Genomic DNA, 57,671 nt, shown 5'->3' on the forward strand with positions numbered 1-57,671 from the left:
GATTGCCTGTCTTACACGGATATCAGATAGCTTGGGCGAATCAAGATTCATACCCAGCCAGGCGTAATAAAGTGAAGGGTGTTCTGTCAGCATTGTACCTGCTGGTTTCTGCCTGCGCAGGCGCAAGACAGAACCGGGACTGACTCGCGTGAACTCCAGATTACCTGCCTCAAGACCTATTTCTGCTGTCAGGGCGTCATCTATATGGACTATATCTACTCGCTCAAAATCTGCCTGAGGTCCTGAGTATTCGGGATTTCGCTCTAGAATCCAGCGATCACCAGTACGTAATTCGCGCACACGATAGGGACCGGAAACAGTGGGGGGAATAGCGGTTGTGATTCTTCCTCCTACTGCTTCTACTGCTTTCTTGCAGACAATGGTGCCAGCCAGATAGGGAAGTGCGATTCCCCAGATGGGGGAAAAGGGCCTGTCCAGATGAAGCACACCTGAGTGTGTGCCTGTGATCTCTACATGTGTAAGACTGCCCAGATCTTGGGTCAGAGAGGACTTCATTGCAGGATCAAGGATACGCTCAAAGGAAAACTTGATATCCTCTGATGTAATTTCACCATAACCATCGCTCCACATTTGCCTTTTTTTCAGCGTGAAAGCAATTTCAGTGGGCGTGCGTTGTTCGATTTTCTCTGCGAGATCAAGGTCATATCCCCATTGCTCCCCAGGGACATACTGAATCAATTTGCGATAGATACAACCATACAGCATCTCCTCTCCAAACCCTGATGCATCAACGGGATCAAAGTTGTCGGGCTCGGTGTAGGTACGAATCCTGAGTGTATTTCCCGACGCCCAGACCTGCATCGGGAGCAGTGTCATGGCGCCAAGGCCAGCAGTGCCCTGAAGAAAGCGTCGACGGGTAATGGCTGTAGCATCCGAAGAGTGACAGGGGTTTTTAGTGGGTTTCATCGCCTTGTTCCTTTACTTGTATTTTTAGTCAGAAAAAGCCGTTAAGCGTTATTATATTTGTTCGTGTTGTGGGCTGATTATGAGGAACGACAAGTAGAGCAACAATTGCGCATTTCAAATCAAGTGGCGCTATTTGAAGCTTATTTCGCTTAATTTCGTGTTAATTTAGCAGCTCATAGGCTATCAGTGCGTCTCCATGCGTCATCTCCGGAATGCCAAGTATCGATCCTAGGAATTTTGGCAAGTCTGGGTCATCACGTTCAAACAGGCCGGTCTGACGTAATAGTTCGAACATTGATTTGGGGTGTTCAATTCGTTCAAGAAATACACGTGCAGCAAAGGGAGAGCGTGCAGATTTTCCTTGAACCCCGAGAGTCATTCCGCTGAGGAATTTCAATTCGGTACGATGACTCGGCAGCAGGATAGTCTGGCTGACGGCGCTCAAATTATCGGCTTCATGGTCGACAATAAAAATTCTGTCTGCCAGCATCAGTGCCACGCCGAGGTAGTGTGAAAAGTGTGATCGATTGAGAGGGCTTGCCGAGGGCTGTATACGCTCAACCAGTCGTGTGTAAAAAATATCCCGATGCTCATGTATACGTAACAGAGACTTACGAACTTTTCCCGGTCTGGTCGGCGAAAAATAATAGTAGTAATAATATCCGGCATAATGCTGCATACCCGTTGTCGAACGCCCCAGCATTTCGTTGATATGACTGGCGGCGGGACCCAGTGCTCTTACCAGTGACTGGGTTTTGGGTGTGATGGAAAGTATGCTCGCAAACTGGGCGGTCGGCAGCAGCAGCTCCTCTTCCTCAACACCAAAATAGTCGCAAATCAGGCGCATATTGCGTGGCGAGGGGAAAGAGCTGCCATTAAGATACTTGGTGAACTGTTGCCTGTTGATATCCAGATCTCGACAGACTGTGGAGATAGAAGGGGCATAGCTGCAGAGTAGTTTGAGGTTTTTTGTCAGATCTTGTCGGCTCATGAAATCAAGTTACCTCAGAGATGAAAGTAGTGGTGGAACGGGCTATAGCCCGTTCCTGAGAATGCTGGACTCCCATTCTTTTTCAAAAAAGAGTTGATCACCTTCGAATGCTTGCAATCTGGCTTTGATGTAAAACTTTTCAGCATCTGAAGTCAACTGTGACCAGGTGACAGTACGTGTCTGCCACCGACCTCGTCCCACTTCGTACTCCCATTCAGCCTCCATTTTTGCTGACAGAGGGTTGTCAGGATTGAGACTGTAGGTTTCCTTTATTTTCCTGCCAGTTTCTATCCCGGTTGATGTCAGGCGCTCTTTGCCGCCATCTGTCAGCAGTGTCATTACCTGTGTGCCATCACTCAGGTAATGTATCAGTCTGTCAGAACCTTCGCTACGTATCGTTGTTCGGGCCGGTGAGGGTGGTTGATCCCGAAATTTCATGACGGGCTTGTCCACGATATAGGATGATCTGGTAGGGATTTTCAGGATGGAATCCTTCAGAGAGATCCTCAGTGAAAGAGGGTTGGCTGATGGCCAGACCATTGGCCAATATGCGGTTGATAGGGCCAGGCGCAGTTTATGTCCGACCGGAAGACAATAAGCAATATCGTTTAACTTAATGCTCACTCGATGAGGAGTGCCTGGCGTCATGTACTTGATATTGGCATGTGATGGGTCGTGCGTCAGGTTGTGAATACCCATCGTGATAAAGGCGACGCTGTTGTCGGGTCTTACATCACACAGGCGTACAACAACAAAGCCAGATGCCTGGTCAGGGGTGAAGGTCAAATCGACGCTTGCAGCACCCACCAGGTCCATCGGCTGACTCAGAGCTTCCGTATCAAACGTCAGGGAGTATAAGTCATCTATTTCCTGATCATCGGCCATTTCGTATAGATCGCGCATGCCCGGGCAGAACCTTTGTCCAGCCATACCTACGGTTTGTGTTGGCGAGACTGTCAGTTGATCTGTGCCTTGTTCTGCCACTTCACTTAACCCATCTCGGCATAGATATCGAATTTTTTCCGATATCCTGGGGGATGGCCAGGATTGCTCTGCCGCCCAGTGTCCAGGTCTGTAATCTATTCGGCGCGAAGGTGGAATCGAACTCATGATGTAAAATTGGAACTGAGGCTCCTTTTCCACATCATTCTCTATACCGAGTAGCCAATGATCGAACCAACGCTTGCACTCGTTCAGGAAATCAATTCTTGGCTCCGGGTAGGCCACATGAGGGTATTTATGAGCCCAGGGACCGACTATTCCTCGCGCTGGTGATGACAGTTCGCTTAGAACACGTGGCACTGCATTTGAGTATGCATCTGCCCAGCCGCCTACAGCCAATACGGCAGCCTTGACATTGGCATAGTTCTCACACACTGAGCCGTGTTTCCAGAAGCTGTCACGCGTCTGGTGCTGTAACCAGGTTTCTATCAGCAGAGGTTGGTGTTCCAGTCGGTCACGCCAGATCTGGCGCCAGTGCTTACCGACTATCTCTGGATCAGGTGGGCGTGAGGAATAAGCAAACATCTGAGAGGACCAGCCCAGATTCTCTGTCAGCAGACAGCCACCCATATAGTGAATATCGTCAGCATATCGATCATCTGTAAAACAGATGGGGATGATAGCTTTCAGTGCTTCTGGAGCAAGTTCGGCAATCTGTAGTGCATTGAAACCTCCCCAGGAGATGCCAATCATGCCCACCGAACCATTACTCCAGGGCTGTTGTGCTATCCATTCGATGACATTAACCCCATCATCAAGCTCAATGGGTGTGTATTCGTCTTCCATGAATCCTTCTGAGTCACCATTCCCTCTGATATCAACTCGCAGGCAAGCATAGCCTTGCCGAGCAAACCAGCTATGATTGACCTCATCCCGGAGCAGGGTTCCATCACGACGTCTATAGGGCAGGTATTCGAATATAGTCGGCACCTGAGCGCTGTTACGGGTTTTATCGGGTAGCCATAAGCGTGCGGCAAGTCGGACACCATCTGGCATGACGATCCATATCGGATCATGAATAGTAAAGGGTTCTTGCAAAGTATCGAGTGGGCACATGAAGCTATCCATAAAGTGTTGTTTTAATAAGCTGAGAACACTTCTAAGCTAAGCTTCCATATGCGTGAAAACAATTCAGCAGTTAATGCTTTGGTGACGTTCTATGACGCGACTAATGCGTCATATTAAATGAGGTGGTTTATTTGTTAGATTATTGTCAGGGCACATGAGTCAGGGGCACTTGAGTGATACGACTTACAGTTCGTTCATGCAGTCAGCGTAAGCCAAAGGGTGTTTTTCGGTTCGCCTGGCTTTTGCTGCTCCTTGTGTTCTCTTTGCAGACGCTTTGGGCTTCGACCCATTATGATGAAGCTGTCCCGGACAAAACAGTTTACCTTTTCTGGGGCGAGGGTTGCCCACACTGCGAGAGCCTGAAATCCTTCATCAACCAGTTGCAGGAGGATCTGCCTGAGCTGAGAGTTGAGTCCTATGAGGTCTGGCGACAGGGCAGGTTTCATGACTTATTCATATCGATGGCTACGGTACATGGGATAGAGCCAGGATCGGTACCAACACTCTTTTTTCAGGGACAAGTCTGGGTTGGAGATGGTCCTGCGATTCGGCAGCAGATAGAGCAGGCGGTAGTGCGTGCCTACTCCAGCCTGCCGGAGATCTCGATTCCTGTACCCGGTATCGCAGAGCAGCCCCTTATACATTTACCACTGTCGGATCAGGTGTCGACCACTCCCAAGGCTGTGGAAGGGCGTGCAATCAAGTTACCTGTGCTGGGTGAGGTGTCAGCCACAGACAGCTCACTGCTGCTTTTGACCCTGCTGATCGCTTTCGTGGATGGGATGAACCCTTGCTCCATCTGGGTGCTGGCACTACTGCTTGGCCTGGTGATCCATTCAGGCTCGCGCCGTCGCATTCTACTGGTAGGCGTGACTTTTCTTCTCACCACCGCTTCGATATACGGGGCTTTCATATCCGGTGTATTCAGCGTACTCAGCTATGTGCTTTATCTGAGCTGGGTACAGTGGGCAGTGGCACTGCTGGCGCTGGTGTTTGGGTTGGTCAATATCAAGGATTACTTCCTGTTTGGAAAAGGTATCTCGTTCACTATCCCGAAAAGTCAGAAGCCCGGTATCTATCAGAAGCTGCGCACATTACTCAGGTATGAGCTGACAGGATTCAGTCTGCTGCTGGCAACAGTGGTCATGGCCTCCGGTATAGCATTGGTTGAGTTGCCATGTACCGCCGGTTTTCCAGTTGTCTGGAGCGGTATTCTGGCCGATCGTGATGTGCAGGGCGTTGATTTCCTGCTGCTGCTTGCGCTCTATCTGCTGATCTATCTTGGTGTTGAGCTGAGTATTTTCCTTGTAGCACTGGTCACGCTGAAAATGGGTCGTTTTGAAGAGCGTCAGGGGCGGATCTTGAAACTGCTCGGCGGTACGATCATGGTGATGCTGGCGCTGGTGATGGCATTCAGTCCAGAGCTGATGAATGACCTGGCAGGTACGCTGGCCGTTTTTGTACTGGCAGTGTTGATGGCACTGTTGATCATGGCTGTGCATCGGTTTGTGACAAGGTCCAGGCTATAGCAGGTATAAATCACTGGGGTAGCCTGTATTCAAACATTAGCTGTGCCTCACACTATGGCATCGCATAGCGCCGATCAGCTTTGCCAGCCCTCACCACTTGTCCCGGTGTGTCATGGCCAACCAGATCAGGCAGTGTTGCTGCCACACTGAGCAGGCGGTCCAGATCCACACCGGTATTCACTCCCATCTGCTCAAACATGTGAACCAGATCTTCGGTACAGACATTGCCGGTGGCTCCGGGCGCATAAGGGCAACCACCCAGACCACCCAGCGATGCATCGAAGCGGATTATACCCGCCTGCCAGGCTGCCAGCGCATTGGCAAGACCCATGCCGCGGGTATTATGAAAATGCAGGGTGAAGGGGGTATCAGGCCAGCGTTGCAGAACGGCCTCACACAGATTGCCGACCTGAGCGGGGTTGGCCATACCGGTTGTGTCACACAGGGTTATACCCTGGATACCCAGGTTGATCAGTTGATCCACTCGTCTCAGCACCTGATCCATGGGAATGTCACCCTCGAAGGGGCAACCGAAAGCGGTTGAGAGGGAAGCATTAATGAACACTCCGCTGCCACTGGCGATCTGCAGGATATTCGCAAATTTCTCCAGTGACTGTTCAGGTGTCATGCGCAGGTTGACCCTGCTGTGCGATTCACTGGCCGACATCACCAGATTGATCTCATCCACACCACAACTCAGTGCACGCTCGCAGCCTTTTTCATTCGGAACCAGCACGGTGATGCGAGTTTCGGGTCGGCGCGTGATGCCGCGTAGCACCTCTTCGGCATCGCGCAGATTGGGAATAGCCTTGGGCGAGGTAAAGGAGGTGGCTTCAATTCGTGCCAGGCCCGTTGCCAAGAGTGCATTGATCAACTGAATTTTCTGCTCGGTAGGCACGAAAACCGCTTCGATCTGCAGACCGTCGCGGGGGGCTACTTCATTGATCTGGAGTTGCTTCATGGTCATCTCCTAAATAATACCAGCCTGGCGCAGCTTATCGCGTGTCGCCTGATCGATGCCAAGCTCATCCAGCACCTCATCGGTATGCTGGCCGAGTGCCGGGCCTGCACTGCCTATCCTGCCCGGGGTGGCGCTGAGTTTGGGCAGCACGCCGGGTACCTTGAGCGGCTTGCCGTTGGGTCGGGCGATAGTCTGGATCATCTCGCGGGCCATGAAATGCACATCCTTTGCGATATCGGCAGCGGTGTAAGGAAACCCGACCGGCACTCTGACACCATCTAAAGTATCCAGAATCTCCTGTCTCGGACGCTCCAGCGTCCAGGCCTCGATGGCGTCATCAATCAGTTGAGCATGTTGGGTGCGCCCGTCGTTATGTGCGAAGCGTTCATCCTCGGCCAGATCCGAGCGGCCGATCACCTGCATCAGGCGTTTGAAGATGCTGTCGCCATTACCGGCGATCAGAACATAATCGCCATCCTGACAACGATAGGCATTGGACGGAGTGATACCGGGCAAGGCGCTGCCACCGGGCTCACGAATCACCTGCTGTGCATCGTACTCGGGCAGCAGACTTTCCATCATCGCAAAGACTGACTCATACAGAGCAACATCGATCATCTGACCCAGACCACTGCGCTGGCGCTCCTGCAAAGCCAGCAGAATGCCGATTACGGCATAGAGAGCCGACAGGGAGTCCCCGATGCTGACACCGACTCTGACCGAAGGTTGATCCGGGTAGCCGGTCAGGTAACGCAGCCCGCCCATTGCCTCACCGATCACGCCGAAGCCGGGTTTATCCCGGTAGGGGCCGGTCTGGCCATAGCCGGAGATGCGCGCCATGATCAGTCCAGGGTTGGCTTCGGAAAGAACATCCCAGCCCAGCCCCCACTCCTCCAGAGTACCGGGGCGGAAGTTCTCAACCAGAATATCCGCTTCGCTGGCCAGTTTGCGCACCAGCTCCTGACCTTCTGGGGTGCGCAGATCCAGTGATACGGAACGCTTGTTGCGCGATTGGACATGCCACCAGAGCGAGGTTCCTTCCTCCAGAATGCGCCATTTGCGCAAAGGGTCACCTGTTCCGGGTGGCTCGATCTTGATCACATCGGCACCGAACTCGCCCAGCAGCTTGGTGGAAAAGGGGCCGGCGATCAGTTGGCCGAGTTCGAGCACCTTGAGATCTTTCAGGGGGAGGTTGCGTGATGATGTCGATGTCATATCTCTGTCCTGAAGTTAACGGTTTTCACGGTCTGTAGCCCTGCTCAGTAGCTATAGCCAATAGCCCTAATCAATAGCACTAATCAATAGCCCATTGCTTTTGGCAACCAGGTGGCCAGACTTGGGGTAGCTGCCAGAATCAGTATGGTCAGGAGTATCGGTATCAGGAAGGGGAGTACCGATATCACGACCTGTGCATAGCGCAGGCGCGTGATTCCCACCATCAGAAAGAGTACCGTGCCGAAGGGTGGCGTGATAACACCCACCGACAGAGTGATCACCATGACAATACCAAAATGGATTGGATCTATTCCGGCAGCCAGAGCTGCAGGGACGACGATGGGTGTGAAAATCAGAATACTCTCAATCACCGACATGAAGCAGCCGATCAACAGGAAGAAGAGCACGAAGACCAGCAGCAGGAGAAAGGTCGGTACATCCATGCTGGCCACCTGACCGGCCAGCATCTGCGGTATGCCCATGCGGACCAGTATCCAACCATAGAAGCTGGATACGGCGATGATGAGCAAAATGGCAGCACTGAACATCAGCGTGCGCCTGAATGCCAGAAACAGGTCGGAGAATTTCAGGTCACGATAGACAAACATACCGAGAATCACGGCATACAGCGAAGCCACGGCACCGGCTTCTGTCGGCGTGAAGAATCCACCCCAGATACCGCCGACAATTATTGCCGGCATCATCAGTGGCAAAATCGCCCGCTTACCTGTACGTAATACCTCACGACCATCAAAGGGGGTGGGCTCCGGCATCTTGACCTTGCCTGCCATGCCCAACGCAACGGTCATGCCCATCAAGAGAAGGGCCATCAGAATGCCGGGTATCAGGCCAGCCATGAACAGTCCGCCGATACTGACATTGGCCAGCCAGCCATAGACTACCAGTGCGATACTGGGCGGCAGAATCGGCCCGATGACACTGGATGCCGCCGTAACACCTGCAGAGTAACCCAGATCATAGCCGCGCTCTTTCATCGCCTTTATTTCGATACTGCCAAGGCCTGCGGCATCTGCCACCGCCGTACCGGACATGGTGGCGAAAATGGAGCTGGCGACCACATTGGCATGGCCCAGACCACCCTTTGTGAAACCGACCAGTGCGGTGGCAAAGTCGAAGATCCGGGTCGTGGTCGAGCCGGTGTTCATGATGTTGGCTGCCAGAATGAACAGTGGGATAGCCAGCAGTGTAAAGTTGTTGAGTGTTTGCACCATACGCAGCGACAACAGCTCGACCGGGAGTCCGGAGGCGCCTGTCACGGCCAATGCGATAAAGGATGTTACCCCTATGGCCACTACCACCGGCAGGCCGATCGCCATCAGCACCAGCAATCCGCCAACAAAAATCAGTAACTCAACCATCAGTTGTCATCCCCGCCAGAGCCTTTGATAGACTGCCATTCCACTGGCCCTCTGAGGGTCTGCCACAGGGCCAGTATTGCCATGCCGACAAATCCGAGCAGAATGCCGTAATACAGCCAGGTAAAGCTGATGCTCAGTGATACGGTTTTGTTGTGTGCACTCATATAGGACATGATCCATGCTCCCCAGGCCGCCAGGGAAAAAAAGCTGCAGGAGATCAGCGCAACCAGTCGGTATTGCAAACCTTTAGCGAGCGATGACATACGGTGGCTGAACAGATCCACCAGCAGGTGTTCGCCTCTGACCCAGGCAGATATGGAGCCAAAACCAACCGCATAGATGATCAGCAGGGAGGCAATCTCTTCCGTCCAGGGCATGCTCAGACCGAGTACATCACGCACCACTACGGCAGAAACGATGATCAGTAATGTTGAGGCCAGCAGCAGTACGCCCATAGTGTCACACAGGCGAGTCAGAAATTTGAGCGCGTAAAAGGCTATACGATCGGGTAAGAAAGAGGGGGGCATCAGCGATCTGTTCAAGATCGTTTCTCCTTTGCGTAAGTCAGCACAACCCGGTGAAGTCAGCAGACCTTTCCGGGTTGTCGGATAAAACAGTATCTCAGGGGTTATCAGTTGCTGCCCAGAGCATCGTCCAGAACGCCATCCGCCATTTCGGATAGAATCCGCTCGATTGCAGGCATCGCTGCTTCACGGAAGGCATCCACATCCGGCTCAATGATGGTCATGCCATTATTTTCGAGTTGTTCGAGGTAATAGATATCCAGTTCGCGTTCACGCTCGGTGCCATGCAGGCGCGCCACATCGATCGCTTCAGTCAGAATAGCCTGATCATCGGCACTCAACGAATCCCACCAGCGTTTACTGGCCACCCAGTTCCAGGGGAACATTACGTGGCTGGTCAGAATGATATGGTCCTGAACTTCCCACAAGCGGCGGGTATAAGGGGAGGAGAGAGAGTTCTCATGTCCATCCACCTGACGGGTCTGCATCGCCAGATAGATCTCAGGCGCGGGAACGTTCACGACTTGTGCGCCAGCCTCTTCCCAGACCTGCAGCCATACCGGCAAGGAGGGAAGGCGCATGCGGAAGCCCTGCAGATCAGCCGGGGTATGTATCGCCTTGTTGGCCGTCATATGGCGCGGACCACGATGCTGTGTACCGAAATACTTCAAACCACCTGTCTGTTCGGCAACCTCAACCATTTTCAGACCTGACGGGCTCTCCATATAGGCATCGACATCCTCCCAGGTGGCGAACACAAAGGGCACGGTGATAGCGTCATACTGTGGGGCATATTGCTGGCGCCAGTTACCTCCAGTAAGGGATATCTGTGTCTGGCCCAGGTTCAGCAGCTCAAGGACGGCATTTTCACCACCGAGTGAGCCAGCCAGGAAAGGGCGGACATTGAATCGGCCCGGCGCTTTCTCCTCCAGATACTCAGCAAAACGCTCTACCGCCGCGCTCTCTGAGCCGCCTTCGCTCATGGTGTTATTGACTTGAATTTCGATGGGGTTGGCGAAGGCGAAGGGGGCTGAACTGAGCATTCCGATAGTCGCCAGAGTGGCAAACAGTTTCTTTTGCATGGGTTGTCATCCTGTTGATTTTGTTTTTATTGGTGAAACAGTGCATATTAGTTTTCATTGATACTACAACATGGATATGGCCCGGGCAACGATAAGGAGATCCGGAACGATTTTCATGATTGTTTGATGGCATTATTGATTCAGTACCATCACAGATGACAGATAGAGGAATCAGGATGAACAGGGAAAAGAAGGTCGCCTTCATCACCGGTGCCACATCCGGAATCGGTCAGGCCTGTGCGCAATGTTTTGCAGAGGCAGGCTGGGCTCTGGTGATTACGGGCAGGCGAGAAGGTCGCCTGATCGAGGTGCGTGATCAGCTCTCCGTGTTGACAGATGTACATGCTGTCACACTGGATGTAACCGATGATACGGCGGTGTGCGCAGTCGTGAATGCGTTACCCGACGCCTTCAGCCAGATTGATCTATTGATTAATAACGCAGGCCTGGCGCTGGGTAAGGGACCTGCTCAGGAAGCGGACCTTGTCGACTGGCATCGAATGATCGATACCAATATCAAAGGGCTGGTCAGTGTTACCCATGCACTTTTGCCGCGTATTCTGGCAGCAGGCCCTGGAAGTACAATTATCAATATCGGTTCCATTGCCGGACACACCCCTTATCCGGGTGGGCATGTCTATGGTGCAACCAAGGCATTTGTGGAACAGTTCAGCTATAACCTGCGCTGTGATCTCAGCAGCAGTGGGGTCAGAGTCACGGATCTGGCACCGGGCATGACAGAGAGCGAATTCACACTGGTGCGCATGAAAGGTGACAAGAGTATCACCGACGATTACTACAAAGGCACCCGGGCGCTGATGCCCGAGGATGTGGCGCAACAGGCACTGCATATCGCTCAGTTGCCGCCACATGTGAACATCACGCGACTGGAGGTGACGCCGCTGTGTCAGCAATGGTCACCCTTCACCATTTTGCGCGATTCAGACTAAGAGGTAAGCATGAATAACGATACTTTCAAGGCTCTACTGCTGGAACAGGATACCGAGGGCAAGACACTGGCCAGCATCAAACAGCTGACCCAGAGTGATCTGCCGGATGAGGAGGTGCTGGTCGCGGTGGATTACTCCAGCCTCAACTACAAGGATGGCCTGGCAGTCACAGGCACTGGCAAGATTGTACTGAGCTGGCCGCTGGTGCCGGGGATTGATCTGGCCGGTCGTGTGGTGGAGTCGCGCAGTGATGCGTTCAAGCCCGGCGATGCCGTGGTGCTGACCGGCTGGGGTGTGGGGGAACGCTTCTGGGGTGGCTATGCACAATTGCAACGTGTGAAGCCTGAATGGCTGGTGCCTCTGCCCGATGGGATGACTGCGCGACAGGCGATGGCGATCGGCACGGCGGGTTTTACAGCGATGCTTTGTGTGATGGCGCTCGAGGCTGGCGGTGTCACTCCTGATCAGGGGCCGGTGGTTGTAACCGGAGCAGCCGGGGGTGTGGGCAGTGTTGCAGTGGCGCTGTTAGCACGGGCCGGTTATCAGGTGACGGCAGTCACCGGGCGCGAATCGACGCATGCTTATCTGCGTGAGTTGGGTGCCAGCGAGATCATCTCCCGTGATGAAATGCAGCAACCAAGCCGGCCACTGGAGAAACAACGTTGGGCAGGTGCGGTGGATACCGTGGGTGGCCCGATACTGGCGCGGGTACTGGCGGAGGCAAATTATGGCGCCACGATCGCCGCGTGTGGCCTGGCCGGTGGCTACCAATTGCCGACCTCGGTGATGCCTTTTATCCTGCGTAATGTTCGGCTGCAGGGCGTGGACTCGGTGATGTGCCCTCTGGCTCAACGTCAGGTTGCCTGGCAGCGTCTGGCACGTGATCTGCCAGCCCAGGTGTTGGAGGGGATGATCGAAGAGGTAGCATTGGAGGGCGTGCCAGAAAAGGCAGCTCAGATTCTGAAAGGTCAGGTGCAGGGCCGAGTGGTGGTGAATCTTCAGGGTTAAAGAAACGCGCCTGATATCAAGGCGCGTATCGATTGACTCCCCAACTGAATATATCCCATCAAAAACCCAATGCCCCGCGACGTAACCAGTTGTGCACAAAGGCTAGTTTTCGATGAGCAGTTTCAGATAAAACGAAAGGATAAATATCTGATAAACCCATTGATCGGTTAATATGATTGATACGAATTGCCAGTGTTGTCGCTACGTGAACTAGTAAACCACAATCAGGCTCGGAATATGGGTCCCAGTTATGCAGAGGAAGCTCTGGAGATTTTAATCCTGTGGTAACAAAGCTATCGGCAATGTCCGTTAAGTGTAAAAGATGCGCAGCCGTTTCAGCCCAGTCTTCATGAGGATGAGCCGACGCATAGCTGGTCAAATAAAACATTTCCCAGTCACTGGGAGGTCCTTGATGATAATGCTCTTTCAGTGCAGCCGTATAGTCGGTTCGTTCGTCGCCAAACATTTCTCGAAATGCAATCAAGAAATCCTCTCGTAAGCTCAACCGCCACCATAACATATGAGCAATTTCATGACGCATGTGGCCTATCATAGTCCGATAAGGTTCATCCAGCGCTTCTCTGCGAGTGACTCGAACTACGGGGTCTGCTTCGGATACACTAATGGTGATAACACCATCGCCATGGCCCATTCCGGCAGGTGTAAGTCCATCAGCCAGCATATGAAAAATCGGGCGAGTTCCTGAGTCTTCAGGTCTGAACCAATGCCAGCGACCTAAATTATCGAGCGCCCAGCGTTTTGCGGCTTCGGTATCTGCCCAATTTGATATCGCGTTGGGGAGCTTAGGGTCGGGAGCCAGGCGAGTCATGGCACAGGAGCGACACAAGGCACCTTCCTCGTGTGCAATCCAGTTGCAACTAATGATCTCACGGTTGGCACAGAACGGCGCTACTGGAATAAATGCTCGTGCCTGAGGATCATAACCGACGGGAGTACCTTCAGCGGTTGTCAGATTGTGAAACCAGATAGTCCCGGAACCCACTGGGTTGGAAAATACATACATTTAAGGCTCCTTGCTGACTCCGAAGTAAAGGTAAACCTATACCCTTTCCGGCAGGAAAACTACCTTCCTGTATAAATGCTATTATATTTTTCCACAACCTACTGGCGTACAGTTAATACTGAAGGCGATAGCAAAGGATAGTGAAGATTTAACTATTTTTGATCATTCCACTAAAGCATCGATGGTTCGATTATTGGCTAAGGGTATGGATGAAAATGTCACTCTAAATCGTTTGTACTCTGATCAAATTTCCGGTGAAGAATTTCCTGAAGCGGAAGGTATTATATGGCTAATGGAAGAGTTGTCGAAGGATAGTTTGTCTCGTGAGTTTTTTGTTACCAGTTCCAGTTTTTGGCTTGAAGATATACTGGAGCTTGCTGAATTTGAAGCTGATATTTATGTTGATGAAAATGACGAAGATGAGCAAAATTAAATTATTGATCCTCTACACAACATTTGACGGCCGGGCTCAACTCCACCTAGAGCGCGGATTGGTATTTCGTCAGTCTGTGCCGTGATCCAAGGCCTCAACCATCCACCTGCCACCAGGTCGGTAGCAATTGTTTCACTTCGGGCCGGTTGAAGCGGTCATCGATCAGGATGATCGTGCCGCAATCTTCCGGTGTCCGTATCACTCGGCCAGCGGCCTGGATCACTTTCTGCAGGCCGGGGTAGAGGTAGGCGTAGAGATAGCCTGTTTGATTCCGGTTGTGTGAGCCTGCTGGAGCGTGAGATCCAAAGCGCTGCTGCAGGCGCTGCTTCAATATTTCCTGTAATGGGCTGTAAGGCGGGAGACCCAGCGTTGCGATCATCGCTCCGATCAGGCGCTTGCCCGGCAGGTCGATCCCCTCACCGAACACGCCGCCAAGCACGGCAAAACCCACACCTCGACCCTCCTCCCTGAACTGCGCCAGAAAGTCGCGCCGATCCTGTTCCGCCATGCGGCGGGTCTGGCACCAGATCGGAATATCGGGAGCCAGTTGTGCCACTGCTTGCTGTATCGCATCCAGATAGGCAAAGCTGCTGCAATAGATCAGATAGTTGCCGGGCTGTTGCTGATACTGCTCTGCGATCAGGTCTGCAATCGGTTGTACCGAAGCGTTTCGGTGTGTATAGCGTGTGCTGATGCGCGACTCGATACGAACCTGAAGCTGTCCTGCACTGAAGGGAGAGCCAACAGACTGGCAGTGGGTGGTGTCGGGTAATCCCAGCAGGTCGCGGTAGTAGAGCGGCGGTGACAGGGTTGCCGAGAAGAGTATGCAGCTGTGGGTTTGACTGAAACGGGGCTGAAGAAAATCAGCCGGGATAAGATTGTGGATCGACAGCACCGCTTTGCCGCGCCCCTCGCGGCTGAGTTCACAGATCGAGTGATCGTCCAGAGTTTCCAGCAGTTTTACAAAAGCGAGGGCCTCGAACATCAATTGCTGTAAGCGGGCATCGGCTGCGGCTTCCGTCAGATAGTCGGTTATTGCCGATGCGAGGCCTTGCAGGCTTTGGGAAAAACCTTCCGGTATTGTCGCCAACCAGGTTGATGGAGCGGCATCCTCACCGAGTGATCCGGCTTCTGCTGCATCCTTGATCAGTTGATTCCACTGACGTGCCATGCGTTGCAGAGGCTTTTTCAGTGCTGCTTTCAGTGCTTCTTTCTGTACTACAGTTGCCTCCCGCTTGATCTCCAGCAGCTGTTGCTGGTGCAGGTTGATGCTGTACATGCCGCGTGCGCGGGTGATCAGGTTATGGGCTTCATCGATCAGTAGCGTGACCCGCCACTCATTCTGCCGGGTCAGGGCGTGGAGCAGGGCGTACTGGTCGAAGAAATGGTTAACATCGGCTACCACCAGATCACACCAGCGCGCCATCTCCTGCCCCAGATAGTAGGGGCAGATCTGATGAGCCAGAGCGATCTGTCGCAGTGTCTCCCTATCCAGCGGCACTGAGGATGCAGCGGCGGATGCGCGGGCAGCAGGCAGGCGATCGAAGAACCCCTTTGCCAGTGGGCAAGACTCGCCATGACAGGCGAAGGTTGGATGTTCACAGGCTTGCTCCCGAGCGGTCAGCTCCAGTACACGCAAGGTCACAGGTTCGGACTGGCTGCGCTGTAATTGCTGGATAGATTCCAGCGCCAGTTGTCGTCCGGTATTGCGCGCAGTCAGAAAGAACAGACGATCCTGTTTGCTGCGTGGCATAGCCATCAGGGCCGGGTAGAGGGTGCCCAGTGTTTTACCCAGGCCTGTCGGAGCCTCCAGCATCAGATGGCGTTGGCTGAGGATCGCCTTGTAGACATTCTCTGACAGGGCACGCTGGCCTTCACGAAAATCGGCAAAAGGGAATCGCAGGCTTGTCAGTTGCGTATCTCGTGCCAGCCTGTGCGCTGCCTCCTGCTCAGCCCAGTGGCGATAGGCGTGGCACAGGTTTTCCAGTTGCTGCCAGAGCTCTTGGGCACTTGCTATGTCTGTCAGGCGTGTTTCGTGATCGCGCCCGATGTCGAAGTAGATCAGTGCCAACTCGATCGTGTCAAAACCAGCCTCGGCGCAGAGCAGTGCACCATACACACGCAACTGTGCCCAGTGCAGCGCCTGTTGAGCTGCTGAGATGCGCGACAGATCACCGCGATGAGTCTTGATCTCCTCCAGGCAACGTTTGACCGGATCAAAGCCATCGGCTCGCCCCTTGAGTTCCAGTCCTTCACACTCGCCGCTGATCAATCGCTCGGATTGATAGTGATGATCACGACGACGAGTAACCCGGCCATGCCCCTCGATCCCCTCCTGCGCCGTCGGGGAGGGGGTGTAGCGATGATCAAGATCGCCGCTGCGAGCAGCAAATTCGCAAAGGGTTCGGACGGCGACCTTGATCAGTGCCATCTTGCCATACTCATGAGATTAACCTGGGGTCCTCTCATTCAGCGTTTTTCCAGCGGACATGACACACGCAGAGATCAACCTTCCGCTGCATCAAGTAATGGAGCCAACGGGTCTGATGATCCTGCAACCGATCACCAGGTCCCTTCACCTCAATCAGACGGTAGCGCTTCTGCTCGGGCCAGAACTGGATCAGATCCGGCAGACCGGCACGATGCTCACGCAGATCGCGTAGAAAACGTTCAAAAATCTGCCTCAGATCAGCAGCCGGGATACAGGTCAGTGCCAGCTCGAGTGTCTCCCGTGGCAGCAGCGGCCAGTAAATGAACGGGGTAGTGATCCCCTGTTTGGCCTGCCAGTTATGCAGGATCTGCTCCGCGTAGCTGCCATCTTCAAGCTGGCTCAGGCACTGATCGAACAGTGTCTGGCGCCGCGCGACAAAATCCTCTCGGTAGAGATCCGCCGGGGCTGCATGAAACGGATGAAAGAAGGCACCCGGCAGCGGGGCGTATAACGCATCCCAGCAGAGCAGGGCGAAGAGGGCGTTGAACAGGGTGTTCTCGACATAGCAGGCCGGTGCATCGGGTTCGGACAGATGCTCGGCCACGGCCAGCTCAACTGAAGGGTGTGGAGGCAATGACAGTGTATGTGTCGGGATCGAACGTTTGCCCGAAATAGACGGCTCAGGCTTAGGTTGACACACAGGGGGGTAGTCAGGGCCATTCAGAGGATGTTGTGGATCAGATAATGCCGTCTGCAATCGCTTGCGGATACGGGTGTAGAGACGCTGCAGACTCAGGGCTTCCGCCTCATTGATTGGCTGCGCAAGTGCTTCGCAGAGGATCGGCCAGGCTTGCTCGATCTGGCCCTGACGCTCCAGTACGCGCAGTCGTCGTACACGCGCTTCACGATGGCGGCTGATTCGATAGGTGTCCAGTGCCAGTTCGGTCAGCCCCTGTCGCTCGGCCGTCTGTGCCAGCGTGAATAGCAACCGTGCCCGACGTGCTTCCAGCCAGGGGTTGTCCAGCGGTTCGGGTGGTACGGATGCTATCAGTCTCTCTGGTGGGATACCTTCATCCAGTTGCTCCCGGCAATGGTGCAGCTTCAGATAGCTGTTCACCTCATCCCGCTGGCTGAATGCCCGTGAGTCAGGGCTGAAGGGGATAGGCTCGTAGGTCTGATGTCCCAGTTCGGTCAGCACAAATTCTGACCAGTCTTGGCGCAGATTACCGAAGAACATCAACCTGACGCGATCAAACAGTGGCATCTGTATGAGTTTGATCAACCGGCCCTGAGCTTCTGGCCACCAATGGTGCAGAGTCTCTGTTTTCTCGGCCAACTCAGGCAGTGAGGTCAGTGCCTCCAGCAATTGGGGTTTGGTGGTTGAGCGGGCGAGGCCGAGGGAGGCCAGTTGATCCTGAAAGCAGCTCATCAACTCGGTGCGAGTCAGCAGTTTGAACAGTTGGGCCAGGTTCACTTCAGGATCTGGGTCGATCAACCCGGCATCAATCAGCGCGGGCAGGGCGTTTGTAATATCCCCTATCTCGGCATAGATCAGCTTGTTGCTGCGAAACAGATCGCCCTTGCGCATCACCATCCGCACCAGCAACGCCTGACTGGGCTGTGGCAGGCTCAAAAAGTCTGTCAGTCTGCCCAGTTCATCAGAGAGCAGTAGATCGGCATGACGCTCCAGGACCCAGCACAGCACACTCTTCATGTTGCTGAGATAGTAGAGTGGATTGTCCAGCGAGGCGCTGCTGAAGGTGTGTGGGCGGTTGAGGGTGGTTGCCATACGGCCAGTCCTTAAGTTCAGCCCTCAAGCATCCAGTTGCGCTTTCACCTTGTCAACTATATAGCGGCCAATCGGGATTGAAGAGGTGGCCGCAGGCGAGGGTGCGTTGCAGACGTTCACACTACGGCGCGTATTCACAAACAGGAAGTCATCCACCAACTTGCCATCCGGCGTGATCGCTTGTGCCCGCACGCCTGCAGGATAAGGGGTCAGGTCCGCTTTGGTGATGCTGGGGCAGTATTTGCGAACCTCCTCCAGATAGGCGCCCTTGAGCAGCGAGTTTTTCATCTCCACCAGGCCTGGACGCAGGTTGCGAGCGAGCATTTTCAGAATGCCAGGATTGCTCAGCATCTGCAGCAGATCCTTCGGTGAGATGTCCCGCTTGCGATAGCCCTCTCGCTTCAGGGCCAGCACCGCATTGGGGCCGACCGTAACAGTGCCGTCGATCATGCGGGTCAGATGCACGCCCAGAAATGGCATGGAGGGGTCTGGGATCGGGTAGATAAGATGGTTGACGATGCGGTTATGCTGCGCCGGCAGCAGGTAGTATTCGCCACGGAAGGGGCAGATGGTGAAACCGGGATCGATACCCAGCATGCGCACCACACGATCGGCCATCAGGCCGGAGCAGGAGATCAGAAAGCGGCTGCTGAAGATCTCGTTGCGGGTGGTGATGCGGATTTCGCTGTCAGTTTCACTCAGGGCTGTGACTTCCTGATTATAGTGGATGGTACCACCGAGCGATTCGAACACCCGCCCCATCGCCTGAGCCACCTGTGCATAGTTGACGATGCCACTGGAGGGCACGAAGATGCCACCGATGCCGGTGATATGGGGTTCGCGATCTTTCAGTGCCTCGCCTGACAGCCATTCACGTTCCAGACCATTGGTTTCCGTACGCTCCCATAACGCCTGCATCCGCTGCATCTCCAGCTCATTGGTCGCAACCAGCAACTTGCCGCAGATATCGTACTTCACCTGATGTTCATCACAGAACTCGCGCATGGCGCGGTTGCCTTCAAGGCAGAACTTGGCCTTCAGACTGCCGGGCGTGTAATAGACTCCGGCATGGATGACGCCGCTGTTGTGACCGGTCTGATGCTGTGCCGGGCCTGACTCCTTCTCCAGCAGTGCAATTTTTCGGTCGGGGTAGGTCTGGATCAACTGCATGGCGGTGGACATGCCGATGATGCCACCGCCGATAATGATAAAGTCGTACACGCGCTACTTCCTGCTGATGAGTGTTAATGGGCGATGATTAGGGTGATGAGGTTCAGGATGAATAGGCTCAGTGACGAGTTGCAACAGCGCCCGGCAAGCCTCGCATCACCGCTTGAGCGACTACAGCCGTAATTACCGCTTTGACCAGATCACCTGGAATAAATACCGCCATGATGGTGATCGAGTCTTGCCAGCCACGCCCGGTGACCAGCTTGAAGCCGGTGATGCCGAAAATATACAGAATCACGATGCCGCCAAACACAGCCGCCAGCAGCGTGGCCGGAAATACCGGCATCCGGCGCAGCCACAGTGCCATATAGCCAGTGGCAAACGCAGCAAAGGGGAAACCGATGGCAAAACCGGCGGTCGGGCCGACAAATACGCCCAACCCACCTCGGCCACCTGATAGCAGCGGTGCACCCAGTGCCACCACAAAGATAAACAGCGCCATCGACAGCGCGCCACGCCAGGGGCCGAGCATGATACCGGCCAGCATCACACCCAGCGTCTGGGCCGTGATCGGGATGCCGGTGACGAAGGGAACGGGGGGAATAAAGCCCAGTGCAGCGATCAGTGCCGCGTAGAGAGCGATCTGGACCAGCGTTTTATCTTTCATGTTGAGTTATCTCTTTTTCTTTTTGGTGTTAGTGAAGTCAATTGTTTTCAAGGAGCATTTTTTATGGAGCTTTTCGGCTGATGCCACCACGGGCCGCCAATGCTTCGGATACGGTATCCGACAGACGGATCGCCTGGATTGTCATCGGAATCGCCAGTCGCCAGACCTGTTTGCCGCCGCCTCGGGCGCGCCAGGCCTCCAGCAAACTGTCGAGCACCGCCATCAACACTGGGATGAACCGGATCAGCAGTGTCACGGCGAATGCGATGCGGCGGGTGTCCACACCCAACCAGCGCAGTGGCGCAAACAATGGCATCACGGCATCCATCATTGCCTCCATGCGTGTGGTCATGGTGATCAGGTTAGCCAGCAGAATCAGTGTGCTCATGCGCAGGATCAGGCTCAGCCCCTCTTGCCAGCCAACGCTCCACCACTGCAGCAGGAACATCAGTGCGAACAGCGGCAGTAGTGGCCGCAGCAGTTTCAGTTGCCGCAGGGCCTGTCTGCCCAGCGACCAGTACAGCAGCAGGGTTCCGATCATCATCGTCGCCAGCAACCAGAGATTGATCACCGGATAGAGGGCAATGCTGATGGCAGCCAGAATAAGCAGCTTGAAGCCGGCAGGCTGGCGGTGCAGCCAGCTTTGCTGTCCCAGATAGAGGCTGATCACAGACCGGCTCCGTCGCGCGCCTGCTGCTGATATTCGGGCAGCACCAGATCCGGTGGTCCATCCCGGTAGACGCGCCCTTGCTGCAACCAGATGATACGATCAAAATGTTGCAGTGTTTCCAGTTCGTGGCTGATCATCAGTATCTGCTGTGGCAGTGTTTCGAGCAGAGCGAGTAGTTGATAGCGCGTCGGCAGATCCAGTGCAGAAAAGGGTTCATCCAGAATCAGTACATGCGGCTGCATCAGTAACACCGACAGAATACAAACCAGTTGTTTCTGTCCATCCGACAGGCTGTGTACCGGTCGATCCGCCCAGTCGCTGCGATTATGTTCTGCCAGTAGCGCATGTGCGGACTGTCGAGCCTGCTTCTGCGTTTGTCCCTGATTGAGCAGACCGAAGGTCAGTTCCTCTTCAACGGTCGGGAAGATGATCTGATGATCCGGGTTCTGAAAGATAAAGCCGACATGCGCCGACATCCGTTCAGGCCCCACGGTGGGGTTCTGGCCGCACACGGTGATATCGCCGCTGTCGGCCTGTAACAGACCATTGATCAGCCTGACCAGCGAGCTTTTGCCTGAGCCGTTGTGTCCGATCAGGCCGATACGTTGTTCGTACAGATCCAGTGACAGATCCTTCAGCACAGGCTGTCCGTCACGACTCAGAGAGACGTTGAGAAAGGAGATGCCATGGGGGGCTGCTGATGGATTGATCATGTGGTGAATCGAGCCTTGAACTGGAGCGGGCCATTATATAGACAGGGGAGGTCTTTTCACAGGAGGCTGAAGGGGGTCCGCAGCGTCAGGTTAATGAAGATCCAACACGGTTACGTCCATTCTTTTTGGCCCGATACAGCATCTGATCAGCCTGCTTCAACAGCATCTGCGGTGTGAGGTTGTTGCTCGGAATCATGGCAGCGCAGCCCAGGCTGATCGTGACATGATGAGCCACCGCAGAGCACTCATGCGGGATCTGCAGCTCCTCGATGCTTTGCCGCCAGCGCTCAGCCATCTGCATAGCACCTTGCAGATCCGTATGAGGAAGCACAGCGATAAACTCCTCACCACCATAGCGCGCCATCATGTCGCTGGGGCGATTTAGTGTATTGAACAGCGCTTTGGCGACTGCCTTGAGGCATTGGTCACCCGCACCATGACCGTAGTGATCGTTATAGGCTTTAAAGAAGTCGATATCCGACATGATGATGGCTAGTGATTGCTGCTCTCGCATCCCTCGTTTCCACTCATTATTGAGCGCCTCATCCAGTCGACGTCGATTGGGGACGCCGGTCAGGCCATCGATCAGAGCGAGAGTTTCCAGCATATCGGTTTTGATCTTCAGGCTGATATGGTTGCTCACTCTGGCCTTGACGATCGCAAGGTGGAAGGGTTTGATAATATAGTCGACCGCACCGGCCTGCAGGCCCCGCTCCTCATCAATGACATCCCCTTTGGCGGTGACGAAGATGACTGGGATATTTTGTGTAGAGGGGGTGGATTTTAGTTTGTGGCAGACTTCATACCCATCCATCTCCGGCATCATCACATCCAGCAGAATCAGATCGGGGCGTGATTCGGATGCATTCGCGATTGCCAGGGCGGTTGCTCCATTCGTGGCAACCTTGACTCGGTACTCCCCACGCAGGGCCTCGGCCAGAACCTGAATATTGGCCGGGACATCATCGACAATCAGAATCAGCGGGCTGGTGTCAGGCATGGGTATCAGAGCTCCTCGGCCTGGCATTCAGTGAATTGCTTCAGTAGTGCTGCAGCACTGGCATAGTCAAAGCTGTCGATCAACTGTTCAAACTGTTGCAGCTTGGTACTGAATGGGTGGTTGCCTATTGCTTCCCTGAAACTGCGAATCAGCTCTGGCGCTATATAGTCGTAACCCTCAAGCAAGCGGGCCATTTTGTTAGCGAGTTCGGCAGACAGTACAGGGTCATGCTGGCCGTTCTGGGGCAGGCTGTCTTCAGTGTCATGATGACAGGTCAGGCTGGCAATACTGTCCAGTACCTGCTTCATGGCTTGCCTGAAAGGTTCCAGGTCGAGGAGGGGCGCACCGCTTTTCAGAAATTGCTCCAGTTTTTCCGCTTCGCGATGAACTTCGCTTGCCCCAAGATTGGCTGCTGTGCCCTTGAGCAGATGAAGCTGAGCTATCGCGTCCTGGTGGTTGCCGGACTGAATCAGAAGATCCGTCTGCTCGACACAATTGAAGAACCCTTCATGAAATTGCAGCAGCAGTTTATATAGCAGTTGCTTGTTGCCACCCAGCAATGAAATGATACCTTCCAGCTCAAATCCCGGTAGCGTGTCCGGCAACGCGATCGCCTTTCCGGCATGGATCTGTTTCATCTGTGGGCTCGCACTGTGCTGAGCCGGATGAATCCACTTGAGCAGGGTGTCAAGCAGTACATCCGGCAAAAGCGGCTTTGCAACATGATCGTTCATGCCGGCTGACAGGCACTCTTCCTGATCTCGCATCATCACGGAGGCTGTCATGGCTATAATGGGAAGGTTGACAAAGCGCGGGTCACGACGGATCTGACGTGTGGCTTCAAGTCCATCCATGACTGGCATTTGCAGATCCATCAGAATGCCATCGAAGGACTCAGCTTCGAGTGCTTGCAATGCCTGTGCACCATTTTCTGCCAGAGTTGCCGTGATACCCAGTCGTAGCAGAAACTCTCTGGCCACTAGTTGATTGATCTCATTATCCTCAACCAGTAACAGGTGGGCGCCCTGCAGTTGAGCAGGCAGCTGATCTGACTGTTTCCGAGAGGCTGTTGTGGTGGAAATTTCTGCTGCTGATATCCCCTTTTTGCCCTGAACCAGCATGATCGTATCGAACAACCCCGACGCCGTCACCGGCTTGGAAAGTGTAGCATCCAACCTTAACCCTTTTGCTTCTGCACTCAATTGCTCCTGACTGTAGGCAGAAACCATGATGATGGTGGGCATGTGAGTGACTTTGCCCTGATCTGCCAGTGCTGCAATGCGTCTGGTCAGCTCCAGTCCATCCATACCGGGCATGCGCCAGTCGGTCAGCAGTAACTCAAAGGTTTCACCGATCGTGTGACGCTGCTCAATCAGGGTCAGAGCCTCCTCACCCGTCGCCGCTTCGGTAACCTCAAACTGCCAGTGGCTGAGCATATCCACCAGTACCATGCGCGAGATTTCCAGGTCATCGACCACCAGCACACGCATACCGTGCAGATCCGGCAGGTTGTATCTGGCGCTGAAGCGCTGGGCGACCGGGAAATCAAGTGTAAAGCGGAAGCTGCTGCCTTGTTCCGGTAATGAGTCTACGCTGATCTCACCACCCATCTTTTCCACCAGATGCTTGCTGATCGACAACCCCAGTCCGGTTCCGCCATATTTTCTGCTGGTAGAGCCATCTGCCTGCGTAAAGGCGGTGAACAGGCGGCTGATCTGCTCGGCATTCATGCCGATTCCTGTGTCATGAATATTGAAGATGAGTCTGGCAGTACCGGACTTCAGCGATACCAGTTCTATATGGGCGTGAATAGTGCCATGTTCGGTGAACTTGATCGCATTTCCTACCAGATTGTTCAGTACCTGGCCCAGTCGTAACGGATCGCCTATGAGTAAGGGGGGGATGGCGTTATCCACCTGAAATACCAGTTCCAGATCCTTCTTTTCTGCACTGAAAGCAAACAGATTTGCCACACTTTCCAGCACCTCTTCCAGCGAAAATTCCGTACTTTCAATCTCCAGTCTGCCAGCTTCAACTTTGGAGTAATCGAGGATGTCGTTGATGATAGTCAGCAAAGCGGTGGAGGAGGCGTGGATCTTGCCGGTGTAATCACGAAGTCTGGTGGGTAGTTCCATCTCCAGCATAAGGCGCGAGAGCCCGATAATCGCATTCATCGGGGTACGTATTTCATGGCTCATATTAGCCAGAAATTCACTCTTGGCCCGATTCGCTTCTTCCGCCGCTTTATGGGCGGTGATCAGTTCCTGTCTGGAGGCCTTGATCTCAACAGTTTGTTGCGCGAGCGTCTCCAGAGCAGCCTTGAGCTGGCGATTGGTTTCCGATACCTCATTGGCGCGGCTCAGAACTTCTGATTGTGTCTGGGGCTTTCCGGGCTGAATGTAAGTGTTGGCAGCAGCCTCCTGGGCCAGTACAAAATCGGTGATGTCTTCGGCATGGTGCAGGATAAAGGCAACTTCACCGGCCTGATCAAAAACCGGAATGTTGATCGGGCTCCAGTAGCACACCTCAAACCCGTTTTTTCCATCACGCCGTGGTATATCATATTTCTGAACGCCCATGCTGTCCTTGCATTTTTCATGGACAACACGCTCCAGTGATAGGCGCAGAGAGTTGAGGTTGTCGGTGAGGAGATCATCAGGATTTTCCGGGAACACATCAAAAACGCCACGCCCGATAATCTCGCTGCGTCGTGTCCCAGTCGCGGTCAGATAGCTGTCATTGACGGCTGATATGGTGTATTGCCCATCTGCCTGCAAGATCAGATACGGATTGGGGCTCTGCTCAAACAGTAGCTTAAAGTCTGGCTGGACTGCTTCCTGGCGTCCATTCGTGGTCTGGCTCATGTTTATACCATGTTGTCAGATGACTCAGTTCATCCCTGTTTTATGTTCCGGTACTACAGACGCCTGTTAAAAAATATGGCTAATTGGTGCTGTCCCGAGTTTCCAGTCCTGACCGAAAAACGCCCATGACATGGATAAGTCCCAGTGCATCACGTACAATTCTTTGTTAAGTGTAGATCACTTCCTGTATTTTTGTATATTTAAGGTATCTGTTTGTTTTTTATAATATTTATAGTCTTTGTCTGTTTGAATCGACAAATGAAGCTGATTGGAGAGACACTGTGATCGAGCTGGGCCGGCTGAATACTCTGAGTGTGATGCGCATAGTGGAGTTTGGTGTTTACCTGGATGGTGGCGACAAGGGCGGTATCCTGCTGCCACAGAAAGAAGTGCCCGAGGAGTGTCAGATCGGTGATCAGCTTCGAGTGTTTGTCTACCTCGACAGCGATGATATGCCGGTTGCCACTATGAAAAAGCCCAGAGCGCAGGTAGGTGAGTTTGCCTCGTTGGTGGTGGCCGATACCAATCAGGTCGGCGCGTTTCTCGACTGGGGGCTGCCCAAACAACTGTTCCTGCCCTTTGCCCAGCAGGCAAAACCGGTAGAACCGGGTCAGCGCTGTATCGTTTATCTCTATATCGACAACTCAGGTCGTATTGCAGCTTCCGCCAAGCTGGAAAAGTTTCTTGATAAAACCCCGTGCGACTATACACCGGGTCAGACGGCAGAGCTGCTGTTCTGGCGCCGTACCGATCTGGGCTATCTGGCGATTGTGGATCACCGCTATCTGGGCATGCTGCATAATCAGGACCTGTTCCGCGAGATACGCAGTGGACAGACTGTGCACGGCTTCATCAAACAGGTGCGCGAAGATGGCAAAATCGATGTGATGCTGGAAAAGCCCGGCTACGCTAAAGTCGACCCGCTGGCACAACAGATACTGCAGTACCTCGAGATCAAAGGCGGCCAGTGCCAACTGAACGATAAAAGCTCCCCTGAAGAGATCAAGGAGCTGTTTGCCGTCAGCAAGAAGGCGTTCAAAATGGCCCTCGGCAATCTGCTGAAACAGGGGCTGATCCGCCAGAATGAGCAGGGGATTGAGAGGGTTGAGTGAAGGGCTGCTCTATTGGATCTTGTTGACAGAGAGATATCAAGGTAGCTTATTATTAAACCGGTGACCACTCAGATCTGATCATGCGAGAGAGAAGATCAATGCAACAACAAGACAATACCACCGCCCGTGGCCGACTCACCATTCGCACCCTGGCAATGCCATCCGATACCAACCCTTCGGGTGATATTTTCGGCGGCTGGGTGCTGTCACAGATGGACCTGGCTGCCGGTATCTGCGCCGGTCAGCGTGCCCAGTGTCGCGTTGTCACTGTCGCTCTGGATAGTATGAGCTTCATTCGGCCCGTGAAAGTAGGGGACATTCTGGGTGTCTATACCGAAGTATGCCGGGTTGGACGCAGCTCACTCAATATTCATGTCGAATGCTGGGTCAGACGAGGCCGTATCGGCAAGCGTGAAAAAGTCACCGAGGCAGTGTTCAAATTTGTCGCCCTGGATGACGAGGGCAAGCCGACCAAAGTGCCAGATGCCCACTCATTGCCACCTTATGTAGAAAGTGAGTTTTAAGCTCAGTTTGCCTTGAACAGTTTTGAATAGGTCAGGTGAAGGTACCTAACCTGCAAAATACTTTGCTGAATGATGCTGTCACCGACCGCTCTCTGCCACCACCCGCTCCAACTGCTCTGGCAAACCTTCCAGCCAACTCTGTACCCAGTGTTGGCTGGCCGCCGCCATGCCGGGTGCGCTGATCTCACTTAGTGTTTCCGTCTGTTCCCATTGCCAGCGAGCAAGCGGTTTGCCTTCGGCAGTCAACAGGTCGGCGTACAGGGCGATGGCCAGCGTGCCGGCTAGTTGATCAAGGTGCCAGGTGTGCAGAGTAATGCTCAGGCGGTAGGTGGCATCAATGCCTGGCCTATCCTGATGGACGCTGATCTGCGAGAGTTGATCTGCCAGATAGTCAACGCTGATGCGCTGCAATTGCTGAGGCAGGGGCTCGCTCCAGATATGGTCGCGAAAGGGCATCAACTGGTTGGGAGCGGGCTGATACCAGATGTTGCGGCTGTTCAGGGCCGGTGTGGATTGTGGGCGCTCGACTACCAGGGTCTGGGTGTCTGCAGCATAGTGTTTGGCGCGGCTTTCCTGTGATTTGCCCAGCGGCGCAAGCTGAAGCTGCAAGGGAGCGGGCCCCGCTTCAGGCAGCAGAGTACAACCGCTGATCAGCAGCAGGCTAAGGCAGGTCAGGAGCTGGGTGCGTCCTTGTCTCATGGGTTTTCTCCAGGGCCGGGCGGCAGTGAGGCCGGGCCGGTTATCAGACTGTTACTTTCGCGTTTGAACTGTTCCAACAGTGTTTCGAGCTCAGACAAGATTGATGGCAGTTGCCGGGTGGTGGCCTGGCCATCACGTGACAGCAGCTCTATCTGGCGGGTCGCCTTGTCCATACTCTGCGTCAGGCTGTCGGCCAGGTTCTGTCCCATCTGTTCGATAGCCACTGGCCAGTCTTCGCTCTGGGTCTGTAGCTGGCGAGTGAAATCAGTCAGAGCCTGTGCCATCTCTTCATAGGGTTTCAGATCCAGTTGAGCGACCTGTTGGTCAGCGGTTGATGCCAGTGACTCTACGGCAGCCAGCATATTGCTCAACTGCTGCCTCATCTCGGCATCGGTCAACTGGCTGATCTGGCGTGTCAGTTCGTTCAGGTTGTCTGCCAGATCATTGAAGCGAGTGAGTGAGTCACTCAGTGCATCGGTGATCTGCAACAGGCGTGAGGCCTGACTGCGTATCACAGCTGGGTCACTGTCTGATGTTTCCAGATAGGCGCTTTGACCATCGCCGCCATTGATCTCGACAAACAACAAGCCGGTAATACCCTGATTCTGCAGGGAGGCCACTGAGTTCTCGCGGATAGGTGTTTGTGGATCGATGCGAAGATCCAGGCGTACGCGCCCCTCCACGTCGGTATCCAGTGATATACGCTCAACGATACCCACAGGCACGCCCAGATAGCGCACACTGGCGCGTTCATTCAGCCCCGCCACGGATTCGGTGAAATAGGTGATGTAGAGCTGTCGCTCCTGATGACGCTGATCCTGCGTCATCCAGGCAATCATACCCAGCCCCAACAGCAGGAGGAGTACAACAAATGCACCGACCAGCGTGTAGTTGATGCGTGGATTCATTCTTCGGACTCCATTTTGATCGCCGCGCGTCGTGCACGGGTGTTGGCAAAGTAGTGTTGAATTTCGGGATGTTCATGTGCCGACAGGTCATCCATCGGCAGCTTGGCCAGTACGCGCTTCTCGCCCAGAAATGCCACCTGATCAGTCACACGCCACAGTGAATCGAGATCGTGGGTAACCAGAATCAGCGTCAGATCCAGCGTGGCATGCAGCTCCAGCAGCATCTCGTCAAAGGCACTGGCTCCGGCGGGGTCAAGGCCAGCGGTGGGCTCATCCAGCAACAACAGGCCTGGGTCGAGTGCCAGTGCGCGGGCCACGGCAGCTCGCTTCAGCATACCACCGCTGAGTTCCTGCGGATATTTCCATGCGGCCAGATCGGGCAGGCCGGTCAGACGCAGCTTGAGCATCGCCAGCTCTTCCAGCAGGCTGTCGGGCAGAGATTGATGTTCGCGAATCGACAGCATGATGTTTTCCAGCACCGTGAGGCTGGAGAAGAGGGCGCCCTGCTGAAACATCATGCCGATCTTTTTCCTCAGGCCTGCCATCTGTCCGGTTGTCAGCTCTGTGACGGGAAGGCCGAACAGTTTGATTTCACCTTCATCGGCCTCCTGCAGCAGTGCAATCTCGCTCAGCAGCACCGATTTGCCACAGCCACTGCCACCAACCAGAGCAAGACGTTCGCCGCGTATAACGGTCAGATCGAGATTTTTGTGCACCTCGTGGCTGCCGAAACGGGTTGCGAGGCCTTTAATATCGACCAGTGTTGTTTGTGTCATCGTCTCACCAGCCCAGTTGTGCAAATAGAATGGAGAAGATGGCGTCGGCGATGATCACCAGAAAAATACTCTGCACCACGCTGCGGGTTGTACGACGCCCTACCTCTTCGGCACCACCCTTTGCCAACAGACCCTGCATGCAACCGACATTAACGATCAGCAGTGCAAACACCGGAGCCTTGATCAGGCCGACCCAGAAATGAATCACATCCACACTGGAGCCAAAGCGCTGAATGAACTCGATTGGGCTCAGCTCCAACTGCAGAGATGCCACCAGCATGCCGCCACCGATACCGGCCGCCATCGACAGAATCGTCAGCAGTGGCATCACCAGCATCAGCCCGATAAGTTTGGGCAGAATCAGCCAGGCGTAGGGGTCCTGGCCCAGACTTTTCAGGGCCAGTATCTCCTGATTCATCTGCATGGTCGCCAGTTGCGCGGCATAGGCGGAGCCGGAGCGGCCAGCGACGATGATGGCGCAGATCAGCGGAGACAGCTCGCGCAGCAGTGTCAGGGATACCAGCTCAACGATAAAAATGTTGGCGCCATAAGTAGCAAGCTGCAGGCCACCCTGATAGGCGATAACAGCACCGAGCAGAAAGGCCAGCAGGGCGATGATCGGCACCGCATGCAGGCCATCTTTCTGTAAAACATCCAGCACCATTTTGATCTTGAGCTCGCCAGGGTGGCGGAACAGTCTGAGCACAAGAGCGCTCAAACGACCAAAAAAATTCAGCAGTTCCTGGCCATGGCCAGCAGATTCAACTGTCCGCTTTCCGAGATCAGCCAGCCAGTTGAGTGAGGGCTCAGGTTCCGGAGTGTCTCCGCTGCGCGCGGCAACCAGCTCCAACAGGCGTGTCTGATCTGGTGTCAGCCCCTTGGGCCAGGCGTCCGGGGATGGGCCGATCAGCTTGAGAAGCTGCAGTGCGCCGTTGGTATCCATCTGGCCGAGACTGGCACTGATCGAGTGCGACTTATCCAGCCGCACATCATTTATCAGGCGTACCAGCTCTTTCAGATAGCGTGTATCCCAGTCGCCTGCCAGCAGGATTCCCGCATCATCCTGATGGATAGCGGGGGGTGTCTGTGTGTCCTTATCCATCAATTGCTCAATCCGGAGAGATGCATCCAGTGCCCGGCATTATCGCCGGTTCCGGGTTGCCGATCTATATCAGTATTCTACTATCTACCTACTATCCAGTATCTTGATCCAGCCATCAAGTTATTCGGATCAGCAGCTCAGTGCGCAATCTGACTAACCAATTGGACAGCAGGTTGTCAGAAACGTCGTTTATCTTTATCAGTACGTTATCACAGCATCAAAGCGATCAGTAACGGCACCAGCAGAGCCGTCAGTAACGCATTCAACCCCATGCCAACCGCTGCAAACGCCCCTGCCGTGTCGTTCACTTGAAAGGCACGAGCGGTACCGATGCCATGTGCCGCCACGCCTGTAGCAAAGCCGCGCGCGCGCCAGTCCTTGATACGTAACAGATTCAGCAGCGGTGTTGCGGCGACTGCTCCGATCACGCCAGTCAGTAGCACCAATACGGCAGTGAGCGTTGGTGAACCACCGATGCTGTCGGAGATCCCCATCGCAACCGGTGCGGTGGCAGATTTGGGTGCCAGTGACAGCAGGCTTTCGCCACTGATCCCGAGTGCCCAGGCGATGCCGACGGCGCTGATGATGGCTGTCAGAGATCCGGCAAACAGGGCCGCCAGTATCGGTAGCAGGCTTTTGCGTACCCGCGCAAAGTTGATAAACAGCGGCACAGCGAGCGCAACGGTTGCCGGGCCAAGCATGAAATGGATGAACTGTGCACCCTCAAAATAGACCGGGAAGCTGGTATCGGTCAGCCAGAGCAGGCAGGCCAGTATCAGCACACTGATCAGTACCGGGTTCAGGTAGGGGGTACGTCCTGCTGTGCGGAAGAGTTTATCCGCCAGAACATAAGCGGCCAACGTACCACTGAGCCACAGCAACTGGTTTTCGGCAAGATAGCTCCAGATCTCCAGAAAATCACTCATTATTCGCTCCTTTTTCCAGATTTTCTTCAGTATCGCCGCAGAGCTTTGAAACACCGGCAAATACCAGCGCCCCTATGGCAATCGCCAGCAATGTGCTCAGAATCAGCGCCATCAGAATGCCGAATCCCTCCGTTCCCAGCCTGTCCACATGGCCGACAATCCCTACACCTGCGGGTACAAACAGTAACGACAGGTGCTGCAGTAACCCCTGTGCTGTGGGTTGGACGCGAGCAAATATCGGTTTATGCACTATAAACAGGATCAGCAGCAGTGCCAGCCCCAGCACCGGACCTGGCAGGGGTAAACCCAGCATCCGCGCGATCACCTCGCCGATCAATTGACAGATCAGCAGTAACAGAACCGCAAGGATCATGATGATTTCCTCAGAAGATACAGATGGTTACAGCATAGTGCATGATCAACTCAGATGGCAGGGGCCGAGCACCTCCTTGTTCAATCTTCTCAAGCCTGCTATTTTGTGAATATACACCACATTTTATAAAATTATTTAGTAAACGTAGAGTATATTCACATGGATCTGTTTGATCTTGGGGTCTGCGTCCGTCAGGTGCGTCGGCGCAAAGGTTACTCCATGCAGGCGTTGGCGGATATGGCAGGGGTCGACAGGAGTACCTTGTCGAAACTAGAAAACCAGCGGCTGCCGGAGTTGGGGTATGGAAAGGTCGTCAGGCTGTTGGCCGTACTGGAGCTGGAGTTGATTGTGCGGCCAGCATCACCTCTACCGACACTGCCTGAGCTGCTGCGCGATATGAACAGGGAGTAAGTGATATGTCTCTTAAGCGTGCGAACGTGCAGGTGGATCAGTTACCAGTCGGGGAGCTTTTTGTGCCCGGTATGCCTGATCCGGCAGTATTTACCTATCGAGATAAACTGAAGCCCTTTCAGGCAGTATCTGTGACGATGCCGGTCGATTCGGAGGCTGTCACCTATCCCGGTATCCATCCAATTTTTGCTCAGAACCTTCCGGAGGGATATCTGGCGGATATCTTACGCAAGACGATTTCCAAGCTTCAGGGTGCAGGTGATCTGGTGATGTTGACAGCACTGGGGCGTTATCAGGTGGGTAGGGTGATCGTTACGTCACCTGATCAGATGGTTGATGCTGAATCTGCCGAGAGCGTTGGTGAGTCGATGAACGGGCTGCTGACGTCAGGCAACAGTGCGCTGTTCGAAGAGTTGGTCAGCAAGTATGCGCTCAGGTCAGGTATTTCAGGCGTGCAGCCAAAAGTGTTGGTACCCGCAAGGGTGGAGGAGCGGGGCACGCTGAAAACAGAAGGGTTCATCGTCAAGTCCTGGGGTGATGACTATCCACAACTGGCGGCCAATGAGTACTTCTGCATGCGGGTTGCCCGCAGTGTGGGGTTGGCGGTTCCGGACTTTGATCTTTCAGCGGATGCCCGCCTGTTTGTGATGAAGCGTTTTGATCGCGATGGCGAGGGTAACTGGCTCGGCTTTGAGGATGCCTGTGTCTTGCAGGGGCTGCCGCCACTGGACAAGTACAGTGGCAGTTATGAACGACTGGCCAGAAGTATATCCGCATTTGTATCACCGGATCATCGCAGGCAGGACCTGACTTCACTATTCCTCTCTTTGCTGGTGTCACGTGCGGTGGGGAATGGCGATGCGCACCTGAAAAATTTCGGCATTCTGTACTCCTCTCCTTTTGCTCAGCGCAGATTAGCACCCGCCTATGACATAGTATCGACTCTTCCCTATCTGAATAAGGATGTGCCGGCTTTGACGCTGGCAGGTAAAAAAACCTGGTGGGAGCCTCGCTATCTGAAAACCTTTGGCCGTACGGCCTGCGGTCTGTCAGAGAAAGAGGTGGTCGGAGCTTTTCATCAGGTAGCGTTGGCTCTGGATCAGGTCAGAGTAGAGATGGAACAGTATGCTGCTGACCACCCTGCTTTTCGTGAGATAGGCGCTGCGATGACTCAGATCTTCGCCACATCTGCACGGCTGTTTGCCGAGGTGGAGTAGTGTGGCAGGGGCTGCTTCTCATCAGTCGCGCCCGATAACCACCACTTGTCGCAAGTAATAACCACTGGTCAGATCGCGTTGAGAGAGAAGTCAGCCCTTCTTTACACTGCCCGCATGATTAACAACCCTGTTAACAGCGGAGGTGTGAGTATGTTCTATTCCATCCTATTGTCGATCCATATTCTGGCCGGATCGGCGGCACTGATTGCTGCAATCATTGCAGCCGGGCTGAAAACTGCCAATTTATCCCATCACTGGCATCGAATCAGTGGACTGGTGTTTGTTGCCGGTATGCTGCTGGTGTTCGTGACCGCGGTGGTGATGACGATGCTCAAGCCCAATCTGTTTCTCCTTCTTATTGCGATCTTCAGCGTCTATCTGGCATTGACTGGCTGGAGAATGGCGCGCAACCGGAGAGGTGATCCAGGTGTGGTTGACTGGTTGCTGCAGGGTGCCATGTTGCTGTCAGCGTTGATGATGCTTGGGCTCGGCGCTTTACAACTATTCAATGGCATGGGGCAGGGGATCACCTTGCTGGTATTTGCCGGGTTGAGTCTCTGGTTCAGCCTGTCGGGGCTGAGAACACTTCGTGAAGGTGGGTTCAGAGGCGGTGAGCGAATCGCCAACCATGCCGGGATGATGCTCGGGGGGACCATCGCGACGATAACGGCAGTGTTGGTTGTGAATGTCAGCCTGGAGCCCGCATTTATCCTCTGGCTGGCGCCGACCGTATTGATCACACCACTTATCATCTGGTGGAAATATCGTTTGCTGTCTGGTGTGCGTGTCAGGGGCATGTGATGTGGTAGGCTTTTCTTCTCGTGCCGTTAAACGGATCTATCATCATGTCGGTATTTTCATTTTCTCAATCGGAAACCGGGCTCAGTACCTTCATCAGGTTACTGAGCCGCTATCTACTGGTCACGTTGCTGGCCTGTGGGGTGATCACGATACTGGTCTGGTTGCTGACCGATCTGGACCTGTTGCGCAGTGCCAGCGTTTCGCTGGGTTATGGGGTGACAGCGGTGTTGCTGCTGAACACCGCACTTTACTGGATTCGCTCACTCCCAACCTGGCTGACGGCGGGGTTGGCGCTGTTTCTGGGTCTGCTTCTGGGGGTCAGTAATCACTTCTGGGTGGTGACGGGGGAGTTGGCACCACGGTTACTGCTGGAGCAGCCGCAGCGGGTACTCACTCAACTGGTGATTGGTGGCATCTTTACGCTAAGTGTGTGCTACTTTTTCTACACCTATGCACTGTCACGTGCTCTGCAGGCGGATATCGAAGCGCACAAGGCACGCGAGACGCAGCAGCAACATGCTTCTGCGCTGGCAGAGCTCAGAGTGCTGCAAAGTCAGATGGAGCCCCATTTTCTTTTCAATACGCTGGCCAATATTCAGGGTTTGATTGATCAGCAACCTGAGCAGGCCAAGGCGATGATACAGGCGCTGACGACGCTCTTGCGACGCAACCTGCATCAGGTTCGGTCCGACTGGAGCACTCTGAATGAGGAACTTGCGCTGGTCAGTGCCTATCTTGAAATCCAACAGATCCGCATGGGAGAACGGTTGCAGTGGCAGATCAATCTGGATGATGAGCTGCGATTGTTCGAGCTTCCTCCACTGGTGTTGCAGCCATTGGTGGAGAATGCGATCCGGCATGGGCTGGAGCCTTTACCTCAGGGTGGGACGTTGACCATCCTGGCTGTGCCGACGCTGCAGGGGTGTGAGATACAGATAGAGGATAATGGCATAGGTATGCAGCAGGTCAGCACAACAGAGGGACAGGGTGTGGCGTTGAACAATCTGCGTGAGCGTCTGGCACTGCTATATGATGATCGTGCGAAGCTTAGAATCGTTCGGCCGGATGAGGGCGGTACGCGGGTGGTGCTGACACTGCCGTTTCGAGAGAGGGTAGCATCATGAAGGCTTTGAAAATATTACTGAAGGTAATAGCTGGGTTTATGGCGCTGATATTAGTGATCGGTCTGGGTGCCTTTGTTTGGTTAAAGCAGAGTCCCTATTGGGCCGGCATCACTTTGTTTTCTGATGCATATCGGGTCGAAAACTTCCGCTCGATGGATCGTATTTTCCCGCATCGAACTGTTGCATCATCTGGCGATGTTCGGGTGCTTCAAAAGCAGTTAATGTCGCTGCCAAAAACCTATATTTTTCAGGGCGCTGACCGCGATACGGACCGCTTTTTAGAGCAAACCACCACCACGGGTTTGTTGGTGTTGCATCGCGATACCATTGTTTATGAGCAGTACTGGTTGGGGGCAGATGAAAATGCGCTGTTAACGTCCTGGTCCATGGCCAAATCAGTGCTATCAGCCTTAATTGGCATCGCCATTGATGAGGGCTACATCGGCAGTGTGCATGATACTATTGGTGATTATGTGCCGACACTAAAAGGTACCGATTACGGTGCCGTGTCTATTGATGCAGCGCTGACAATGTCTTCGGGCATGCAGTTTGACGAAAATTACGAAAACCCGCTATCCGACATCAATATGCTGTTCATTCGTGCCATGGCAATGAATGTGCCAGTCGAGCAGATTCTGGCAGAACTGGTGGCTGTGCGTGAACCTGGTATTTACAACGATTACATCAGTTCCGATTCCATGGCCTTGGGGCTGGTATTGGAGTATGCGACCGGTATGCCGTTGTCTGACTACCTGGCCACGCGGCTTTGGGCACCTATGGGGGCAGAAGCAAACGCAACTTGGAGTTCGGATCGCACAGGACGCGAGTTTGCACTTTGCTGCCTTAACGCCACCTTGCGTGATTTCGGCCGCTTCGGGCTTTTGTACCTTGAAGGTGGGCAGCGTGAGGGAGAAGCCATCATTCCTGCGGACTGGGTTCAGATAAGCTTGAATCCGACCGCACCCCATTTACAGCCAGGCGAAAACCCCGACAGCAGTTGGACCTTTGGCTACGGTTACAAGTGGTGGGTGCCGGAGGAGCCTCAGGGCGACTTTCTAGCCATTGGAGTTTGGGGACAATACATCTATGTACACCCAGAACACGAAGTGGTGATCGTCAAGACTAGTGCTGATCCAAATTTTGATGCTAATGACCATGAGTCGGTGGCCTTCTTTCGGGCGATTGCAGGAGTGATAGATTAGTGTACGTTTTCTTTACTCAGCTAAGCCCGTTAGTACGCATGATAGAGCGAGCGGATAAGGAGGCGAGATGCAGCTGACCTGTCTGCTGGCCGATGATGAGCCGGTGCTACGCTTCAATCTGCACCAGCGCCTGGAGAGCCTCTGGCCTGAGCTGGATCAGATCCATCTGGCCAGTGACGGGGTCGAAGCCTGGACGAAGATTCAGGCGATCAGGCCGTCGGTGGTGTTTCTCGATATCAACATGCCAGCGATGACCGGCCTTGAAGTGGCGTTGAACATGCAGCAGGCGGGACTGACTCGCGACTGCGCACTGGTTTTTCTGACAGCCTATGATGAGTTTGCCGTGCAGGCATTTGAGCGAGAGGCGATCGACTATCTACTTAAGCCGGTGGATGACCGGCGTCTGCAGCAGACAATAGAGCGCATCAAACAGCGTCAGTTGGAGCCGGGGCTTGCGGATCTTGGTCAGTTACGTGAATTGCTGCAGCAGTCATCCAGGGAGGTGGCGCCACGCTGGCTGAACTGGTTCAATGTGCAGCAGGGTGAGGAGATTCTGATGATCAGTGTGGATGAGGTTTTAGCCTTTCGGGCTGAAGACAAGTACACCACACTAGTCACCGAAGGCGGCGAATACCTGATCCGTACTCCTCTCAAACAGCTGGAAAATCAGCTGGATCCTGAGCGTTTCTGGCGCATTCATCGCAGCAGCATCGTGCAGGTGCGGATGATTGAAAAGATCAGCCGCACACTGACAGGGCAGTTGAACGTCAAGCTCAAAGGGAGCCGAAAAAGCCTGGCGGTGAGTCGGCGTTTTGCTGAGCGTTTTCGTCAGAGCTAGAGCTTTCGGAAGAGCTAGAACTTTCGGCAGAGTTAAAACAGGCCACTCACACGATAAACGCTGCTTGCTACAGCATTTGCCAGTACGCGAGAGTGGCTGTCGATCAGGGTGAACTTCTCTCTGGCGCGGGTGATGCCGGTGTAGATCAGTTCACGGGTCAGGATCGGGCTATCGTGATCCGGCAGCAGCAGAGCTGTGTGGCGGAACTCCGAGCCCTGTGATTTGTGCACGGTCATGGCAAAAACTGTTTCAGCAGCCTGAAGGCGTCCCGGTAGAATCCAGCGGATGCGATCCGTGCCATCACCGGCAGGAAAGGCAACGCGCAATACCCGGCTGATACGGCCATCCTCATGCTGGCGCGGATACTCCAGAGTCATACCGATATCGCCATTCATCAATCCCAGGCTGTAGTCATTGCGGGTGATCATTACCGGGCGGCCGGTGTACCAGATCCCTGTGGGATCGATCAGCCCGTGAGACTGCAAAGCGCTCGCAATTCGTTCATTCAACTGCTCCACACCCCAGGGTCCCATTCGCAGGGCGGCAAGCAACTGGAATTGGCCGTGAGCTTTGAGTACGGCTCTGGCCCAGTTATCCCAACTCTCCGTTGGGTCCGTATTGGCAGGGCGCTGTTGCTGCAGGCAGGACAGGTAGGTGCCGTAACCCGCCTCGGAATCTGTGATCAGTTGCTCGAAGCGTTGATCCGTTGCACTGTTCAGACGCAGGTGCTGCAGATCAGCAAACTGACCGTTAAAAACGGCCTGCAGCTCTGTGGTGTTGGCGGCAGTATTGACCCGTCGGGCCAGCGTCCCGATTCCGGACTGGCTGCCGAAACGAAAGCTGTGGCGCAGCATGGTGATCACCTGATCACGCGCGGTGCCATGCGGATCAATATATTCGGCAGGGATGCTCTGTTGGCAAATGCCTTGCAGCCACTGTGCGGTTGCTGGTGTGTAGTGGGCGGCATCAGCACGCTGACACAGACTGCCCAATACGGCACCGGCCTCGACGGATGCCAGCTGATCCTTGTCACCGAGCAGAATCAGGCGTGCTCCCGGAGCGAGTGCCGACAGCAGATTGGCCATCATCTCAACATCCACCATCGATGCCTCATCCACCACCACCAGATCCACCGGCAGTGGGTTACCAGCATGATGACGGAAGAAACGACTGCCGGGAATCGGGCCCAGCAGACGGTGCAGGGTGGTTACCTCAGTAGGAATCTCATCTCTGATTCGCTCGGCATCCGGCAGTTGCGAAAGGTTCAGCCCCTGCACCTGACCTGCAATCGACTCATTCAGGCGTGCGGCTGCTTTACCGGTCGGTGCAGCCAGACGAATGCGCAGTGCACCACCCTGCTGTGACAGCGCCAGATGTTGCAGCAGGGCGAGCAGTTTGACGACGGTGGTGGTCTTGCCGGTGCCGGGGCCACCGGTGATCACGGCAAAGGCACTTCGGGCTGCCAGCGCACAGGCGATCATCTGCCAGTTGGGATCGGTATCCTTGCTCTCAAAAAGCAGATTAAGGCTCTGCTTCAGCAGGCTCTCTGGCAGGTCGAAGGGCTGTTCCAGACGGCTCAGAATCACCTGGCTGATCTGCTGTTCGTAGCGCCAGAAGCGCCGCAGGTATAGCAGCGGGCGCTCTGCAGAGCCTGACAGTACCAGTGGTGTATTGAGTGATGTGTTGAGTGGTGTGTTGTTCTCGGTTGTGTCGTCGCTCGTGCCAGTGCGCGTGATCAACAGTGGGTGGCTGAGTGCCTGCAGCCACTGGTCGAGTTGAATACTGCTCAGCAGCTGTCCCGGCAGCACGGACAGTTCACTCTGATCTCCTTCTGGCGGCAGAGATAAGGCCCGCTCAGGTTCATCCAGACAGTGTTGCAGATCCAGGCAAACATGCCCACGGCCATTCTGATGGCTGGTCAACGCTGCTGCCAGCAACAGTAGCGGAGAAGCATCAACCACTTCCTTGCTCAGAAAACGGGCCAGTTCAACATCAAGCCAACGCAACCAACCCGCCTCAGCCCAACGCTCCAGCACCGCCAGCAGTGCTTCACTGTCCTGCTGCAGTGTGCTGAGATTGATCGTAGAGGCTGTCTGCGGGGTCATGCTGATTCTCATAAAAAAGGGTAGCCATAAAGACTACCCCAAAGGAGTCTGAGGAAGCTACAGGACGCAGGCGAAAAGGGGTCAGGTACATTTATCGAAAAGGGGTCAGGTACATTTATCGCAAAGCAATAAATGTACCTGACCCCTTTTCGCCCTTTCCCCGTCAGTTCAACAGCATCAGTGTGCCGAGGCCGAGGAAAGCGAAGAAGCCGATCACATCAGTGACAGTAGTCAGGATGACCGGGCCGGACAGCGCCGGGTCGATTTTCAGTTTATCGAGCAGTATCGGGATGAATACGCCAGAAACCGCAGCAATCAGAATGTTAATGATGATCGCAATACCGATCACGATGCCGATAATCATGTCACCAAACCAGAGGTAGGTAATGGCCGCTATCACGATAGCCCAGATCAGGCCATTGATGGCAGCAACACCGAGCTCTTTGTATAGCAGTGTGAAGTAGGTTTTCGGACCAATCTGATCCAGCGCCAAGCCCCGAATCATCAGTGTGAGTGTCTGGCTGCCAGCGATGCCGCCCATGCTTGCGACAATCGGCATCAGCACGGCGAGAGCCACCACCTGCTCCAGTGTGGCCTCAAACAGCCCGATGGTCCAGGCTGCTAGAAAGGCGGTCAGCAGGTTGATGCCGAGCCAGACCGCACGCCGTTTGGCGCTGTCGACGACTGGAGCGAACAGATCCTCGTCCTCATCAAGACCGGCCGTGTGCATGAACTGGCTCTCCATGCTGCGGCGCATATTCTCCATCGCTTCGCCGATCGACATGCGACCCAGCAGCTTGCCATCGGCATCTACCACGGCCAGAGCGGTATAGCCGGAGCGATACACCAGATCAGACCCATCATCCAGATCCATGTTGCCTTCAACCACTGGGGCGTCACTGTCTATAAAAGAGTCGATTGATGTGTGACTACCCACTCCCAGCAACTGGCTGGCCTGAATCAAGCCGACATAACGGCCGGTGCGGTCAACGACAAACAGGCTGTCCTGATATTCAGCTTCATCGGTCAGTTTGCGAAACAGACGAATTGCATCCCGAACCTTGGCATTGCGATTGATGATCAGCAGGTCATGATCGGCATAACGACCACACTGTTCGTCATCATAGGTCAGTGCGGTATCCAGCCAGCGGCGTTGACTTTCATCCAGGCGTGAGGCGGCATAGTGATAAACAGCGGGAGGTAACTCGTCCAGCAGTTCCAGCAGGTCATCAACGTCGATATTCTCAACCAGCTGGAATAGCTGGTCGTCGTCTATCTGCTTGAATATGTTTTCACGCGCATCCACGCGCATGAAGGTCAGGGCTTCGATCTGATTTTCAGGTGGCAGGCTCTGCCAGGTGGTGACACGCTGCTCAACCGGCATCGCTTCCAGCGCCAGTGCGACCTCTTCAGGCTCGCGCTGGCTGAGCTTTTCGGTCAGCTGCTCCTGCCCCTCTTCGTCAAAGCTCTCCCTGACAATCTCTTCGATATCGAACAGCGGTTGTTCGGCCATATATCATATCCTTGAGCAGAGAGTTATCAGCGTGACTGCAGGGTGTTCGGGTTCAAGGGTTTATATCACAGATGATATCACTACTGACATCGCTGTAATCGAATACAAAGGTACAGATGTAAATAACGGAAATTATAGCAGTTTTCCAGATATACGAAAAACCTATATCTGGAGCATTAGATATGATTACCCACTTAATTCAGATGCTCCTATGATCAAGGCATGAACTAAAGCCACACAAATTATCAGGAGTCAGCATGTCGTCCACACTCATTCAGGAGAAAGCCAGGCCAAGAGGCACCTTTCCGCATGTGAAGCGGGCTGGAGATTTTCTCTTCGTGTCAGGTACCAGTTCCCGCCTTCCCGATAACACCTTTGAAGGAGTTAAAGTGGATGAGATGGGCGTGACACAGTTGGATATCCGTGCCCAGACACGCGCTGTGATCAGTAATATACGCGATATTCTCAATGCCGTCGGTGCCGGTCTTGAAGATGTCGTGGATGTGACGAGTTTTCTTGTCAATATGAATGATTTTGGTGGCTATAACGAAGTCTATTCGGAGTTTTTCGGATATGACGGACCGGCACGGACCACGGTGGCGGTACATCAGTTGCCTCATCCACACTTGGTGATTGAGATCAAAGTCACTGCCTACTGCCCACAAAGCAATAATAATTGAGGAACTGACCATGCCATTGCATCCCCGTTTCAAACCCTTCAACTTCAAACAGTGGGTTGAAGAGAATCAGGACAAACTGAAACCACCGGTCAATAACCAGTTGCTGCATCATGACTCAGGCATGATTGTCATGGTGGTGGGAGGCCCCAACACCCGGGTTGATTTTCATGATGACCCGGTAGAGGAGTGGTTCTACCAGATCAAGGGCGATATGGTGCTTAAAATCGTCGAAAATGGTGTGATCTACGATGTACCTATCCGTGAGGGCGAGGTGTTCATGATGCCGGCACACACCATACATGCACCGCAGCGTCCACAGGAGGGCTCGATCGGCATAGTGGTTGAGTCACCTCGTATGGCGGGCATGAAAGAGGGGTTTGAGTGGTACTGCTTTGAGTGCGGCACCCGTGTGCATCGCGAGGAGGTGTCTCTGATCGATCCCAGCCAAATCGTCGATACGCTGCCACGTATCTACAATGACTTTCACGACAATCTTGATGCCCGCACTTGCCCGAGTTGCGGGACAGTTCACCCTGGTAAGGGCAAACCGCCTGAGGGCTGGGTCACGCTGTAATCACTTCTGCTGGCACACAGAGGTGCAGGCTTTAAGCTGCTGTTCAGACAATTGAATGTAGTCTATGCAATCTTCTTTTGAGCGAGGTGGAGTGATCCCCTCGCTTTTTTTATGTCCAGCTGTAGGCGGCTGAATTGCTGGTCAGCAACAGTCAGTTATCAGTTCCGCTCATTCAGAACTCTTCCATTGATTAGCAGTGCAGCTATCGACACACATGCAGGTGCAGGGTGATTGCGTTATCCTGATATAAGCAATACCAATTCCAGAGGCCGGTATTGATTTATAATCATGTCAGTATTGCTGTCAGAATAGCGGTTTAAATTACAGGAGTCACAGGTGGATATTGCCCGCAAGATCATCTCAAGACTGAAGTTGCGTCAGCTCAAGCTGATAGTCGCGATCGACGACATGAAAACCCTGCGCGCGGCAAGTGACAGTATCGGTATGAGTCAGCCGGCAGCGACGCAATCACTCAGAGAGCTGGAAGATGCTCTGGGCTGTGAACTTTTCAAGCGCACCAACCGTGGTGTTGAAACCACTCGTTATGGTCTTGTTCTTGTACGACATGCGCGTGCGATCCTGTCACATCTGCGCCATGCCGGAGAGGAGTTGTCGGATCTGGAGTCGGGAGCGGGTGGGCGTGTCATTATCGGCACTCTGCTTGCGTCCTCGGCCTATGTGCTGCCCAATGCGATTCTGCGCATGCGTGAGAAGCGACCCAATGTGATCATCAAGGTGACTGAGGGTACCAATGATATCCTGATGCCTAAGCTGATGCGTGGTGATATCGACATGGTGGTCGGACGCTTACCGGAGCATGAGTACAGGCAGGGGATTGATCAGCAGCTGCTCTATCATGAGGGCAGTACCATCTTCACTTCACCGTCTAACCCCCTGTCGAAGCGGGCCAGTCTGACACTGGAAGATCTGCTGCAGCATGACTGGATACTGCCACCGATCGAAACCACGCTGCGGACTCAACTGGAAAAGATGTTCTTTGATGCCGGGCTGCAACCGCCGCACTGTGCGATTGAGTCTACCTCCTGGCTTACCAACAGCTATCTATGGAAACATACCAACCTGATCGGTATTGCTCCTGCCCATACGGTTAAAGACAAGATCGAACGAGGTGAGCTGGTCAAACTGCAGGTGTTGCAGGCGGCTAGTTTAGGCCCGGTCGGGATCTCAACCAAGAGTGGGGTAGAGCCTTCGACAGCGGTCAAGCGCTTTATCGAAGAGCTGCATACGGTGTGCGAGCCATTCAGACAGTGAATCCTGCAATAGATATTTCATAGCCTAAGCGCTGATCAGAATAACTGATCCATCAGGTATAGGTTTGCCTTATATCAAAGCGCCTATTACTGATTATTCATTTATCTCAGCCTGCTTTAGTCTCACTTCATGACATGACAACAACCTTCGTCCGCTACTCAACACGGACGATCTGCATGAAGTGAGTACGCTATGCCCGTCATCGACATTCACAACCATTTTGTTCCTCACAGTTGGCCGGATCTGTCGGCGCGCTTTGGTGGCGACTGGCCCTGGATGAAACATCTGGATGCTCAGCACGCCATGATGATGTTCGGCGAACGTGAGTTTCGGCCTGTGACCTCGGCACTTTGGGATCCCGCAAAGCGCATTGAGGATATGGATCGTGATCAGATCGATATCCAGGTGATCAGTGCTACCCCTGTACTGTTTGCCTATGGCCGTCAGCCGGAGCAGGCAGCTGAGTGTGCCCGCATTTTCAACGATGCCGCGCGAGAAATCTGTGCACACAATCCTGATCGGCTGAAAAGTCTGGCACAGGTGCCGCTGCAGGATACAGATCTGGCCTGTCACGAGATCAGCCGTGCCATGAAGGATGGTCATCTGGGCGTTCAGATCGGCAACCATGTCGGCGATCGTGATCTCGACGATGAGGGTATTCTGACCGTGTTGCAGCACTGTGCCGAAGTAGGGGCAGCGGTACTGGCCCACCCCTGGGATATGAACAGCACGGTACGCAATCAGCGCTACATGCTGCAGTGGTTGGTGGATATGCCGGCTGAAACCGAACTCTCTATTTTGTCGCTGATTCTGTCTGGCGCATTCGAGCGCCTGCCGAAGAATCTGCGCCTGTGCTTTGCGCACGGCGGCGGCAGCTTCCCCTATCTGCTTGGGCGCATCGATAACGCCTGGAAACACCGCGACATTGTGCGTCGGGACTGTCCGAACCTGCCCTCCAGTTATGTTGATCGCTTTTATGTCGATTCCGCCGTGTTTGACGATGGCGCACTGCGACTGTTGGTTGATGTGATGGGCGAGGAGCAGGTGATGTTCGGCACGGATTATCCCTTTCCACTGGGTGAGCAGACCATGGGAGCACTGGTCAGGAATTCGCAATATCTGACAGCACAACAGAAAGACCGGGTACTGGGCAGCAATGCCGTCAATTGGCTGGGGCTTTGACACGGCTGCTGCGACAGGCGTGAAAAGCACCGAACACAAAGTGATGAAACTCAAAGGTGACACAATGAAAATGATAAAAAACACATTGAAAGGTTGCTTGCTGGGGCTGGCGATGTTGTCAGTCGGAGCGGGAAGTGCCCAGGCGCGTGATTTCCGTCTCGGATTGTTGACACCACCGGCACACATCTGGACTCAGGCAGCAGAAAGCTTTGCCACCGAACTGAATCAGGTATCGGGTCAGGCCCACAGCGTCAGTGTTTTTCCCTCCAGTCAGCTGGGAAATGAAGCACAGATGATGCAGATGCTGCAGTCCGGTGCGCTGGATATGGCTTTCCTGACACTGGCTGAGGTCTCCAACCGCGTCCCCGACTTCGGTGCGCTCTATGCACCCTATCTTGCTCGTAATATTGAGGAGGCGGGCGATATTCTGATGAGCGAAACGGCACGCTCCATGCTGGATCAACTGCCACGCGGTGCCGGTGTGGTCGGCGTTGGTTTCGGCATGGGTGGACTGCGTCAGATTGTCAGTCGTGGTCCGGTTGAAACAGTTGATGACCTGCGCGGCAAGAAGATCCGCATCACGCCGTTTGAACCGATCCGTGATTTCTACAACGAAATAGGCACAGCACCCACACCTATGCCACTGCCGGCAGTTTATGAGGCGCTGGCCAATGGTCAGGTGGATGCGATTGATATGGATGCCGAGCTGATCGTACACCTTCGTTACTATGATCATGCGGACACCATCCTGCTCTCCAACCACATGATGTTCCCCGTGATCGGTCTGGTCTCCAACCGTGTCTGGCAGCAACTGACAGAAGATGAGCGTGAGCAGATCAGTACGCTGATGAACAAGCACCTGCTCTCAACCATCGATACCTACATCGTTAAAGAGAACCGCTGGTTACAGGATATCAGAGCGCTGGATCTGAATGTGGTGGAAGTGGGGCCTGAGTTCTTCGGCGAGGCGATATCGCGCTGGGAGGAAAAGTGGTCTGGCAAAACGGACATTCTGGCACAGCTCCGAAAATAACCCCCCTTATGTGAGGACAGGGATGTCCAGTCAGAGAGGATAAGTCTATGTCGATTACAGCGCTTTCCAGTCTCTCCAGAAGCGGTATCTGTCGATGGCTGCTTCGCATCGAATACACCTTTGCCGCACTGCTGGTGGCACTGGTTCTGCTGCTGATTGTCGTGAACGTGATCACCCGCTCCATCGGCGCACCTATCTACTGGATCGATGAACTGGCGATTTACACGATGGTCTGGATGGTCTTCTTCAGTTTTCCGATCCTGATCGCCCGTCGTGCAAATGTGGCGGTGACGATTCTGACCGGCTTGCTGAGCGAGACGGTCCGAGGCTATCTTACCCTGATCATTGACAGCATTATCCTGTTGGCATCGGCTCTGCTGCTATTCATTGCCTTACGCTGGTTTGACCCGCTGGGGCTCGCTGCTGCCGGTTTTGATCGCTATGAATTTTCCGGCAACACCTTCAACTTCATCTACCAGGAACCCACCAATACGCTGGTATTCGGCAAGTACCTGGTGTGGCTTGTCATACCTCTGTCGGCTCTGCTCTGTACGCTGCATGCGCTGCTGAACCTGCTCGAATCAGTGGGCGAGACGGCTGTGTGTCGTCTGGTTATCGGAGGGGTACAGAAATGACTGCTATCGCCTTTTTCGCTCTGTTGTTCATCGGGTTGCCGGTGGTGTTCGTGCTGCTGGTGACGGCCGCTGTTTATGTGGTTCGCTCGAACAACCTGATTCTGTTTGATTCATTGCCACAGCAACTGTTCAGCGGTATCGAATCCTATGGACTGCTTGCGATTCCACTGTTCATGCTGACCGGTGAGTTGATGAACCGTGGAGGCGTGACCCGTCGGCTGGTGGGGATGGCCTCTCTGTTTCTGGGCAGCCTGCGCGGTGGTCTGGCCTATATCAATATCGTGGCCAACATGATGATGGCGTCGATCATGGGATCAGCCATCGCTCAGATAGCGGTGATGTCCAAAGTGATGGTGCCGGAGATGGAGAAGGCGGGTTACGACCGCGCTTTTGCAGGCGCTCTGACTGCGGCGGGTGGCCTGTTGTCGCCGATCATTCCGCCTTCCATGCTGTTCATTATCTATGGTGTGCTGGCGCAGGTGCCGATCGGTGACATGTTCATCGCGGGTATTCTGCCGGGACTGCTGCTGTTTGTGCTGTTCATTGTGATCGTGGCGATTCTCGGTTACCGCTATAACTACCCGCAAGGGCGCAAGGTGTCGGTCAGTGAGATCCGCAGTGATCTGTTTTATGCACTGCCAGCTCTGTCCATTCCATTGGTGATAGTCGGCAGCATTCTGCTTGGTATCGCTACGCCGACGGAATCCGCTGGAGTTGCTACCGTGCTCTCCTTTGTGATCGGCAGGTTTGTTTATCGCAGTCTGAAGATCAGTGATCTGGGTGAGATTCTCAAGGATACCGCCACTGGCTCGGCCACGGTTATCGTGCTGATTGCAGCAGCCCATGTGCTGGGTTGGGTACTGGTGTTCGAACAACTGCCGCAGCAGGTGGCGGTGTGGATGAGCGGCATCACATCCGACCCCTTTGCCTTCATGCTGCTGGTGACCTTGAGCCTGCTGCTGATCGGCATGGTGCTGGATGGCATTGCAGCATTGATTCTGATCGTGCCGATCCTGCTGCCGATTGCAGTGAACAACTATCAGATTGATCCCGTTCATTTCGGTGTGGTGGTCTGTATCAACCTGGTGCTGGGCTTGCTGACGCCTCCGGTTGGAACCGGGTTGTATGTGACGGCGAATATGTCGAACGTCAGCATGTTCCGGATTTTCAATGCCCTATTGCCCTTCCTGGTGGCCTGTCTGGGGGTGCTGGTTCTGCTGAGCTGGCTGCCCTGGCTGACCACCGGGCTACTGAGTAATCGCTGAGGTGCCGGGCGATCCCGATATCTGGATCGCCCTCTGCAGGCACCATGGAAAATTTTTGCTGGAGTCAAACAGATGAAAGAGATCAAACATTTTATCAACGGCGATCATGTGGCCAGCCAATCCGGGCGCACCTTCGAGAACCGCAACCCGGTGGACAACAGTCTGATTGCGCGGGTGCATGAGGCGGGACAGGCAGAGGTGGATGCCGCGGTAAGTGCTGCACAGGCTGCACTCAATGGTCCCTGGGGACGCATGACACTGAAGGACAGAGCCGAATTGCTGAATCGTGTAGCTGATCGTATCACTGAACGCTTTGATGAGTTTCTCGATGCTGAGTGCAAGGATACCGGCAAGCCGTACGCGATGGCGTCAACCGTGGATATTCCAAGAGGTGCCGCCAACTTCAAGGCATTTGCCGAGATGCTGGCGAATGAGCCGACCGATGCTTTTCGAATGGATACACCGGATGGGCTTGGTGCTCTGAACATAGGTCAGCGTCGTCCGAAAGGGGTCATAGCCGTGATCAGTCCCTGGAATCTGCCGCTTCTGCTGATGACCTTCAAGGTTGCCCCGGCATTGGCCTGCGGCAACACAGTGGTGGTCAAACCCTCCGAAGAAACCCCCTCTACAGCGGCATTGCTGGGTGAGGTGATGAATGAGTGTGGTGTGCCACCCGGCGTATATAACGTTGTGCATGGCTTCGGCCCCAACTCTGCGGGTGAGTATCTGACGGCACACAAAGCCGTCAATGCGATCACCTTCACCGGGGAAACACGAACGGGCCAGATCATCATGCAGGCAGCAGCAATCGGCCTGCGCGATATCTCGATGGAGCTGGGTGGCAAGAATCCCGGTGTGGTGTTTGCTGACTGTGATCTGGACAAGGCGATCGAGGGCACCATGCGCTCCGCCTTCCTTAACTGTGGCCAGGTGTGTCTTGGTACCGAACGGGTCTATGTCGAACGGCCGATCTTTGAGCGCTTTGTCGAGCGGCTGCGCGCGCGCGTGGCTGAGCTGCGCATTGGGAGACCGCAGGATGAGGGGGTTGATTTTGGCCCGCTGGTCAGCCAGCAGCACCGCAAGAAGGTGCTCTCCTATTATCAACTGGCGGTTGATGAGGGAGCCACCGTGGTGATCGGTGGCGGCGTGCCGGATATGGGAGATGAGCTGAATGAGGGAGCCTGGATCGAGCCGACCATCTGGACCGGCCTGGCAGATGATGCCCGTGTGATCCGTGAAGAGATCTTTGGCCCCTGCTGTCATATCCGTCCTTTCGATACCGAGGAGGAGGTGATCGCACTGGCTAACGATACCGATTATGGCCTGGCGGCAGCGATCTGGACTGAAAACAGTGCTCGGGCTATTCGCGTCGCGGAGCAGGTCAATGCCGGGATTGTATGGGTCAACAGCTGGTATCTGCGCGATCTGCGAACCTCTTTCGGTGGTGCCAAGCGTTCCGGTATCGGACGTGAGGGTGGGACCTATTCGCTCGATTTTTACACCGAACTCAAGAATATCTGCATCAAACTCTGATGCCACCTCGTGGAAGAACAAAATGATGAACAATGAACTGATACAGCAGTGTGGTGATGAACTTTATGCCGCGCAGCGCAACCGCACCACGGTGCAGCCCCTGACCAGTCGTTACAGCGAACTGTCAATCGAGGAGGCCTATCAGATCTCCTTGCGCCTGCTGGAGAGGCGCCTTGCCGATGGCGAGCGAGTGATTGGCAAGAAGGTCGGGCTCACCTCAAAAGCGGTACAGACCATGCTGGGCGTCGATCAGCCGGATTTCGGTTATCTCACTGACCGCATGGCCTACAACCAGGGCGAAGAGATGCCTATTGGTGAACAGTTGATCCAACCCAAGGCGGAAGGCGAGATCGCCTTTATTCTGAAAAAAGATCTGATGGGGCCGGGCATCACCAATGCAGATGTGTTGGCAGCAACCGAGTGTGTGATGCCCTGCTTCGAGGTGGTGGACTCACGTATCGAGAACTGGCAGATCAGGATTCAGGACACGGTGGCAGACAACGCCTCCTGTGGTCTGTTTGTGCTGGGCGACCGGGCGGTCAGTCCAAGGCAGGTTGATCTGACTACCTGCGGCATGGTGGTGGAGAAGAATGGCGTGCTGCTCTCCACAGGTGCCGGTGCTGCGGCGCTTGGCAGTCCGGTCAATTGTGTGACCTGGCTGGCAAACACCCTGGGACGCTTTGGTATCGGTTTAAAAGCCGGGGAAGTGATTTTATCGGGATCACTGGTACCACTGGAACCGGTCAAGCCGGGTGATTTCATGAGCGTCAGTATCGGTGGGATCGGCAGTGCGTCGGTCCGCTTCATCTAATCAGTCAGACAGGTAATCAAGATGAGTCAGAAACTCAAAGCCGTCATCATTGGACCGGGCAATATCGGGACCGATCTGCTGATGAAGATGCAGCGCTCCGAGTGGATCGAGCCGGTCTGGATGGTGGGGATCGACCCTGAATCCGAAGGCCTGAAGCGAGCTCGCGAGATGGGCATTAAAACCTGCGCCACCGGTGTGGATGGTTTGTTGCCGTATGTGCTGGAGGATGATATCCGCATCGCTTTTGATGCGACCTCTGCCTATGTGCATGCCGAAAACAGCCGCAAGCTGAACGCACTGGGCGTGATCATGATCGATCTGACACCTGCTGCGGTTGGCCCTTTCTGTGTGCCGCCGGTCAATCTTCAGGATCATGCACGCAATCTGGAGATGAACGTCAATATGGTCACCTGTGGTGGTCAGGCCACGATACCCATGGTTGCTGCAGTATCAAGGGTGCAGCCGGTCACCTATGGCGAGATCATTGCGACAGTCTCCTCCCGTTCAGTTGGCCCAGGTACGCGTCAGAACATCGATGAGTTCACACGGACTACGGCCGGTGCCGTCGAAAAGGTGGGTGGTGCTCGTGAGGGCAAGGCGATCATCATCATCAATCCCGCAGAGCCGCCATTGATGATGCGTGACACCATCCACTGTCTGACCGAGACAGAGCCGGATCGTGATGCAATCACAGACTCAGTACAGAAGATGGTGCAGGAGGTGCAGAAATATGTGCCCGGTTATCGCTTGGTCAACGGACCCGTTTTTGATGGCAACCGCGTCTCGATCTTCATGGAAGTCGAGGGGTTGGGAGATTTTCTGCCGAAGTATGCCGGTAATCTGGACATCATGACGGCCGCTGGTTTGCGTACTGCGGAGATGTTCGCTGAAGAAGCTGCCAGTGGCACTATCACCCTGCCGGCGCGTGGCTAACTGAGGAGAAACAAGATGAATCTACAGGGTAAACAGGTCACGCTGCACGACATGAGTTTGCGTGATGGCATGCATGCCAAGCGCCACCAGATCTCTCTGGATCAAATGGTGCATATCGCGACCGGACTGGATGAGGCGGGGATGCCGCTGATCGAGGTCACGCATGGTGATGGTCTGGGTGGTGCATCGGTCAACTATGGTTTTCCGGCACACAGTGATGAGGCCTATCTCAAAGCGGTGATTCCACAACTGAAGCAGGCCAGAGTATCGGCACTCTTGTTGCCAGGGATCGGGACGGTTGATCACCTGCGCATGGCATATGAGTGTGGTGTGACCACTTTGCGTGTGGCTACGCATTGCACCGAGGCTGATGTATCGGAGCAACATATCGGCTTTGCCGCCAAACTGGGTATGGATACGGTCGGCTTCCTGATGATGGCGCATATGGTCAGTGCAGAGAAGATCCTGGAGCAGGCGAGGTTGATGGTCGGTTATGGCGCCAACTGCATCTATTGCACCGATTCGGCGGGTTATATGCTGCCGGATGAGGTCAGCCACAAGATCGGATTGCTGCGTGCGGAACTCCCGGCGAATGTCGAGATAGGCTTTCATGGCCATCATAATCTCGGCATGGGCATCGCCAACTCACTGGCAGCGATCGATGCGGGGGCTTCTCGTATCGATGGCTCGGTGGCAGGTCTCGGAGCCGGTGCCGGCAATACGCCACTGGAGGTGTTCGTTGCGGTACTGGAACGGATGGGCGTGCACAGCGGCGTCGATCTCTACAAGATCATGGATGTGGCTGAGGATCGCGTGGTGCCGATGATGGACCAGCCGATCCGGGTCGATCGTGATGCGCTGACACTGGGTTATGCTGGTGTATACAGCTCCTTCCTGCTGTTTGCTCAGCGGGCAGAGAAGAAATATGGCGTCTCGGCGCGGGACATTCTGGTCGAACTGGGGCGTCGCGGCACCGTGGGCGGACAGGAAGATATGATTGAAGACCTGGCACTGACCATGGCAAAAGAGAAGGGGCTGATCTGATGGGAAACCTGACACACGACGAGATTCAGGCACTGGCCGAGCATTGTGAGAAAGCGGAGCTGCAGGCCTATGAGATCACCAAAATCACCGACGACTACCCGCAGATGACCTACGAAGACGCTTTCGATATTCAGTGGGAAGCCCGTCGTCGCAAAGAGGCTCGCGGCACGAAAATCGTCGGCATGAAGATGGGACTGACCTCCTGGGCCAAGATGGCACAGATGGGTGTTGAACAACCCTGCTATGGCTATCTGGCGGACTACTTCAGTGTGCCTGACGGAGGTGATATCAGGATGGATGAGCTGATCCATCCCAAGATCGAAGCGGAGATCGCCTTCGTCACCAAGGCGCCCTTGAAAGGGCCTGGCGTGCATATCGGTGACGTGCTGCGCGCCACCGACTTTATTGTACCTGCTGTGGAGGTGATCGACTCGCGCTACAAGGATTTCAAGTTCGATCTGAAAAGCGTGATTGCTGATAACTCCAGCTCCACCCGATTCATCACAGGAGGGTGTATGGCCAGTCTGGATGAAGTGGATCTTAAAACTCTGGGTGTGGTGATGGAGATCAATGGAGAGGTGGTCGCCACAGGGGCGGGCGCAGCGGTTCTGGGTCATCCAGCAGCCTCAGTAGCGATGCTGGCTAATATGCTGGGAGAGCGAGGCGAGGAGATCCCTGCCGGAACCTTCATCATGACCGGCGGCATCACGGCTGCCATCAGCGTAAAAAGAGGTGATGCGATCAGCGTACGTTATCAGGGGCTGGGCACTGTCTCGGCACGCTTTGTTTAACATTTACTTAGGCTGTACCGCGTTAGATAGAGAGGTCGATCAGCGCTCTGGCACAGAGTAAAAAAACTTTCGCCAGAGCGCTGAACTGAACAGATGTTCTGAGTGCTTAACGTGCTTCAGTCAGCGCCTCACGCACCAGCCGCTGAAAGGATTCAAAAGATGAGGTGGCACCTGTCAGAGCATCCACCTCATCAATTGTACCGGTCAGTATCAGCATGTTTTCATAACCTCTGAAGGCAGACAGTTGGCTGATCTGGCTGACGCGACGCCAGCGCTCGGCATAATTCATATCGTCTGATTTGCGTGCCTTGTAATTGCCCTCGTCGTCACGCTGAATCTCATCATAGTAAACCGAGGTAATACGGCTGTTGACGATGCTTATCTCAACCAGACTTCGCCATCCTCGGCTGTCGGGTTCGGATTCAGCATAGTAGCTGCCATCCCGATAACCCTGTTGAGCAGTGCGTGTCATAGTCATCTCTTGCTGCTCACCCATCAATTCCGACACCTTATTTGCTGTTGCAGCTTTTGCAGTTTTCTGGTCTTCAACTTGCGTCAGCACTTCAGTAGTCGTGGAGCCTGCAGTCTCATGACCCGCCAGCACACCTATGTCGAACTGTGCCAGCAGGGCCAGGGCGCCCGGGCTGTGGGGGCGGCCATTACCCTTATCGTACCAGGCTTCGGTCGACTCCATGCCACACCAGTCGGTCAGCACGGACTCCGGAGTAGGGTGCTCGTCGATATAGTCGGTGATGTCATAAACACGACCATCGATCACTTTCCAGCAACTCGCGGCATGATTGTGCTGTGCCAGCTCCTCCAGGCTGATTATCCGACCTTGAGAATCAGACTGAGCATGGCTGGGTACCAGCCAGTAAGCGCCGACCAGGGTGAGAATACTGCTGATAAATGCGATGAGTGTTGTATAGGCTAATTTGTTCATAGGAAATCAAAGACCTCAAAGTGAATAGCCGAGGCAGGGACACCCTCATGCATGAGGAGTGCTCTCAAATGGTTGATCATGGGTGCTGGGCCACACATATAGATCTCACGCTCACGATAGTCTGGGCAGTGTTCCTGCAGAAATGCCGCAGTCATGGCCCCCTGTTCCCGGAACAGGTGCAGGGTCAGGTCGAAGGTTGGCTGTTTAACTGCTATCTCTTTCAGTTCATCTGCAAAATAGGCCCTGGAAGGGTCATTGGCCAGGTAAAAAAGGTGTACCTGTGCAGCCGGCTTTTCCTGGCCAGCCATATCCCGCGCACCGCTGACAAAAGGTGTTATACCAATTCCTCCACCAAGCCAGAGCTGTTGCTTCTGCGGGTAATGCCGTTCGTAGAAATCGCCATAAGGGCCCTCTATCTGAACCCTGCTGCCCTTTCTGATGGTTTGAATGGCGTGGCTGGAATCTCCCAGATCCTTGATGCCAACTTTCAGATACTTATCAGAGGGCGCGGAAGAAAGGGTATAGGGATGCTCTTCACCGACTCCATTACTGAGGCTGTCGTCAAAAGGGGTGAGATAGACGAATTGCCCCGCTTCATACTGTATGGGTTTGCCTCGGGGTTTCAGACTGATCTCGACCACTCCGCGCACCAGTGTATTCACCTCCACCACTTCGTATTCAAACCGACCCAGAGAGGGTGACAACACCTTACGCCAGATAACGGCGCCGATGGCAAGGGCACCCAGAAACCACCAGACCAGGGGGTAGGTTGCCAGCGGTAGGGTGTGTGCCAGCGCTGCGACGGTTGCCGGTGCTGATAGGAGATGCAGTCGCTTCCATTTCTGATAGTTAAGGCGACCGGCAAATCGAAAGGTGGGGCCCAGGAAGGCCACCATTAGCGCCAAAGCGAGCCAGCCCATCCAGACTGGCCAGTAACTCAGTGGTGGGAAGAGCACAGTCATGGCGGGTTCCATTCCTCGGGTGATGACCGAAAAACTCAGCCCCCAGGCGTGCAACATCACCAGCATGAAGCTCAGAAAGCCAACCCAACGGTGCTGCGACCATAAGCGTGGCAGCCCACCGAAAAGCCGATCCAGGTATGGCAATCGAATACTCATCATGGCTGCCAGCAACATCAGCGACAGGCCAATCACACCGGCCAGGCGAGCCAGACCACGGAAGAAACCTGAAGGCTGGTTCCAGGCCTCCTGCATCAGGCTGGGCATAATCAGCAGAACCGGCACCACAACCATTGCAATCAGCAAGATATCACCGGGTTTGAGCCATCGTTTTATCACTGTTCACTATCCCCTTTAGATCAGTTTTTCCAGGCCGCTGTTATGCAACAACTGTATTAATCTTCGTCAATTTCAGTATAGCGCTCAACAAGGAAGTCGATCAGCGCTCTGACTGAGGGCAGAAGTCCTCGTCTTGATGGGAAGACTATATGAATCAATTCCCGGCGTGGTGGCCAGTCCGGCAGCAGCCTGATCAGGGTGCCTTTGCTCAGTTCCTCTGTCAGCATCAGTGCCGGCAGCTGTACGATGCCTACGCCGGTTAATGCCGCTTTCATCAGCGCTACCATATCGGTTGTTACGTAGCGGGGCTGGTGTCTTACAACCACGGACTGCCCATCGACATTCTGCAAAATCCATTCGTGTGCTTCATGCGGTGTGCTGCGGCTGAGGCTGGGCCACTGGCTAAGGTCTTCGGGGCTGTCTGGCATGCCCAGGCGCTCTACCAGTGATGGACTGGCCACCAGACACTGGCCTCGATCAGACAGCACACGCATCACCAGATCACTGTCTTCCAGGGGTAGTGGGCGAACGCGAATGGCGATATCCACCCCTTCATTAATCACATCCACGCGGCGGTTGGTGGCTTCCAGATGCACGGTGACATGAGGGCACTGTGCCATGAAATCAGCCAGCATGGCACCGACATGGAAGTGAAGCAGTCCGACAGGGCATGTCAGCTTGATGATGCCCCGTGGCGCTGCTCGCAGTGTATCGATCGACTCCTGCGCCGCTTCAGCCTCAATCAGCATGGCTCTGCAATGTTCGTAATAGGTGCGCCCGACCTCAGTGACCGTGAACTGGCGAGTGGTACGGTGAATCAGGCGGACATCCAGACGCTCCTCCAGTGCTGACACCCGACGACTTAGCTTGGACTTGGGTATGCCCAGTGCTCTTCCTGCTGGGGCAAATCCACCATGCTCCACCACCTGGGCGTAGTAGAAAAGATCGTTAAGATTCAGCATCAGTCACCTCCACTGTTCTAATAAAGGAACGCTCAGTATCAATTTAGCAGTCTACAGGCAGATTGTATCGAAATGTATTCTGTACCCATGCATCTGTAGTCCCTGGTTCATGACCGAAGCAGGCTGTAGATGGAGTCGGTGTGGCGCCGAATGCCGCACCCATTTGGAGGAAAAATCTCATGAGCACATCCTATACCCGTCTTGATAAAGACAATGCTGCGGTACTTCTGGTTGATCACCAGGCAGGTCTACTGTCTCTGGTGCGTGACATAGATCCAGATCGTTTCAAGAATAATGTTCTGGCGCTGGCAGATCTGGCCAAATACTTTGGTTTACCCACCATCCTGACCACCAGTTTCGAAAATGGTCCGAATGGTCCTCTGGTACCTGAGTTGAAGGAAACCTTCCCGGATGCTCCATATATTGCTCGTCCCGGTCAGATCAATGCCTGGGATAACGATGATTTCGTCAAGGCTGTGAAGGCGACCGGCAAGAAGCAGTTGATCGTGGCTGGCGTCGTGACTGAGGTCTGCGTGGCCTTCCCGGTGCTGTCGGCACTGGAAGAGGGTTACGAGGTGTTTGTCATCACCGATGCCTCCGGTACCTTCAACGAACTGACTCGTGATGCAGCCTGGGATCGCATGTCTGCTGCCGGTGCTCAACTGATGACCTGGTTCGGTGCCGCCTGTGAGCTACATCGTGACTGGCGTAATGATGTCGAGGGGTTGGGAGCACTCTTCTCCAACCATATTCCTGATTATCGGAATCTGATCACCAGCTACATGACGCTGACAGCTGATAAATGATCCCCCTTGCCCGACGTCAATACTGATTGTCGGGCATTTTTTCTGGTTAAGGCATCTGAGAGGAATCGCTGATGATGAGTTATCCCAACTCTGCACAACGCGGTGTTTCTGTTTTGATCAGCCATAGCGTCAGGCCGGACTCAATTGCCATATATGAGCGCTGGCTGGCGGATATCATCAATGTGGCTGCCAGGTTTTCCGGGCATCAGGGTGTGAATATTCTGAAGCCATCCCATGGCCATCATCAATATGAGATAGCGCTGCGCTTTTCCTCTCAGCAGGATGCAGAAAGATGGTTATCCTCAGCGGAAAGACGGCAATTGATTACTCAGGTTGAAACACATCTGGTACTGCCGGAAAGTGTTGATATCACAACTGGTATCGATAACTGGTTTCAGCCACTGAACAAACAGCCAGTAAGATGGAAGCAGTGGCTGCTGACCACCTGTGTGATCTGGGTCCTGACCCTGCTGGTCCCGCCGTTACTGGCTTACCTGTTTGATCTCTTGCCACTACTTGGTGTCTGGGGTATTCGGCATGGCATCACAGCGGCAGTGATTGTGGGGCTTGTTATCTATGTCGTGATGCCAAGGCTGGCCCGATACCTTGCCAGATGGTTGTTCGCTAAGAGTAATCGTTTGTGAAGAAAAAGGGGTAATGGAAAAGGGGTCAGGTATATTTACGAGAAAAAGGGGTCAGAAAGAAAAAGGGGTCAGGTACATTTACCGTTGGTAAATGTACCTGACCCCTTTTTCTTTTCCTTTTCCAGTTCAGTTAATGCGAAAGAGTTGATCAATTGCGCTGATGAACTCAGCCGGAGGCTTGTCAAACAGCAGGCCCTGGCTCGGGGCATTGCTGCCGCGAAGGAAGAAGTAGAGGGC

The 57,671-nt window shown here is 54.2% G+C and carries 55 protein-coding genes (2 of these 55 cut by a window edge); 26 read left to right on the plus strand and 29 right to left on the minus strand.

The window, feature by feature from the left end; translation table 11 throughout:
- From F7R27_RS10440 to F7R27_RS10450, 3 genes are all read right to left on the minus strand, one after another.
- On the minus strand, positions 1 to 927 hold the 5' portion of the coding sequence (locus tag F7R27_RS10440; protein WP_151704207.1) for an ABC transporter substrate-binding protein. It extends 660 nt beyond the left edge of the window; 927 of the gene's 1,587 nt are visible here — the first part of the coding sequence; the start codon lies at positions 925 to 927; its stop codon lies beyond the left edge, outside the window.
- 160 nt (positions 928 to 1,087) lie between these two features.
- Positions 1,088 to 1,918, minus strand: a complete 831-nt coding sequence (locus tag F7R27_RS10445) for a helix-turn-helix domain-containing protein (protein ID WP_151704208.1) — start codon at positions 1,916 to 1,918, stop codon at positions 1,088 to 1,090.
- Positions 1,919 to 1,960: 42 nt separating this feature from the next.
- Entirely contained in the window at positions 1,961 to 3,976 is a 2,016-nt protein-coding gene (locus tag F7R27_RS10450; protein WP_168927479.1) for a CocE/NonD family hydrolase, read from the minus strand.
- A gap of 185 nt (positions 3,977 to 4,161) precedes the next feature.
- On the opposite strand from F7R27_RS10450, the gene F7R27_RS10455 reads away from it, so the two are divergent.
- Positions 4,162 to 5,517, plus strand: a complete 1,356-nt coding sequence (locus tag F7R27_RS10455) for a TlpA family protein disulfide reductase (RefSeq protein WP_206060471.1) — start codon at positions 4,162 to 4,164, stop codon at positions 5,515 to 5,517.
- 52 nt (positions 5,518 to 5,569) lie between these two features.
- Here the strand turns inward: F7R27_RS10455 and F7R27_RS10460 are convergent, their stop codons facing one another.
- The 5 genes from F7R27_RS10460 to F7R27_RS10480 all read right to left on the minus strand — a co-directional run bounded on the left by F7R27_RS10460 (position 5,570) and on the right by F7R27_RS10480 (position 10,678).
- The gene (locus tag F7R27_RS10460) at positions 5,570 to 6,478 is read right to left on the minus strand and encodes a hydroxymethylglutaryl-CoA lyase (protein ID WP_151704210.1); all 909 of its coding nucleotides are present in this window, start codon (positions 6,476 to 6,478) and stop codon (positions 5,570 to 5,572) included.
- A gap of 9 nt (positions 6,479 to 6,487) precedes the next feature.
- Complete coding sequence (locus F7R27_RS10465; RefSeq protein ID WP_151704211.1) at positions 6,488 to 7,693, minus strand: CaiB/BaiF CoA transferase family protein; 1,206 nt, start codon at positions 7,691 to 7,693, stop codon at positions 6,488 to 6,490.
- 83 nt (positions 7,694 to 7,776) lie between these two features.
- On the minus strand, positions 7,777 to 9,072 hold the full coding sequence (locus F7R27_RS10470) for a TRAP transporter large permease (protein ID WP_151704212.1): 1,296 nt from the start codon (positions 9,070 to 9,072) through the stop codon (positions 7,777 to 7,779).
- Positions 9,072 to 9,614: a TRAP transporter small permease gene (locus F7R27_RS10475; RefSeq protein ID WP_338088398.1), complete on the minus strand. Its 543-nt coding sequence runs from the start codon at positions 9,612 to 9,614 to the stop codon at positions 9,072 to 9,074. Before F7R27_RS10475 ends, F7R27_RS10470 begins: the two co-directional genes overlap by 1 nt.
- Positions 9,615 to 9,703: 89 nt before the next feature.
- Complete coding sequence (locus F7R27_RS10480) at positions 9,704 to 10,678, minus strand: TRAP transporter substrate-binding protein (RefSeq protein ID WP_151704213.1); 975 nt, start codon at positions 10,676 to 10,678, stop codon at positions 9,704 to 9,706.
- 176 nt (positions 10,679 to 10,854) lie between these two features.
- On the opposite strand from F7R27_RS10480, the gene F7R27_RS10485 reads away from it, so the two are divergent.
- Together F7R27_RS10485 and acuI are read left to right on the plus strand one after the other, a co-directional pair.
- Positions 10,855 to 11,628 (plus strand): SDR family NAD(P)-dependent oxidoreductase, encoded by a 774-nt coding sequence (locus F7R27_RS10485; RefSeq protein WP_151704214.1) that lies wholly within the window; start codon positions 10,855 to 10,857, stop codon positions 11,626 to 11,628.
- Positions 11,629 to 11,637: 9 nt separating this feature from the next.
- Complete coding sequence (gene acuI / locus F7R27_RS10490) at positions 11,638 to 12,636, plus strand: acrylyl-CoA reductase (NADPH) (RefSeq protein WP_151704215.1); 999 nt, start codon at positions 11,638 to 11,640, stop codon at positions 12,634 to 12,636.
- Between the two features lie 58 nt (positions 12,637 to 12,694).
- Here acuI and F7R27_RS10495 read toward each other — a convergent pair whose 3' ends face one another.
- Positions 12,695 to 13,660, minus strand: a complete 966-nt coding sequence (locus F7R27_RS10495; RefSeq protein WP_151704216.1) for a zinc-binding metallopeptidase family protein — start codon at positions 13,658 to 13,660, stop codon at positions 12,695 to 12,697.
- Positions 13,661 to 13,853: 193 nt separating this feature from the next.
- Here F7R27_RS10495 and F7R27_RS10500 point away from each other — a divergent pair, with 193 nt between their 5' ends.
- The gene (locus F7R27_RS10500) at positions 13,854 to 14,093 is read left to right on the plus strand and encodes a hypothetical protein (protein WP_151704217.1); all 240 of its coding nucleotides are present in this window, start codon (positions 13,854 to 13,856) and stop codon (positions 14,091 to 14,093) included.
- Positions 14,094 to 14,187: 94 nt separating this feature from the next.
- Here the strand turns inward: F7R27_RS10500 and F7R27_RS10505 are convergent, their stop codons facing one another.
- The 8 genes from F7R27_RS10505 to F7R27_RS10540 all read right to left on the minus strand — a co-directional run bounded on the left by F7R27_RS10505 (position 14,188) and on the right by F7R27_RS10540 (position 25,397).
- Positions 14,188 to 16,524 carry an ATP-dependent DNA helicase gene (locus F7R27_RS10505; RefSeq protein WP_206060472.1) on the minus strand — a complete coding sequence of 779 codons (2,337 nt, stop codon included), beginning with the start codon at positions 16,522 to 16,524 and terminating at the stop codon, positions 14,188 to 14,190.
- Positions 16,525 to 16,558: 34 nt separating this feature from the next.
- The gene (locus F7R27_RS10510; protein ID WP_151704218.1) at positions 16,559 to 18,313 is read right to left on the minus strand and encodes a VRR-NUC domain-containing protein; all 1,755 of its coding nucleotides are present in this window, start codon (positions 18,311 to 18,313) and stop codon (positions 16,559 to 16,561) included.
- Positions 18,314 to 18,337: 24 nt separating this feature from the next.
- Positions 18,338 to 19,534, minus strand: coding sequence for an L-2-hydroxyglutarate oxidase (gene lhgO / locus F7R27_RS10515; RefSeq protein ID WP_151704219.1), 1,197 nt, complete (start codon positions 19,532 to 19,534; stop codon positions 18,338 to 18,340).
- Positions 19,535 to 19,601: 67 nt separating this feature from the next.
- Positions 19,602 to 20,150 carry a biotin transporter BioY gene (locus F7R27_RS10520; protein WP_151704220.1) on the minus strand — a complete coding sequence of 183 codons (549 nt, stop codon included), beginning with the start codon at positions 20,148 to 20,150 and terminating at the stop codon, positions 19,602 to 19,604.
- Between the two features lie 61 nt (positions 20,151 to 20,211).
- On the minus strand, positions 20,212 to 20,820 hold the full coding sequence (locus F7R27_RS10525) for an energy-coupling factor transporter transmembrane component T family protein (RefSeq protein ID WP_151704221.1): 609 nt from the start codon (positions 20,818 to 20,820) through the stop codon (positions 20,212 to 20,214).
- Positions 20,817 to 21,533, minus strand: a complete 717-nt coding sequence (locus F7R27_RS10530; RefSeq protein WP_151704222.1) for an energy-coupling factor ABC transporter ATP-binding protein — start codon at positions 21,531 to 21,533, stop codon at positions 20,817 to 20,819. Before F7R27_RS10530 ends, F7R27_RS10525 begins: the two co-directional genes overlap by 4 nt.
- Positions 21,534 to 21,618: 85 nt before the next feature.
- Complete coding sequence (locus tag F7R27_RS10535; protein WP_151704223.1) at positions 21,619 to 22,533, minus strand: diguanylate cyclase; 915 nt, start codon at positions 22,531 to 22,533, stop codon at positions 21,619 to 21,621.
- Between the two features lie 5 nt (positions 22,534 to 22,538).
- A complete protein-coding gene (locus F7R27_RS10540) occupies positions 22,539 to 25,397 on the minus strand; it encodes a response regulator (protein WP_151704224.1) in 2,859 nt (952 codons plus the stop codon).
- A gap of 281 nt (positions 25,398 to 25,678) precedes the next feature.
- On the opposite strand from F7R27_RS10540, the gene F7R27_RS10545 reads away from it, so the two are divergent.
- Both F7R27_RS10545 and F7R27_RS10550 read left to right on the plus strand, forming a co-directional pair.
- Positions 25,679 to 26,509, plus strand: coding sequence for a CvfB family protein (locus F7R27_RS10545; protein WP_151704225.1), 831 nt, complete (start codon positions 25,679 to 25,681; stop codon positions 26,507 to 26,509).
- Between the two features lie 98 nt (positions 26,510 to 26,607).
- Positions 26,608 to 27,033 (plus strand): acyl-CoA thioesterase, encoded by a 426-nt coding sequence (locus F7R27_RS10550; RefSeq protein WP_151704226.1) that lies wholly within the window; start codon positions 26,608 to 26,610, stop codon positions 27,031 to 27,033.
- A 78-nt stretch (positions 27,034 to 27,111) separates the two neighbouring features.
- On the opposite strand, the gene F7R27_RS10555 is transcribed toward F7R27_RS10550, so the two are convergent.
- The 6 genes from F7R27_RS10555 to F7R27_RS10580 form a co-directional block, all read right to left on the minus strand.
- Positions 27,112 to 27,732: an ABC-type transport auxiliary lipoprotein family protein gene (locus tag F7R27_RS10555; protein ID WP_151704227.1), complete on the minus strand. Its 621-nt coding sequence runs from the start codon at positions 27,730 to 27,732 to the stop codon at positions 27,112 to 27,114.
- Entirely contained in the window at positions 27,729 to 28,640 is a 912-nt protein-coding gene (locus F7R27_RS10560; RefSeq protein ID WP_151704228.1) for an MlaD family protein, read from the minus strand. The genes F7R27_RS10555 and F7R27_RS10560 overlap by 4 nt, the downstream gene beginning before the upstream one ends.
- Positions 28,637 to 29,416 carry an ABC transporter ATP-binding protein gene (locus F7R27_RS10565; protein WP_151704229.1) on the minus strand — a complete coding sequence of 260 codons (780 nt, stop codon included), beginning with the start codon at positions 29,414 to 29,416 and terminating at the stop codon, positions 28,637 to 28,639. The genes F7R27_RS10560 and F7R27_RS10565 overlap by 4 nt, the downstream gene beginning before the upstream one ends.
- Positions 29,417 to 29,420: 4 nt before the next feature.
- Positions 29,421 to 30,518 carry an MlaE family ABC transporter permease gene (locus F7R27_RS10570; RefSeq protein ID WP_151704230.1) on the minus strand — a complete coding sequence of 366 codons (1,098 nt, stop codon included), beginning with the start codon at positions 30,516 to 30,518 and terminating at the stop codon, positions 29,421 to 29,423.
- Between the two features lie 209 nt (positions 30,519 to 30,727).
- Positions 30,728 to 31,444, minus strand: coding sequence for an LrgB family protein (locus F7R27_RS10575; RefSeq protein ID WP_151704231.1), 717 nt, complete (start codon positions 31,442 to 31,444; stop codon positions 30,728 to 30,730).
- The gene (locus F7R27_RS10580; protein ID WP_151704232.1) at positions 31,437 to 31,817 is read right to left on the minus strand and encodes a CidA/LrgA family protein; all 381 of its coding nucleotides are present in this window, start codon (positions 31,815 to 31,817) and stop codon (positions 31,437 to 31,439) included. Before F7R27_RS10580 ends, F7R27_RS10575 begins: the two co-directional genes overlap by 8 nt.
- A gap of 159 nt (positions 31,818 to 31,976) precedes the next feature.
- On the opposite strand from F7R27_RS10580, the gene F7R27_RS10585 reads away from it, so the two are divergent.
- From F7R27_RS10585 to F7R27_RS10610, 6 genes are all read left to right on the plus strand, one after another.
- Complete coding sequence (locus F7R27_RS10585) at positions 31,977 to 32,228, plus strand: helix-turn-helix domain-containing protein (RefSeq protein ID WP_151704233.1); 252 nt, start codon at positions 31,977 to 31,979, stop codon at positions 32,226 to 32,228.
- Between the two features lie 5 nt (positions 32,229 to 32,233).
- Positions 32,234 to 33,445: a type II toxin-antitoxin system HipA family toxin gene (locus F7R27_RS10590; protein WP_151704234.1), complete on the plus strand. Its 1,212-nt coding sequence runs from the start codon at positions 32,234 to 32,236 to the stop codon at positions 33,443 to 33,445.
- A 114-nt stretch (positions 33,446 to 33,559) separates the two neighbouring features.
- Entirely contained in the window at positions 33,560 to 34,246 is a 687-nt protein-coding gene (locus F7R27_RS10595; RefSeq protein WP_276612561.1) for a DUF6040 family protein, read from the plus strand.
- 44 nt (positions 34,247 to 34,290) lie between these two features.
- Positions 34,291 to 35,370 carry a sensor histidine kinase gene (locus F7R27_RS10600; RefSeq protein ID WP_151704236.1) on the plus strand — a complete coding sequence of 360 codons (1,080 nt, stop codon included), beginning with the start codon at positions 34,291 to 34,293 and terminating at the stop codon, positions 35,368 to 35,370.
- Positions 35,367 to 36,572 carry a serine hydrolase domain-containing protein gene (locus tag F7R27_RS10605; RefSeq protein WP_151704237.1) on the plus strand — a complete coding sequence of 402 codons (1,206 nt, stop codon included), beginning with the start codon at positions 35,367 to 35,369 and terminating at the stop codon, positions 36,570 to 36,572. Before F7R27_RS10600 ends, F7R27_RS10605 begins: the two co-directional genes overlap by 4 nt.
- A 67-nt stretch (positions 36,573 to 36,639) precedes the next feature.
- Positions 36,640 to 37,410, plus strand: a complete 771-nt coding sequence (locus F7R27_RS10610; protein ID WP_151704238.1) for a LytR/AlgR family response regulator transcription factor — start codon at positions 36,640 to 36,642, stop codon at positions 37,408 to 37,410.
- 32 nt (positions 37,411 to 37,442) lie between these two features.
- On the opposite strand, the gene recD is transcribed toward F7R27_RS10610, so the two are convergent.
- A complete protein-coding gene (recD, locus tag F7R27_RS10615; protein WP_151704239.1) occupies positions 37,443 to 39,515 on the minus strand; it encodes an exodeoxyribonuclease V subunit alpha in 2,073 nt (690 codons plus the stop codon).
- Positions 39,516 to 39,678: 163 nt separating this feature from the next.
- Entirely contained in the window at positions 39,679 to 41,028 is a 1,350-nt protein-coding gene (gene mgtE / locus F7R27_RS10620) for a magnesium transporter (RefSeq protein WP_151704240.1), read from the minus strand.
- A gap of 257 nt (positions 41,029 to 41,285) precedes the next feature.
- Between mgtE and F7R27_RS10625 the strand changes: the two genes are divergently transcribed.
- From F7R27_RS10625 to dmpH, 12 genes are all read left to right on the plus strand, one after another.
- Positions 41,286 to 41,708 (plus strand): RidA family protein, encoded by a 423-nt coding sequence (locus F7R27_RS10625; protein ID WP_151704241.1) that lies wholly within the window; start codon positions 41,286 to 41,288, stop codon positions 41,706 to 41,708.
- A 10-nt stretch (positions 41,709 to 41,718) separates the two neighbouring features.
- Entirely contained in the window at positions 41,719 to 42,282 is a 564-nt protein-coding gene (locus tag F7R27_RS10630) for a 3-hydroxyanthranilate 3,4-dioxygenase (protein ID WP_151704242.1), read from the plus strand.
- A gap of 336 nt (positions 42,283 to 42,618) precedes the next feature.
- The gene (locus tag F7R27_RS10635; protein WP_151704243.1) at positions 42,619 to 43,554 is read left to right on the plus strand and encodes a LysR substrate-binding domain-containing protein; all 936 of its coding nucleotides are present in this window, start codon (positions 42,619 to 42,621) and stop codon (positions 43,552 to 43,554) included.
- A gap of 192 nt (positions 43,555 to 43,746) precedes the next feature.
- The gene (locus F7R27_RS10640) at positions 43,747 to 44,736 is read left to right on the plus strand and encodes an amidohydrolase family protein (RefSeq protein WP_151704244.1); all 990 of its coding nucleotides are present in this window, start codon (positions 43,747 to 43,749) and stop codon (positions 44,734 to 44,736) included.
- A 64-nt stretch (positions 44,737 to 44,800) separates the two neighbouring features.
- A complete protein-coding gene (locus F7R27_RS10645; RefSeq protein WP_240776342.1) occupies positions 44,801 to 45,769 on the plus strand; it encodes a TRAP transporter substrate-binding protein in 969 nt (322 codons plus the stop codon).
- 47 nt (positions 45,770 to 45,816) lie between these two features.
- On the plus strand, positions 45,817 to 46,404 hold the full coding sequence (locus tag F7R27_RS10650; RefSeq protein WP_151704245.1) for a TRAP transporter small permease: 588 nt from the start codon (positions 45,817 to 45,819) through the stop codon (positions 46,402 to 46,404).
- Positions 46,401 to 47,669, plus strand: a complete 1,269-nt coding sequence (locus tag F7R27_RS10655) for a TRAP transporter large permease (protein WP_151704246.1) — start codon at positions 46,401 to 46,403, stop codon at positions 47,667 to 47,669. Before F7R27_RS10650 ends, F7R27_RS10655 begins: the two co-directional genes overlap by 4 nt.
- A 72-nt stretch (positions 47,670 to 47,741) precedes the next feature.
- Positions 47,742 to 49,202: a 2-hydroxymuconic semialdehyde dehydrogenase gene (locus F7R27_RS10660; RefSeq protein WP_151704247.1), complete on the plus strand. Its 1,461-nt coding sequence runs from the start codon at positions 47,742 to 47,744 to the stop codon at positions 49,200 to 49,202.
- A gap of 25 nt (positions 49,203 to 49,227) precedes the next feature.
- A complete protein-coding gene (gene dmpE / locus F7R27_RS10665) occupies positions 49,228 to 50,013 on the plus strand; it encodes a 2-oxopent-4-enoate hydratase (RefSeq protein WP_151704472.1) in 786 nt (261 codons plus the stop codon).
- Between the two features lie 21 nt (positions 50,014 to 50,034).
- Positions 50,035 to 50,946 (plus strand): acetaldehyde dehydrogenase (acetylating), encoded by a 912-nt coding sequence (locus tag F7R27_RS10670; protein ID WP_151704248.1) that lies wholly within the window; start codon positions 50,035 to 50,037, stop codon positions 50,944 to 50,946.
- 15 nt (positions 50,947 to 50,961) lie between these two features.
- A complete protein-coding gene (dmpG, locus tag F7R27_RS10675) occupies positions 50,962 to 51,990 on the plus strand; it encodes a 4-hydroxy-2-oxovalerate aldolase (protein WP_151704249.1) in 1,029 nt (342 codons plus the stop codon).
- Positions 51,990 to 52,781, plus strand: a complete 792-nt coding sequence (gene dmpH / locus F7R27_RS10680; protein WP_151704250.1) for a 2-oxo-3-hexenedioate decarboxylase — start codon at positions 51,990 to 51,992, stop codon at positions 52,779 to 52,781. Before dmpG ends, dmpH begins: the two co-directional genes overlap by 1 nt.
- Before the next feature lie 106 nt (positions 52,782 to 52,887).
- On the opposite strand, the gene F7R27_RS10685 is transcribed toward dmpH, so the two are convergent.
- Genes F7R27_RS10685 through F7R27_RS10695 form a run of 3 tightly spaced genes read right to left on the minus strand, consistent with a single transcriptional unit; the run spans position 52,888 to position 55,984 of the window.
- Positions 52,888 to 53,724: a cytochrome b5 domain-containing protein gene (locus F7R27_RS10685; protein WP_151704251.1), complete on the minus strand. Its 837-nt coding sequence runs from the start codon at positions 53,722 to 53,724 to the stop codon at positions 52,888 to 52,890.
- Entirely contained in the window at positions 53,721 to 55,022 is a 1,302-nt protein-coding gene (locus F7R27_RS10690) for a ferredoxin reductase family protein (RefSeq protein ID WP_240776343.1), read from the minus strand. Before F7R27_RS10690 ends, F7R27_RS10685 begins: the two co-directional genes overlap by 4 nt.
- 56 nt (positions 55,023 to 55,078) lie before the next feature.
- Positions 55,079 to 55,984 (minus strand): LysR family transcriptional regulator, encoded by a 906-nt coding sequence (locus F7R27_RS10695; protein ID WP_151704252.1) that lies wholly within the window; start codon positions 55,982 to 55,984, stop codon positions 55,079 to 55,081.
- 179 nt (positions 55,985 to 56,163) lie between these two features.
- Here F7R27_RS10695 and ycaC point away from each other — a divergent pair, with 179 nt between their 5' ends.
- Complete coding sequence (gene ycaC / locus F7R27_RS10700; RefSeq protein WP_151704253.1) at positions 56,164 to 56,790, plus strand: isochorismate family cysteine hydrolase YcaC; 627 nt, start codon at positions 56,164 to 56,166, stop codon at positions 56,788 to 56,790.
- A 71-nt stretch (positions 56,791 to 56,861) separates the two neighbouring features.
- A complete protein-coding gene (locus tag F7R27_RS10705) occupies positions 56,862 to 57,434 on the plus strand; it encodes a putative antibiotic biosynthesis monooxygenase (RefSeq protein ID WP_206060474.1) in 573 nt (190 codons plus the stop codon).
- A 126-nt stretch (positions 57,435 to 57,560) separates the two neighbouring features.
- On the opposite strand, the gene recB is transcribed toward F7R27_RS10705, so the two are convergent.
- Positions 57,561 to 57,671: the 3' end of an exodeoxyribonuclease V subunit beta gene (gene recB / locus F7R27_RS10710; protein ID WP_151704254.1), read on the minus strand. 3,642 nt of this gene lie beyond the right edge of the window; 111 of the gene's 3,753 nt are visible here — the last part of the coding sequence; the start codon falls outside the window, past its right edge; its stop codon occupies positions 57,561 to 57,563.

It is taken from the genome of Nitrincola alkalilacustris, from assembly GCF_008973755.1.
GTDB classification, from domain to species: domain Bacteria; phylum Pseudomonadota; class Gammaproteobacteria; order Pseudomonadales; family Balneatricaceae; genus Nitrincola; species Nitrincola alkalilacustris.

Bases quoted from the DNA above. Each gene is read 5' to 3' on its own strand.
- F7R27_RS10695 (WP_151704252.1), bottom strand. From the start codon at position 55,984: ATGCTGAATCTTAACGATCTTTTCTACTACGCCCAGGTGGTGGAGCAT.
- F7R27_RS10460 (WP_151704210.1), bottom strand. From the start codon at position 6,478: ATGAAGCAACTCCAGATCAATGAAGTAGCCCCCCGCGACGGTCTGCAG.
- F7R27_RS10605 (WP_151704237.1), top strand. From the start codon at position 35,367: ATGAAGGCTTTGAAAATATTACTGAAGGTAATAGCTGGGTTTATGGCG.
- F7R27_RS10640 (WP_151704244.1), top strand. From the start codon at position 43,747: ATGCCCGTCATCGACATTCACAACCATTTTGTTCCTCACAGTTGGCCG.
- F7R27_RS10625 (WP_151704241.1), top strand. From the start codon at position 41,286: ATGTCGTCCACACTCATTCAGGAGAAAGCCAGGCCAAGAGGCACCTTT.
- F7R27_RS10560 (WP_151704228.1), bottom strand. From the start codon at position 28,640: ATGAATCCACGCATCAACTACACGCTGGTCGGTGCATTTGTTGTACTC.
- F7R27_RS10610 (WP_151704238.1), top strand. From the start codon at position 36,640: ATGCAGCTGACCTGTCTGCTGGCCGATGATGAGCCGGTGCTACGCTTC.
- F7R27_RS10600 (WP_151704236.1), top strand. From the start codon at position 34,291: ATGTCGGTATTTTCATTTTCTCAATCGGAAACCGGGCTCAGTACCTTC.
- dmpG (WP_151704249.1), top strand. From the start codon at position 50,962: ATGAATCTACAGGGTAAACAGGTCACGCTGCACGACATGAGTTTGCGT.
- F7R27_RS10530 (WP_151704222.1), bottom strand. From the start codon at position 21,533: ATGATCAATCCATCAGCAGCCCCCCATGGCATCTCCTTTCTCAACGTC.
- F7R27_RS10445 (WP_151704208.1), bottom strand. From the start codon at position 1,918: ATGAGCCGACAAGATCTGACAAAAAACCTCAAACTACTCTGCAGCTAT.
- F7R27_RS10670 (WP_151704248.1), top strand. From the start codon at position 50,035: ATGAGTCAGAAACTCAAAGCCGTCATCATTGGACCGGGCAATATCGGG.
- F7R27_RS10590 (WP_151704234.1), top strand. From the start codon at position 32,234: ATGTCTCTTAAGCGTGCGAACGTGCAGGTGGATCAGTTACCAGTCGGG.
- F7R27_RS10510 (WP_151704218.1), bottom strand. From the start codon at position 18,313: ATGGCAACCACCCTCAACCGCCCACACACCTTCAGCAGCGCCTCGCTG.
- F7R27_RS10550 (WP_151704226.1), top strand. From the start codon at position 26,608: ATGCAACAACAAGACAATACCACCGCCCGTGGCCGACTCACCATTCGC.
- F7R27_RS10565 (WP_151704229.1), bottom strand. From the start codon at position 29,416: ATGACACAAACAACACTGGTCGATATTAAAGGCCTCGCAACCCGTTTC.
- mgtE (WP_151704240.1), bottom strand. From the start codon at position 41,028: ATGGCCGAACAACCGCTGTTCGATATCGAAGAGATTGTCAGGGAGAGC.
- F7R27_RS10495 (WP_151704216.1), bottom strand. From the start codon at position 13,660: ATGTATGTATTTTCCAACCCAGTGGGTTCCGGGACTATCTGGTTTCAC.
- F7R27_RS10505 (WP_206060472.1), bottom strand. From the start codon at position 16,524: ATGGCACTGATCAAGGTCGCCGTCCGAACCCTTTGCGAATTTGCTGCT.
- F7R27_RS10450 (WP_168927479.1), bottom strand. From the start codon at position 3,976: ATGTGCCCACTCGATACTTTGCAAGAACCCTTTACTATTCATGATCCG.
- F7R27_RS10540 (WP_151704224.1), bottom strand. From the start codon at position 25,397: ATGAGCCAGACCACGAATGGACGCCAGGAAGCAGTCCAGCCAGACTTT.
- F7R27_RS10535 (WP_151704223.1), bottom strand. From the start codon at position 22,533: ATGCCTGACACCAGCCCGCTGATTCTGATTGTCGATGATGTCCCGGCC.
- F7R27_RS10660 (WP_151704247.1), top strand. From the start codon at position 47,742: ATGAAAGAGATCAAACATTTTATCAACGGCGATCATGTGGCCAGCCAA.
- dmpH (WP_151704250.1), top strand. From the start codon at position 51,990: ATGGGAAACCTGACACACGACGAGATTCAGGCACTGGCCGAGCATTGT.
- F7R27_RS10520 (WP_151704220.1), bottom strand. From the start codon at position 20,150: ATGAAAGATAAAACGCTGGTCCAGATCGCTCTCTACGCGGCACTGATC.
- F7R27_RS10555 (WP_151704227.1), bottom strand. From the start codon at position 27,732: ATGAGACAAGGACGCACCCAGCTCCTGACCTGCCTTAGCCTGCTGCTG.
- F7R27_RS10485 (WP_151704214.1), top strand. From the start codon at position 10,855: ATGAACAGGGAAAAGAAGGTCGCCTTCATCACCGGTGCCACATCCGGA.
- F7R27_RS10655 (WP_151704246.1), top strand. From the start codon at position 46,401: ATGACTGCTATCGCCTTTTTCGCTCTGTTGTTCATCGGGTTGCCGGTG.
- F7R27_RS10580 (WP_151704232.1), bottom strand. From the start codon at position 31,817: ATGATCCTTGCGGTTCTGTTACTGCTGATCTGTCAATTGATCGGCGAG.
- F7R27_RS10705 (WP_206060474.1), top strand. From the start codon at position 56,862: ATGATGAGTTATCCCAACTCTGCACAACGCGGTGTTTCTGTTTTGATC.
- F7R27_RS10685 (WP_151704251.1), bottom strand. From the start codon at position 53,724: ATGAACAAATTAGCCTATACAACACTCATCGCATTTATCAGCAGTATT.
- dmpE (WP_151704472.1), top strand. From the start codon at position 49,228: ATGAACAATGAACTGATACAGCAGTGTGGTGATGAACTTTATGCCGCG.
- F7R27_RS10630 (WP_151704242.1), top strand. From the start codon at position 41,719: ATGCCATTGCATCCCCGTTTCAAACCCTTCAACTTCAAACAGTGGGTT.
- F7R27_RS10595 (WP_276612561.1), top strand. From the start codon at position 33,560: ATGATTAACAACCCTGTTAACAGCGGAGGTGTGAGTATGTTCTATTCC.
- recD (WP_151704239.1), bottom strand. From the start codon at position 39,515: ATGACCCCGCAGACAGCCTCTACGATCAATCTCAGCACACTGCAGCAG.
- F7R27_RS10645 (WP_240776342.1), top strand. From the start codon at position 44,801: ATGAAAATGATAAAAAACACATTGAAAGGTTGCTTGCTGGGGCTGGCG.
- F7R27_RS10575 (WP_151704231.1), bottom strand. From the start codon at position 31,444: ATGAGTGATTTTCTGGAGATCTGGAGCTATCTTGCCGAAAACCAGTTG.
- acuI (WP_151704215.1), top strand. From the start codon at position 11,638: ATGAATAACGATACTTTCAAGGCTCTACTGCTGGAACAGGATACCGAG.
- F7R27_RS10480 (WP_151704213.1), bottom strand. From the start codon at position 10,678: ATGCAAAAGAAACTGTTTGCCACTCTGGCGACTATCGGAATGCTCAGT.
- F7R27_RS10470 (WP_151704212.1), bottom strand. From the start codon at position 9,072: ATGGTTGAGTTACTGATTTTTGTTGGCGGATTGCTGGTGCTGATGGCG.
- F7R27_RS10585 (WP_151704233.1), top strand. From the start codon at position 31,977: ATGGATCTGTTTGATCTTGGGGTCTGCGTCCGTCAGGTGCGTCGGCGC.
- F7R27_RS10570 (WP_151704230.1), bottom strand. From the start codon at position 30,518: ATGGATAAGGACACACAGACACCCCCCGCTATCCATCAGGATGATGCG.
- F7R27_RS10650 (WP_151704245.1), top strand. From the start codon at position 45,817: ATGTCGATTACAGCGCTTTCCAGTCTCTCCAGAAGCGGTATCTGTCGA.
- F7R27_RS10465 (WP_151704211.1), bottom strand. From the start codon at position 7,693: ATGACATCGACATCATCACGCAACCTCCCCCTGAAAGATCTCAAGGTG.
- ycaC (WP_151704253.1), top strand. From the start codon at position 56,164: ATGAGCACATCCTATACCCGTCTTGATAAAGACAATGCTGCGGTACTT.